This is a genomic window from Microcoleus sp. Pol12B5, from assembly GCF_036701335.1.
Taxonomy (GTDB): Bacteria; Cyanobacteriota; Cyanobacteriia; order Cyanobacteriales; family Microcoleaceae; genus Microcoleus.
Genome location: NZ_JAUBQQ010000033.1, coordinates 1 through 55590, shown reverse-complemented (window position 1 = coordinate 55590; position 55590 = coordinate 1). Strand labels below are relative to the sequence as shown.

The 55590-nt window shown below is 46.5% G+C and carries 37 protein-coding genes and 1 pseudogene; 22 read left to right on the top strand and 16 right to left on the bottom strand.

The window, feature by feature from the left end:
* Window positions 1-263: 263 nt before the first annotated feature.
* Window positions 264-1100: a hypothetical protein gene (locus tag QUA24_RS15870; protein ID WP_445242620.1), complete on the top strand. Its 837-nt coding sequence runs from the start codon at window positions 264-266 to the stop codon at window positions 1098-1100.
* A gap of 116 nt (window positions 1101-1216) precedes the next feature.
* Here QUA24_RS15870 and QUA24_RS15865 read toward each other — a convergent pair whose 3' ends face one another.
* Both QUA24_RS15865 and QUA24_RS15860 read right to left on the bottom strand, forming a co-directional pair.
* Window positions 1217-1342 (bottom strand): transposase, encoded by a 126-nt coding sequence (locus tag QUA24_RS15865; RefSeq protein WP_445242621.1) that lies wholly within the window; start codon window positions 1340-1342, stop codon window positions 1217-1219.
* A 251-nt stretch (window positions 1343-1593) separates the two neighbouring features.
* A complete protein-coding gene (locus tag QUA24_RS15860; protein WP_333230702.1) occupies window positions 1594-3330 on the bottom strand; it encodes a CapA family protein in 1737 nt (578 codons plus the stop codon).
* A 917-nt stretch (window positions 3331-4247) separates the two neighbouring features.
* Here QUA24_RS15860 and QUA24_RS15855 point away from each other — a divergent pair.
* The 9 genes from QUA24_RS15855 to QUA24_RS15815 all read left to right on the top strand — a co-directional run bounded on the left by QUA24_RS15855 (window position 4248) and on the right by QUA24_RS15815 (window position 15481).
* Window positions 4248-5447 (top strand): HEAT repeat domain-containing protein, encoded by a 1200-nt coding sequence (locus tag QUA24_RS15855; RefSeq protein WP_333230701.1) that lies wholly within the window; start codon window positions 4248-4250, stop codon window positions 5445-5447.
* 108 nt (window positions 5448-5555) lie between these two features.
* Window positions 5556-6641, top strand: a complete 1086-nt coding sequence (locus QUA24_RS15850) for a glycosyltransferase family 4 protein (RefSeq protein ID WP_333230700.1) — start codon at window positions 5556-5558, stop codon at window positions 6639-6641.
* 136 nt (window positions 6642-6777) lie between these two features.
* Entirely contained in the window at window positions 6778-7539 is a 762-nt protein-coding gene (gene map, locus QUA24_RS15845) for a type I methionyl aminopeptidase (RefSeq protein WP_333230699.1), read from the top strand.
* Between the two features lie 305 nt (window positions 7540-7844).
* Window positions 7845-8774, top strand: coding sequence for an LD-carboxypeptidase (locus tag QUA24_RS15840; protein WP_333230698.1), 930 nt, complete (start codon window positions 7845-7847; stop codon window positions 8772-8774).
* 165 nt (window positions 8775-8939) lie between these two features.
* Complete coding sequence (locus QUA24_RS15835) at window positions 8940-9722, top strand: hypothetical protein (protein WP_333230697.1); 783 nt, start codon at window positions 8940-8942, stop codon at window positions 9720-9722.
* A 240-nt stretch (window positions 9723-9962) separates the two neighbouring features.
* Window positions 9963-11027: a uroporphyrinogen decarboxylase gene (hemE, locus tag QUA24_RS15830; RefSeq protein ID WP_333230696.1), complete on the top strand. Its 1065-nt coding sequence runs from the start codon at window positions 9963-9965 to the stop codon at window positions 11025-11027.
* 253 nt (window positions 11028-11280) lie between these two features.
* Window positions 11281-12246, top strand: coding sequence for an NAD(P)-dependent oxidoreductase (locus QUA24_RS15825; protein WP_333230695.1), 966 nt, complete (start codon window positions 11281-11283; stop codon window positions 12244-12246).
* Window positions 12247-12684: 438 nt separating this feature from the next.
* Complete coding sequence (locus QUA24_RS15820; RefSeq protein WP_333230694.1) at window positions 12685-14277, top strand: B12-binding domain-containing radical SAM protein; 1593 nt, start codon at window positions 12685-12687, stop codon at window positions 14275-14277.
* A gap of 304 nt (window positions 14278-14581) precedes the next feature.
* Window positions 14582-15481: a M48 family metalloprotease gene (locus QUA24_RS15815; protein ID WP_333230693.1), complete on the top strand. Its 900-nt coding sequence runs from the start codon at window positions 14582-14584 to the stop codon at window positions 15479-15481.
* A gap of 290 nt (window positions 15482-15771) precedes the next feature.
* Here the strand turns inward: QUA24_RS15815 and ftsH4 are convergent, their stop codons facing one another.
* The 3 genes from ftsH4 to QUA24_RS15800 form a co-directional block, all read right to left on the bottom strand.
* Window positions 15772-17646 (bottom strand): ATP-dependent zinc metalloprotease FtsH4, encoded by a 1875-nt coding sequence (gene ftsH4 / locus QUA24_RS15810; RefSeq protein WP_333230692.1) that lies wholly within the window; start codon window positions 17644-17646, stop codon window positions 15772-15774.
* Between the two features lie 226 nt (window positions 17647-17872).
* A complete protein-coding gene (locus tag QUA24_RS15805) occupies window positions 17873-18379 on the bottom strand; it encodes a TspO/MBR family protein (protein ID WP_445242619.1) in 507 nt (168 codons plus the stop codon).
* Window positions 18380-18458: 79 nt separating this feature from the next.
* A complete protein-coding gene (locus QUA24_RS15800) occupies window positions 18459-19304 on the bottom strand; it encodes a M48 family metalloprotease (protein ID WP_333230691.1) in 846 nt (281 codons plus the stop codon).
* Between the two features lie 249 nt (window positions 19305-19553).
* Between QUA24_RS15800 and QUA24_RS15795 the strand changes: the two genes are divergently transcribed.
* Window positions 19554-20918, top strand: coding sequence for an ATP-binding protein (locus tag QUA24_RS15795; RefSeq protein WP_333230690.1), 1365 nt, complete (start codon window positions 19554-19556; stop codon window positions 20916-20918).
* A 190-nt stretch (window positions 20919-21108) separates the two neighbouring features.
* Window positions 21109-21675, top strand: a complete 567-nt coding sequence (locus QUA24_RS15790; protein ID WP_333216359.1) for a hypothetical protein — start codon at window positions 21109-21111, stop codon at window positions 21673-21675.
* A 349-nt stretch (window positions 21676-22024) separates the two neighbouring features.
* Here QUA24_RS15790 and QUA24_RS15785 read toward each other — a convergent pair whose 3' ends face one another.
* Together QUA24_RS15785 and QUA24_RS15780 are read right to left on the bottom strand one after the other, a co-directional pair.
* Window positions 22025-23221, bottom strand: coding sequence for a GNAT family N-acetyltransferase (locus QUA24_RS15785; RefSeq protein WP_333230689.1), 1197 nt, complete (start codon window positions 23219-23221; stop codon window positions 22025-22027).
* 199 nt (window positions 23222-23420) lie between these two features.
* Complete coding sequence (locus tag QUA24_RS15780) at window positions 23421-24245, bottom strand: dihydrofolate reductase family protein (protein WP_333230688.1); 825 nt, start codon at window positions 24243-24245, stop codon at window positions 23421-23423.
* Window positions 24246-24532: 287 nt separating this feature from the next.
* On the opposite strand from QUA24_RS15780, the gene QUA24_RS15775 reads away from it, so the two are divergent.
* From QUA24_RS15775 to QUA24_RS15750, 6 genes are all read left to right on the top strand, one after another.
* Entirely contained in the window at window positions 24533-24907 is a 375-nt protein-coding gene (locus tag QUA24_RS15775; RefSeq protein ID WP_333083044.1) for a photosystem I reaction center subunit IV, read from the top strand.
* A gap of 2 nt (window positions 24908-24909) precedes the next feature.
* On the top strand, window positions 24910-25872 hold the full coding sequence (locus QUA24_RS15770) for a DNA-formamidopyrimidine glycosylase (protein ID WP_333230687.1): 963 nt from the start codon (window positions 24910-24912) through the stop codon (window positions 25870-25872).
* A gap of 188 nt (window positions 25873-26060) precedes the next feature.
* Entirely contained in the window at window positions 26061-26276 is a 216-nt protein-coding gene (locus QUA24_RS15765; protein ID WP_333083047.1) for an NAD(P)H-quinone oxidoreductase subunit O, read from the top strand.
* A gap of 116 nt (window positions 26277-26392) precedes the next feature.
* A complete protein-coding gene (gene mdh, locus QUA24_RS15760) occupies window positions 26393-27346 on the top strand; it encodes a malate dehydrogenase (RefSeq protein ID WP_333230686.1) in 954 nt (317 codons plus the stop codon).
* A gap of 24 nt (window positions 27347-27370) precedes the next feature.
* Window positions 27371-27541, top strand: coding sequence for a hypothetical protein (locus QUA24_RS15755; RefSeq protein WP_333230685.1), 171 nt, complete (start codon window positions 27371-27373; stop codon window positions 27539-27541).
* 1012 nt (window positions 27542-28553) lie between these two features.
* The gene (locus tag QUA24_RS15750) at window positions 28554-33113 is read left to right on the top strand and encodes a PAS domain S-box protein (protein ID WP_333230684.1); all 4560 of its coding nucleotides are present in this window, start codon (window positions 28554-28556) and stop codon (window positions 33111-33113) included.
* Window positions 33114-33654: 541 nt separating this feature from the next.
* Here the strand turns inward: QUA24_RS15750 and QUA24_RS15745 are convergent.
* Window positions 33655-37785 (bottom strand): EAL domain-containing protein, encoded by a 4131-nt coding sequence (locus QUA24_RS15745; protein ID WP_333230683.1) that lies wholly within the window; start codon window positions 37783-37785, stop codon window positions 33655-33657.
* A 570-nt stretch (window positions 37786-38355) separates the two neighbouring features.
* On the opposite strand from QUA24_RS15745, the gene acnB reads away from it, so the two are divergent.
* From acnB to QUA24_RS15725, 4 genes are all read left to right on the top strand, one after another.
* Complete coding sequence (gene acnB / locus QUA24_RS15740) at window positions 38356-40971, top strand: bifunctional aconitate hydratase 2/2-methylisocitrate dehydratase (RefSeq protein WP_333230682.1); 2616 nt, start codon at window positions 38356-38358, stop codon at window positions 40969-40971.
* A gap of 70 nt (window positions 40972-41041) precedes the next feature.
* Window positions 41042-41455, top strand: a complete 414-nt coding sequence (locus QUA24_RS15735) for a hypothetical protein (RefSeq protein ID WP_333230681.1) — start codon at window positions 41042-41044, stop codon at window positions 41453-41455.
* Window positions 41452-41907: a nucleic acid-binding protein gene (locus QUA24_RS15730; RefSeq protein ID WP_333230680.1), complete on the top strand. Its 456-nt coding sequence runs from the start codon at window positions 41452-41454 to the stop codon at window positions 41905-41907. The genes QUA24_RS15735 and QUA24_RS15730 overlap by 4 nt, the downstream gene beginning before the upstream one ends.
* An 85-nt stretch (window positions 41908-41992) precedes the next feature.
* Window positions 41993-42373, top strand: a complete 381-nt coding sequence (locus tag QUA24_RS15725; protein ID WP_333165736.1) for a cupin domain-containing protein — start codon at window positions 41993-41995, stop codon at window positions 42371-42373.
* A 330-nt stretch (window positions 42374-42703) separates the two neighbouring features.
* Here QUA24_RS15725 and QUA24_RS15720 read toward each other — a convergent pair whose 3' ends face one another.
* The 8 genes and pseudogenes from QUA24_RS15720 to QUA24_RS15685 form a co-directional block, all read right to left on the bottom strand.
* Window positions 42704-43363 (bottom strand): pentapeptide repeat-containing protein, encoded by a 660-nt coding sequence (locus QUA24_RS15720; RefSeq protein ID WP_333230679.1) that lies wholly within the window; start codon window positions 43361-43363, stop codon window positions 42704-42706.
* Window positions 43364-43524: 161 nt separating this feature from the next.
* On the bottom strand, window positions 43525-45174 hold the full coding sequence (locus QUA24_RS15715; RefSeq protein WP_333230678.1) for an ABC transporter substrate-binding protein: 1650 nt from the start codon (window positions 45172-45174) through the stop codon (window positions 43525-43527).
* Window positions 45175-45339: 165 nt separating this feature from the next.
* Entirely contained in the window at window positions 45340-50172 is a 4833-nt protein-coding gene (locus QUA24_RS15710) for a PAS domain S-box protein (RefSeq protein WP_333230677.1), read from the bottom strand.
* A gap of 130 nt (window positions 50173-50302) precedes the next feature.
* Window positions 50303-50401, bottom strand: a pseudogene (locus QUA24_RS15705) (helix-turn-helix domain-containing protein); the annotation flags it as partial.
* Between the two features lie 272 nt (window positions 50402-50673).
* The gene (locus QUA24_RS15700) at window positions 50674-52149 is read right to left on the bottom strand and encodes an adenylate/guanylate cyclase domain-containing protein (RefSeq protein ID WP_333230676.1); all 1476 of its coding nucleotides are present in this window, start codon (window positions 52147-52149) and stop codon (window positions 50674-50676) included.
* 70 nt (window positions 52150-52219) lie between these two features.
* Entirely contained in the window at window positions 52220-52564 is a 345-nt protein-coding gene (locus tag QUA24_RS15695; protein WP_333230675.1) for a slr1659 superfamily regulator, read from the bottom strand.
* A gap of 46 nt (window positions 52565-52610) precedes the next feature.
* Window positions 52611-53189, bottom strand: a complete 579-nt coding sequence (locus QUA24_RS15690; RefSeq protein WP_333230674.1) for a DUF6272 family protein — start codon at window positions 53187-53189, stop codon at window positions 52611-52613.
* A gap of 77 nt (window positions 53190-53266) precedes the next feature.
* Window positions 53267-55240: a PP2C family protein-serine/threonine phosphatase gene (locus QUA24_RS15685; protein ID WP_333230673.1), complete on the bottom strand. Its 1974-nt coding sequence runs from the start codon at window positions 55238-55240 to the stop codon at window positions 53267-53269.
* Between the last annotated feature and the right edge of the window lie 350 nt (window positions 55241-55590).

Below are 55590 nucleotides of genomic sequence, written 5' to 3'. Positions count from 1 at the left end.
TGTTAGCTCTCAAACATATTGATGCTTAAACTCCTCTTGGGGTGGTGCGCTTCAGGCGCACCCCCTGAACGGTTACAGAAAATCTGTGTGCTGTAGCACTACCAGTTCGTCAGCAACAGGATTTACTCTGGATTTGGCCAGATGCAAAATCAAGCGAACAAGCTGCAAATACACCCTTACCTTTATCACCGCAAATAGATGCAACTAAAGGCTTTGTTTGGTCTTCTTTTGTACGAGATTTAGAATATGACTGGCAAACTCTTGTGGAAAATCTGGCAGATCCGAGTCATGTTCCTTTTTCTCATCACGGCGTGCAGGGCGATCGCAAACAAGCAAGACCGATCCCGATCAAAATTGTGCAATCAACACCCAATTTGATTGAAGCAACTATAGGAACAGATGTACAAAGAACAATCACTTTTGAACCACCTTGTCGCTTGGAGTATGCGTTCAGTTTTAACGATGGCAGCAAACAGTTTGGACTTATCACCTACTGTATACCTGTATCTCCAGGTAAGTCCAGAATTGTCGCTTCTTTTACCCGTAACTTTGGCAAAACACTCCATCATCTCACACCCCGTTGGTGGGATCACATCAGCAATCGCAATCTGCTTCTTGATGGAGATATGGTTCTTCTACAGCAGCAAGAATATTTTCTCCAACAAACACAATCTACCCAAAGCTGGAAAACTGCCTATAAGCTACGTACAAGTGCAGACCGTTTAGTAATAGAGTTTAGGAATTGGTTCGATCGCTATTGTCACGGACAACTACCTTGGAGCGAAGTTGGAATCAATGTTCCACCAACACGGAATATCAATAGCGATCGCGAACAAACCCTCGATCGCTACAAACAACACACCCAACATTGTCGTAGCTGTCGAGAAGCACTTTTGATTGTGCAACGCTTGCAAGCAGTGCTTTTAATCTACTTTGCTATTATTGTTTCCGCTGTTGCTCTCCTTCCCGATAGATTGCAACTGACTCTGGGTTTACCCTTAATTGTGACAGCACTATTAGGTCTAGGAGCTTACGCTTGGCTGAGATTCTGGCTTCGTCCGAAATTTTACTTTGTGGACTACATCCATGCGGACAGATAGAAGCGTTCATGCTTGGAAAAACTATTAGCTTGCTTATTTTGTTAGATAAAGTTATCACTAGATTAGCGGATTCTCATGAACTTGCGGTGAGATTTTTATCTAATTAGAAAAGCAAACTAATACGCTTCTAGAAAATTATCAAAGTTTGAAAAACCATATCCTTGTCGCATAATTAACTTAATTCGATTATTTATTCCTGAGATCACTCCACTTGTTGTGCGATTAAGAAAGTAATTACAAATCCCTTCAAAATGATTAACAATTGTCGAAGTTGATTCTTAGAAAAAGATTTGCACATAATTCAGCCAATCCTTGAACTCTGTCTGAGCTATTTTGACGCTCATCTTGGTCTCAATACGGTTCAGATAAGAATAATCTGATTTCCTTTCACAAATCTGGAACTCTGATAAATGCATGAAATGAAATTCGTCTGAAAGCGCTAACTGAACCGTATTGAGTCATAAGGCACTTCTTCGGTAAATAATTGCCCCGATTATTTCTTGGAAATTATCCCCTTGTCATCAATTTTCAAATCTGTCCTGGGAAAATCGCTCTTTGTCAAACGGTTAATCAACCCCACAGTTCTAAATTTGTTATCAACAGCCGGAACACCTCGCCCGTCAAGTTGGACGGGGATAATCTTACCAGAAACAAAATCCCCTTGCGGAGTCATTTTCACATCTAAAATTAGAGATTGACCGAGTGTTCCTGCTGTAGACAAAGTGCGATAACCCAAAAAATTTCCCAGAGAGTAAGCAATCAATTTACCTTTATAAAGTTCCATTGCTCGCGGAACGTGCGGGCCATGGCCCAAAATCAAATCGGCTCCCGCATCAATCATCGTCCGCGAAAACAAAACCATATTTCCCCGGTTTTCTCCGTAAAAGAACTCAGTTTTATTTCTCACATTGATAGCTCCCGTTCCTTCAGCTCCAGCATGAACTGATATCACTACAATATCAGCCTTTTCCTTGGCTTTTTTGACAACTTCTGATCCCGCTTTCAGTTCCAGCAAAGAATTGTGAACTTCGCCGTAGTTACTGAAACCGATAAATGCAAAATTCACGCCCTTGACATTTTGATACACAATTTGATCTCTTTTACCAACAGCCTTCATGCCGTTGCTGTCGATGTTTTTAATCGTGTCCTTAAATCCTTGCTCGTTAAAATCGTAAGAGTGATTGTTGGCAACATTTAAAATATCAAAACCAACATCTTTGAAAATTTTGGCATAACTCGGAGGCGTCCGAAAGGCAAACAGCATTCGTCCGCCGCCTGCTTTGGAACTGTAAGGATAATCGGTCATCGTGCTTTCAAAATTGCCAAACAGAATATCAGCTCCTTTGAGGTACGGTTTTACCGACTCCAATAACATCTCTTTTTTTGCCGGCAGTTTGTTGTAGGGATAATTGGTGCCGGGGATCATGTCACCCACTGCTTTGATGCTGACAGTTGCGGGCACAATGGCAGGTTTTTTGGCAGCCGGAGAGGGCGATTTTGGAGCGGGCAGGGGTTTGGCTGCGGGGGTCGAGCTCACTTCTTGTACCGCAGGCTTTGACGTTAGAGGGTTATTAGTAGCGGTGGTTGAGGATTTGTAAAGTTGAGAAGCCAGAACCAAGCCGGATATCGGCACGAGAATGAGACTCAGAGCAGCGAGTGACAGCCCAGATTTTTTAGTTTTAGTGCGGGCTAATGCTGGCTGCGGCGATGGCTTTTGCTGCCTTTGGTTTGGGGGTTTTGGAGTTGGGATTTGAGGGGGTTGGGGCGGAGATTTTTCTGGTGTTTGAGGGAGCGCCGTTGTGACATTTTGAGTTTTTTCTAGCTTGGGCAAAGTCACAGGAATGGGAGAAGCGGCTACACTAGCTGCTACTGCTGCACTCGCAGCTACTGCTGCATTCACGGCAACTAATGGACTCACGGGTACGGAAGTCAAGCGTTTTTTTAATTCTACTGTCTGAGTCCAAGCGGGCAATTGATCGCCGTCGCGCCGCCCGTAAACTGTCACTGAGTAAAGGTTATTTGGTTGCAGCCGCTGCAACCCTTTGACTGCGACTCGGAGACAGGCTTCTTCTGCGGGTAAATGTTCTGCTTCCAGCAGCAGGTGCAGGGTGTCATTTTCCCGGCTGGCTTTAGCCGTGACACCGAAGCTTTGGAGTGCTTGGCTGATCAGAAATGCGATCGCCCTGGCATCGCCTTCTTTTGCTAAATTTAAAATATCTTGTTGGCTCACAAATGCCTCTACTCTCTCACACTAGAAATTTAGCTCGATCTTATATCAAATTTGGCGATACAGCATTAAATACCGATTGATTTAACTTAAGTAAGTGGGTACAAATAAACAGAACGTTGACAGAGGACGCCTGCGTGAAAGGGTCTACTCGCTCTCACTATAGCTCCTAACTAAATCCGGCCCTACTTTTACAAGATAGTATGATTTTTGGCGCTTGCTAGCTGAATACAATATTTCCTAACGGTTATCTTAGTCGATCGCCCAAACACTTCTATCCGGCATAATTGCCCCCTGCAAATTAACATCGGTCAAATCAGCGCTCTCTTTCTTACAGCATTTTTGGTAAATAAAACTGGTTTGTGAGCGTCGACAGTGTGTCCTGGAATGTACGGAAAATATGCAGTTGAGCAGCGAAGAATTAACGAAAAAACCGGCTTTCTCGTTATCAGTGCCAATCCCCCTGTCCCACTTGGGCCCAAATTCACACAAAAACGATCGACCCGCAGGCTCGGAAGCTTGTTAAACTCTTGGTCATGTCACGCTATTGGTGAGAAATCGACGGCTAGCCACAATCGTCTGCTAACGCCCCCGCAGTGCTGGGCTGCGGGGCCTGCATTGCACACTGCACGTAGGTGAGATTAGCTGCAATCAACTTTCGGGATGCCGCTGCTAAAGTCGTGGCCGCCAATGTAGTTGTTCGTTTTAAACTAATTAAACTAATTATTTAAAGGAGTTGCACCTCAATGACACAATTGTGCTTATAATATCTGGCTCGGTGCCCTCTCAAACCAGGGTTTTTCGCTAGTCTGGTGGTATTTGTGAGTTAGTTAAGCCCATAGCAGCTAGGATCGAGCTAACTCAAGGTTAAACTAAAGCTCGTCATGCGGCGTTGCCTCTCAAAACCCGGATTGAGTCTTATGGCGCATTACCGCTCCTCTGTATGTTTGTTCACCTGCATTGCCTGTCTGGGCGCTGCGTTCAGTCCAAGTGCCGACGGAGGGCAACAGGTACTCAATGCCTCTGCGCGTGCTGTTTCCCAAGAAATTGCTCAGGCGAACTCTCCCCCAGACGATCGCCAGGATTCCAAGCCTCCAAAACCGTCTCCAGCGCCCGATAAAAACAAATCTCAGCCTTCCAAAACGTCCAAATCTAATTCTAAGATCCCGAAATCGGTATCCAATTTGATCGTCATTTTGTCTCGTCAGCGGGGGTTCTTAATGTTGGGTTTGGCAGCAGTTGTCGTCACGGCAGCGGCAGTATTTATCATGCTCAAATTAGTTAGTAGTGACGAGTCAAATTATTCTAAGCGAAGACGGGGAAGATTTGAGCGCCACAACCCAAGAAACTCTCAATTTACTAATAATCCCGATTCTCCTACAAACTCGCACGCAATTACACAGCACAAGACTTCTTTTGGGCTGTCAAAACCGCTGTCAGCCTTGCCCTACCCTTTGGATTTGCCAAAAGACAACAGTATCGAGAACAGCGATCGACCTTTTCCGTTAAATATGGAATCCGGGGAACCAGAATCCCAGGATGCAGCAGTCGAGGGCGATCGAATTAATTCCGACACCTCGCCCTTGGAAACTCACAGCAACGGATACAGTAACACAGGTTTCAACATTCCCGAAACAACTAATCAAACCGATTCCCTAGCTAAGAAGAAAGGTATTGCCCTTCCCGAAACGGATGGTAGACCTAAAGTCGATATTATTGAAGCACTGATTGAAGATTTGCAGCAGCTAAATCCCGCAAAGAGGGGCAAAGCAATTTGGGAACTAGGCCAGCGGGGAGATTCCAGAGCAGTTGAGCCGTTGCTCGATTTGCTAGCAAATTCCGACTCCAAGCAGTACAGTTTAATTTTGGCAAGTCTCTCGGAAATTGGCATTCGCACCCTCAAACCCATGAATAATGCGTGGTCAATTTCGCTGCAAAATGAAAATCCCGAAGTGCGTAAAAATGCAATTCGCGACTTGACGCGGATTTACGAATTGGTGAATCAAATCAGTTACTTGTTGCACCGTGCGACGGACGATCCAGATCCAGAAGTTCAGGAAACTGCTCGCTGGGCAATCAATCAGTTGAATCGCATCCGTCCGCGTTCTGGGATGGATTAATAAATGTAGCAATTTTCATCAAATAATTTGAACTTGAGATTTGAAATGGTAAATTGATAATTTAGATTATGTTAAAATTAGTGAATGCTGATTAATGACTAATGACTAATGACTAATGACACTTTAAAACTATTGTTCCTGTCAACTTCGGTCGGTAAACTCGGTTCGGGGTTGGGTGGCGGAGTCGAACTTACAGTCCTTAACATCGCTAAAGAATTACAGAGGCGCGGTCATAAAATAGCAGTTGTAGCACCGATAGGTTCAATTTTAGAATCAATTCCGGTAATCGAAATAACGGGTGATTTGCAAGTAACCGCCCAAACACAAGATTACAAGGATCCTATTGTGATGCCCGCCGATTCTGTGCTGGCGAATATGTGGGAATATGCTCGCCAAGTTCAGGATGAATGGGATGTCATTGTTAATTTTGCCTACGATTGGCTACCGTTTTATTTGACACCATTTTTTAGGACTCCGATCGCACATTTGATCAGCATGGGATCCCTTTCCGCCGCCCTCGATCGCATCGCCGGACAAACCGCCGTCCAGTTTCCTGGTACGATCGGAGTTCACACCGCTTCTCAAGCCAAAACATTCGCCTTTGCCGATGAATGTCAGTTGTTGGGAAATGGAATAGATTTATCCCTGTACAAATTTTGCGACAAACCGCAGTCTAAATTAGCTTGGCTAGGCCGCATCGCCCCGGAAAAAGGCTTAGAAGATGCAGTAGCAGCAGCGAAAATTACAGGCATTCCCCTGAAAATTATGGGCAAAATGCAAGATGAGGATTATTGGCAAAAAATTTGTGCAGATTACCCGGATGCTCCGGTAGAATATTTAGGGTTTCTGACAACAACTCAAATGCAAGAGCAAGTCCGTCAGTGCCGAGCATTGTTGATGACACCGCGCTGGGTGGAAGCTTTCGGAAATGTCGCGATCGAGGCTTTAGCGTGCGGTGTGCCTGTGATTGCTTACGAGCGCGGGGGGCCGGCGGAAATTGTTCGAGACGGGCTGACGGGCTTTTTAGTGGCTCCTGATAGCGTAAATGGCTTGGTAGGTGCGATCGCCCGCTTAGACAAAATTGACCGCAGCGCTTGCCGGCGACAAGTAGAGGTAGAATATTCTTTGGAAGCTTTGGGCGATCGTTGTGAACACTGGTTCAAATCTATCACTGCTAGTAGGGTGCGTCAGTAATAATACTGGCAAATTTTTAGAAAGATTCGCTGACTGACGCACCTTACAAGTTTAGGGAACAGCAATTCAAATCTATTCTCAAATTGAGTTAAATAAACTCTTAATTGACTACACAAAAAAGGAAACAGAAAAAACTATGGCAACCGAACGTTTAGTGCTTTTATCCAGTAGAGAAATCGAAAAAATGCGCCAAGCAGGCCGTTTAGCGGCCGAACTTCTGCTACATCTCGAACCGATGGTTAAACCGGGAGTAAGCACTCTAGAAATTAACGATGAAGCCGAACGCTGGACTTTGGTACACGGAGCAAAAAGCGCTCCGCTAGGCTATAAAGGATTTCCCAAATCTCTGTGTGCTAGCGTCAATGAAGTAGTCTGTCACGGCATCCCCAATGCCAAACAAATTCTTAAAGAAGGTGACATTATTAATATTGATGTAACACCTTTAGTTGATGGTTATCATGGTGATACTTCCAAAACTTTTTTTGTGGGCAAACCTTCCCCTGTAGCGAAAAAGTTAGTTGAAGTAACCGAGGAATGTTTAAGAAGAGGAATTGCCGAAGTCAAACCGGGTGCCCGTACCGGCGACATCGGTGCAGCAATTCAAGAATACGCTGAAGCACAAGGTTTTTCGGTAGTGCGAAATTTTGCGGGACACGGGATTCACCGAGTCTTTCACACTGAACCGGAAATTTTGCATTACGGCAAGCGGGGCACAGGAAAGAAGCTCAGACAAGGCATGGTTTTTACGATCGAGCCGATGATTAATGAGGGTACTTGGGAAGTGGAAATTCTCGCCGATGGTTGGACTTCTATCACCAAAGATGGAAAGCTTTCGGCTCAATTTGAACACACTCTGGCTGTGACTGATTCTGGGGTGGAAATTCTGACTTTGCCGTAGCAATCATTAACAAATAATCTCAAAAACTCACTCCTAAATCAATAATCAACTAGATCCCGTAGTGGCAGGTTTTACCGACAATATCTAACGATAATTAACAGTCTAGATAAACCCGCCACGCCACAGGCGATAACCCAAATCAACCTGAAATTTGCATCGAATCCGAAAATGTAGGTTTGTATTTATGGGTGGGTGGGGGCGGGTTTTCGAGATAGTCTGTTTTAGTCATAAATTTTCTGTAAAACCCGCTTCTACAGAATTACGATCGATTCACCAAACACGATATAACTAATAACTAATAACAAATGACTGACCTAAAATTTCTGCAACCAGGAGATTTGCTCAAAGTAATTGCCCCTAGTGGCACTTTGCGAGAATCAACCAATTTTGAAAAGGGTGTAGAAATTTGGAAGTCCCGTGGCTATCGACTTGAATTAACACCGGGTTTTGACGATCGCTGGGGCTATTTGGCCGGTTCCGATGAAAACCGCGTCCGACAGTTGGCGGATGCCCTCAGTGACCCGGATTGTCGCGGTATTCTGTGTGTTCGTGGCGGTTTCGGCAGCACTCGACTTTTGGAAAAAGGAAAAGTGGGAAAGGCGGAAAATTCCCAATTTCCAACTCCCGATTCCCATTCGCCGAAATGGTTAATCGGCTTTTCAGATATTACTGCTTTGCTGTGGAATCACGCAAAGTTAGGGATTTGGGGCGTTCACGGGCCGATGCTGACAACTTTGGGGGCAGAACCGGATTGGTCTGTCGATCGACTTTTTGACTGCATAGAAGGTCGTCCCTTACAATCTTTGCAAGGTAAAGGATGGGGCAGCTCAAAAGCCACCGGGCGGCTGTTTCCTGCGAATCTGACTGTGGCTTCTCATTTGCTCGGAACCCCATATCAACCGGATTTGACCGGGGTTATTCTCGCATTTGAGGATGTTTCCGAGGCTCCTTACAGGGTCGATCGAATGCTGACTTTGTGGCGGATGACGGGGGCTTTCGCTGGGGTGCGGGGCATTGCTTTGGGACGCTTCAGTCGCTGCGAGATTGATCCAAGTATTCCCAGTTTTAGCATTGAAGAGGTTTTGCGCGATCGGCTGGGGGATTTGAATATTCCGATTGTTTCAGATTTGCCCTTCGGGCACGAGGGAGTTAACGCTGCTTTACCGATGGGAATTATGGCGAGTCTCGACGCTGAATCGGGATTGCTGATTTGTGGCGATCGATCGCAACTTTAGATTAGGGCTCAACGTCTATAACTTTAACATGAGATTTTGCACCCGGTAAATAGCCTGGTTTCGTGAGGTTGACACGGTTGGCAGAAATTACATTTAAAATGGATTGTGTATGCAAATGTCGGCGCCAAGAAAGCAAAAAGATTTTAAATTTTTCCAGAGGTTGATATGAAAACACACAACTTGTTAAACAGTATTGCTGCCGCTGTGCTAGTTACGGGATTGGCACTTACCGGAATTTCCTCAAGTGCGGTTGGCGAACAGATAGGTAATAACGATCGCATAGACGGAGTAATTCGCCGCACTTCCCCGATTTACCGTTTCCGGAATATGTGGGTTCCGGGCTCTCCGACGGAAGAATTGCGTGGTCAAGAATACACATTTAGCGCGAGGGAAGGCGACAACATTGAAGTGTTTTTAGATACAGATAGAAGTCGCGGTTTTACTCCCGTCATGGTGCTATTTTACGGGAACAACAAACAAGTCGCTTTTACGCAAGACCGTTCGTTTAATTATCAAATTCCCCGTAGTGGCGATTATAAACTGTTAGTGTTAGCAAAAGATGCTGCCAGGGGCGGTAACTACACGCTGGAAGTTTCGGGAATTGATGGAGGCGACAGACGATCTCGCAATTCCCGGGACGATTGGTATACGAGGCGAGATAACGATCGATATGACGGTCAATATGACAGAGCACAGCTTCTGCAAGATGATTTTGACTTGCGGTCTGTTGATTGTCGCGAGAGACGTTCTATGGTGAGAGTAAGGTTTGACGATGGAAATCAAGACTCGACTTACTGCGCTGTCCCGAATAGAAGGTATCCGGCGGGAGATTATTACTACAATTCGCGGACTAGAGATTTAGACTCGGCGCGGCGGAATGATAGTAGATTCGATGCGGGCCGAGAGCAATGTCGGGTAGTGGTGGGCGGAGTCTGTGTGACGAGGTAAGTAGGTCAAACTCTAGCGCGGAATCAGAAACCCCGTTTCTACGAAAAAACCGGGTTTCTGAGCCTATACATAGGACTTATACCAGTCTTTTATATACGAGTCGATCTGTCGGCATCGCCTCACTTCCTTTGGTAATGACAAAATACACATTTGTACACACAACGATTTTGTCAAAAAGGACGATCGCACAGTGGTAAGCTACCAAAGGCATTGAAATATCTAAGGTAGAGAAAAGTTAAAATGTCGGCATTAAATGAAGTTCCCTTGTTGTTGCGGGCAGCCCGCGGCGAAACCCTAGACCGCCCGCCCGTGTGGATGATGCGTCAAGCCGGCCGCTACATGAAGGCTTATCGAGATTTGCGAGAAAAGTATCCCTCGTTTCGCGAACGTTCCGAAATTCCCGAAGTTGCGATCGAAGTTTCCCTTCAGCCGTGGCGCGCGTTTCAACCCGACGGCGTAATTCTGTTTTCCGATATTGTCACCCCCATGCCCGGTTTGGGCATTGACATGGACATCGCCGAAGGCAAAGGCCCGATTATCCACTCACCCATCCGCACTCAGCAGCAAATCGACAACCTGCAACCGCTGAACCCGGAAGAAAGCTTGCCGTTTATCAAAACAATCCTCAAATCCCTGCGCGAAGAAGTCGGCAACAAATCCACCGTGCTCGGCTTTGTCGGCGCGCCGTGGACGCTGGCGGCCTATGCGGTTGAGGGCAAAGGTTCTAAAGATTATGCGATCATCAAAAACATGGCATTTTCCGATCCAACTTTACTGCATCAGTTGCTCTCAAAATTCGCAGATGCGATCGCCGTTTACGTGCGCTATCAAATCGACTGCGGCGCGCAAGTAGTGCAAATGTTCGACTCCTGGGCCGGCCAACTCTCCCCGCAGGACTACGACACCTTCGCTCTACCTTACCAGAAACAAGTATTCGAGCAAGTCAAAAAAACCCATCCCGACACACCGCTAATTTTGTTAGTCACCGGTAGTGCGGGCCTCCTCGAACGCATGACAACATCCGGCGCGGATATCATCAGCGTCGATTGGACAGTGGATATGGCCGACGCGCGCAAGCGTTTGGGCCCGAATATGAACGTTCAAGGAAATCTCGATCCGGGCGTGTTGTTTGGTTCTCAACCGTTTATTCGCGATCGAATTCTTGATACAATTCGCAAAGCAGGCCCGCGCGGACACATCCTCAACTTGGGACACGGCGTGTTACCGGGAACTCCCGAAGATAACGTGCGTTTCTTCTTTGAAACCGCAAAACAAGCCGACAAATTGCTTGCAGTTGCTGCTTGATTTGATTTCGATTGTAGAATCCGCTCAAATCCGGTTAATCTGAGATGTTGCACCATTCTCAATAAGGCTTTTATGGGCGGGCAGGATGCCCACCCCACAAGAAATTAATTCTTTGTGGAACAGGCATCTTGCCTGTTCTTGAGAATGGTGCAAGATGTAAGGTTAATTGCATCTGATATTTGTAGGGATACGGCAATGCCGTTTCCCTACCGCCCTTAAAAGCGTCAAATCCTCCCTCTTCCCCTGCGGCAAAATGAACTCCAAAAAAATTTTTGTGACGGGTGCAAGTGGCTGTATCGGTCACTACATGGCCGAAACTTTGATTCAAGAAACAAACCACGAACTTTACTTATTAGTTCGCAACCCAGAAAAATTAAAATTTGACTGGACAGCCCGCCCCGGCATCCATATATTACAAGGCGATATGCGAGATATCGAGCAACACGCCGAACTTTTGCAAACAATTAATGTCGCAATTTTAGCTGCCACTGCTTGGGGAGGAAGTCAAGAAGTTTTTGACGTTAACGTAACGAAAACTCTCCAGCTAATTCAACTACTTTCGCCACAGACTTGCCAACAAGTAATTTATTTTTCAACGGCCAGCATTCTCGGTCGAGACAACAATTTGCTGAAAGAAGCCGGAGAACTGGGTACAGATTATATTAGCTCAAAATACAACTGTATGGTGCATTTGTCAGCTTTGACCAATGTGCCTCCAATTACGGCACTTTACCCGACATTAGTATTGGGAGGAGACGCGGAAAAACCAGTTTCTCACTTGTCATCTGGCCTGCCACTTGTCGCTAAATGGATTGGTTTGATTCGCTGGTTTAAGGCAGATGGCAGTTTTCACTTCATCCACGGCGCAGATATTGCTAAAGTAGTTAATTATTTAGTTGAACATCCGCCTGCTTCCGAGGAACCGCGACATTTTGTGCTAGGAAATCCGGCGATTACAGCTAACGAAGTGGTAGAACAAGCTTGCCAGTATTTGAATAAAAAGATATTTTTTCGGATTACTCTGTCACCTTGGCTGGCCGATTTCTTTATTTGGCTATTCCGAATTCAGGTGGCTGCTTGGGATAGATTTTGCATCAGCTATCGCCATTTTACCTATCAAAATCTTGTGAATCCTGAAAGCATAGGAATGCCGAGTTACTGCGGCACAATTGCTGATATGTTAAGAACTAGCGGGATTCCCGGCAAAGATTCAAATTAGACCAGAAGGAAGAGGGAAGTTCGGCAACGGATTATATAACGGATGTCACGGATGTCACGGATGTCAGGAAGAAGGAAGAGGTTCGAGGGAAGAAGAAATGTGCACCAAACGAGTAATGTATGGTGATTCGTGTGAACAAAACGACTAATTTACTGTTTCAAGTTCTTTTTTGCCTTAATCCCATGCTTTTTAAATGCGATTATCGTCAATTAAGGGTCAAATAGGATAAGATATCAGCATTTGCAAACTTTAACAGGGAACTGCAAGCTAAAAATTGCGCTCTATTTGTGGGTTTTAGGGGGTGTCACCCCTCGCCAGATATTCGATCGAGTGCAAGATCGTAATTTTAGCCTTAACATGAAGTCTTGAGAGTCGATCGAACTCTCAAACACGCCAGCCCGATCGCAAGTTGTTTACTGATGTGAGGTTTAACATATAATGCGAGTTCTTCTAGTTTACCCGCTGTTTCCGAAAACATTTTGGTCTTACGAGAAAATCCTAGAATTAGTCGATCGCAAAGTGCTGCTGCCACCGCTGGGTTTGGTAACGGTAGCAGCTATTTTACCCCAAGAATGGGAATTTAAGTTAGTCGATCGCAATATCAGACAAATCACCGAAGCAGAATGGGAATGGGCAGAGCTCGTTATTCTCTCCGCAATGATTGTTCAAAAAGAAGATTTGCTAGACATCATTCGCGAAGCAAAACGGCGCGGTAAATCCGTAGCTTGCGGCGGCCCTTACCCGACTTCCGTACCCGAAGAACCTCAAGCAGCGGGCATAGATTACCTGATTCTCGACGAAGGCGAAATCACCTTGCCGATGTTCGTCGAAGCAATAGGGCGCGGCGAAAAAAGCGGAATTTATCGATCGGACGGCGTAAAACCCGACGTTACCACAACGCCAGTCCCCCGCTTCGACTTGCTGGAATTAGACGCCTACGACTCGATGTCAATTCAATTTTCGCGCGGTTGTCCCTTCCAGTGCGAATTCTGCGACATCATCGTCCTCTACGGACGCAAACCTCGCACCAAAAACCCCCAACAATTGATAGCCGAATTAGACTATCTCTACAACTTGGGCTGGCGGCGCGGCGTGTTCATGGTAGACGACAACTTTATCGGCAACAAACGCAGTGTCAAACTATTGCTAAAAGACTTAAAAGTCTGGCAAGAAGAACACAAATTTCCGTTTACTTTCAACACAGAAGCATCCATCGATTTAGCCCAAGACCAAGAATTGATGGATATGATGGTTGCTTGCAATTTTAATGCAGTGTTTCTAGGAATTGAAACTCCCGACGAAGAAAGCCTGCAAATGACGAAGAAATTTCAAAATACCCGCAACTCTCTGATAGAATCCGTAGAGTTAATTGCCAAATCAGGTTTGCGAGTAATGGCCGGATTTATCATAGGATTTGACGGGGAAAAACCCGGTGCCGGTCAACGGATTGTCCAGTTTGCCGAAGCAGCAGCAATTCCGAGCACAACCTTTGGAATGCTGCAAGCTTTGCCACACACTGCATTGTCTCATAGACTAGCAAAAGAAGGGCGGTTGCGCGATAAATCTGGCAACCTCAACCAGACAACTTTGATGAACTTCATTCCGACGCGGCCGCTAGAAGATATCGCGAGGGAATATGTTCAGGCATTTTCTGATGTGTACGATGCTGAGAAATATTTAGACCGCACCTATCGCCACTTCTTGATGCTGGGTGCACCTACAGCAAATATACCTGCAAGAATTCCCAGTTGGATAGACTTGCGAGCACTGCTAACTGTGGTGTGGCGGCAAGGAGTCAAGCGCAAAACTCGGTGGAAGTTTTGGCATCATTTGTTCAGCATTCTCAAACGCAATCCTGCGGTTTGGGATCATTATTTGACTGTGTGTGCTCACAACGAGCATTTCCTGGAATACCGCCAGATTGTGCGGGATGAAATTGAAGCTCAATTGGCTGACTTTTTGGCTAATGAGTCTCAAACTGTATATCAAGAACCTGTTGCTGTTGAGGAAAAGCAAGTGCAAGCGGTTTAGGGTTGGAGAATTCAAGCGCAGATGAACGCAGGTAAACGCAGATGAATGTAAGATTGTCTGCGTTTATTTTGTTTTTAATCGGGTTTCCAGGTTCTGGCTGGAAATGTCATATCCTGCGACTCTACCACCTCTTGAGAGCAGGCGAGAGAGCCTTCCGAGGCATTCCCTGTTTCTTACTGAAAAAGTGAAATACTACTATTGGCGGCAGCAGTTATTTCGGCAGGTAGAGGCGCGATCGCCCGCAAATATGAAAATCTAATTACAAGCTCAAAAATATCAAAATAGCGATCGCCCTCAACCCGCCATGTTAGGAACAAATCAACTCAGAACAGCCGCTCTCTTAGGACTCCTAAGCGGCCTTCTCGTTTTAGGAAGTTATTATTTAATCGGCAATGAGCAAGGACTTTACATCGGTTTAGCGCTAGCTGCCTTCTCAAGTTTTAGCTCTTGGTACTATTCCGACACGGCTGCGTTAATGGCTTACCGCGCTCAGCCGATCGCCCGCAGCGAAGCACCCGAACTCTACGATATGGTAGCATCGCTGAGCGAAAAAGCCCAAATTCCGGTGCCGAAAATATTTCTAGTTCCCACTCAATCTCCCAACGCATTCGCCACAGGAAGAGACCCGGAACACGCGACAATAGCAGTTACTGAAGGCATCATCAAGCTGCTTTCCCGCGAAGAATTGGAAGGCGTTTTAGCCCACGAACTGACGCACATCCGCAACCGCGACACCCTCACTCAAGCAGTTGCAGGGACAATTGCCGGTGCAATTACATTTGTCGGGCGAATACTGACTTTTGGAGCGCTTTACGGCCCGGTAACGCGGGATAGCAGACAAGGCGCAAATCCATTTGGTTTGCTGTTTTTAATCATTTTAGCACCGCTATCCGCAACCGTAATTCAACTGGCGATTTCTCGGACGAGGGAATTTGCAGCCGACAGCGGTGCGGTTGAAATTACCAATAACCCGATCGGTTTAGCAAACGCGCTGCAAAAATTAGAGAAAATGGGTCATGAAATTCCGATGCACGGCAATCCTGCGATGTCGCCGCTGCTGATTGTGAATCCTTTTTCGACTAAAGGTTTGCAGTCACTTTTCCGCACTCACCCGCCGACAGAGGAGCGGATTCAACGCCTTTTGGAAATCGCGCAGCAGCAACAGCAAGGTACTCCAGTTATTGCCTACGTACCCGGAATTTAATCGTCGAAAATGCAGCAACAATATTTATAAACCCGGTTGTTTGAACCAGCCGGGTTTCTGTTTGTTTATAATGCTCGCTGTGGTACGAGGGAAAAAGTAATAAGAAGAAATTTGAGTATCAGGGAGAGTACCCTGTGATTGCTCTCCCTTCATACGATTACTTGCGATCGCACAAACGCGGGTTTGTCCGTTTGCCGTTGTCTGTTTCAGTCGGCTTATCGTGGAGTGTGATCGCAAAACGCAGATGATTTGGAATCATCTGCGTTCATCTGCGGTTTAATTAAACGCTATTAAACTGAAGCCGCAACCTTATCTAAAGGCCGCACTTGACGGAGGAATTCGCGAAGTGCATCACCTTCCACCACCTCAGTTTCCAACAGTTTCTGCGTAATTGTTTCCAACAATTCCCGATTGGCTTTCAGAATATCCAAAGCTTGCTGATGTGCAGTTTCGACAATTTCCTTCACTTCTTGGTCGATCGCCTCAGCAGTCTGAGCACTTACCGCACGGCGGGCATTTCCCATACCGTCATTGAGGAACATTGCTTGTTGACCTCGATCGTAAGCTAGAGGCCCCAAAACCTTACTCATCCCGTAAGTTGTCACCATCCGTTCAGCTAAATCAGTCGCCCTTTGCAAGTCGTTGGAAGCGCCAGTAGTAATGCTACCAAACACCACTTCCTCAGCCGATCGCCCTCCAAGCAGTGTAGCAATCTGACCGCGCAATTCCGATTCATCCAACAAGAAACGGTCTTCTGTCGGTACTTGCAACGTGTAACCCAATGCTGCCATACCGCGCGGGACGATCGATATTTTGGCCACTTCGCCGCCGCCGGTCAGTGCAGCACCAACCATCGCGTGTCCGACTTCGTGGTAAGCCACAATCTTTTTCTCTTTTTCATTGAGCACCCGGCTTTTCTTTTCCAAACCAGCTACAACGCGCTCAAACGCCTCAAAAAAGTCTTCCTGCGCCACAGTTAGTCGCTTGTTACGAGCGGCTAACAAAGCAGCTTCATTGACCAAATTTGCCAAATCTGCGCCCGAAAAACCGGGGGTACGAGTGGCGACGGCCTTCAAGTCAATATCCGGGCCCAACTTCACTTTTTGAGAGTGAATGTTCAAAATTGCTTCGCGGCCGGATAAGTCGGGGCGATCGACTAAAACTTGGCGATCGAAACGACCAGGGCGCAACAAAGCAGCATCCAAGCTTTCCGGGCGGTTAGTTGCAGCCAGCACAATTACCGTAGTATTGCCCGCCGCAAAACCGTCCATTTCAGTTAATAATTGATTGAGAGTTTGTTCGCGTTCATCATTCCCACCGAAGCTAGCGTTACTGCTACGAGATTTGCCGATCGCGTCCAATTCATCAATGAAAATAATACAAGGAGCCTGTTTCTTAGCCTGCTCAAATAAATCTCTAACTCTTGCAGAACCAACACCTACAAACAGTTCCACAAACTCCGAACCAGAGATGCTAAAAAACGGCACGCCAGCTTCACCAGCTACTGCTTTTGCTAACAGCGTTTTGCCAGTTCCCGGAGGCCCGACTAACAGCACCCCTTTCGGAATTCTCGCACCAATTGCCGTAAATCTGTCAGGAGTTTTCAGGAATTCAACAACTTCGACTAATTCAGTTTTAGCCTCTTCTACTCCAGCCACATCAGCAAAAGTAATTTTCGCCGATTCGCCTTCTACATAGACCTTAGCTTTGCTTTTGCCCAGCGAGAGCGCGCCCTGTGGCCCGCCACCCTGCCTGTTCATGAAAAATTGAAAAATCGCCACAAAAATCAGCGGCGGAACTACCCAGCTTAAAACACTGCCGATCCAGCCATTTTTGGAAGGAGGAGTTGCCGCAAATTCAACGCCTTTTTCTTGTAAAAGTTTAGGTAATTCCAGGTCAAAAATCGGCGTAGTTGACAGCACTTGACCGGGTTTGTCGCCTTCACCTTTGAGTTGGTAGCGAATTTCATTTTGACCTACCGAAGCTCGGACTACATCTTGTTCTTGTACTTGATGGACGAACAAGCTGTAAGGTACTTGCGGAATTTGAGGGCCGAACAAATTCGGTAAAAAGATGTTTGCCAGCAAAAACAAACTTGAGAGCAATAACAAAATATTGCTAATTTGGCGAAAACGAGGTGGTTGGGGCTGGTCTTTAATGGCCATTGATAACTGTCATCCTTTGATTTAAAGCAGTTTTATTCATCTATTTTCTCATCAAATACCCACACACTGTTAAGCGGATTTCCTCACTTTATCGGGTGGGTTAACCCGCTAGCACCGCTGTGCCATTATTAACAATGTTTTTTTTAACGAACCGCGAAGACGCTAAGGACACGAAGGAAGAGAAGAGCTTTCTAGTATGTAGGGTGCGCCGAAGAACAGGGAATATTTATGCAGCTTCCGGGTTTAACTGAATCATTTCCCAAGTGGTATAAGTGCCGATCGCACCCCAAATCGCGTAAGGCAAAAGTAACAAAGCGGCGGTTTGAGAAATCGGCAAAACAGCCAACGTCAGCACAACTCCCAAAATCTCGCCAGCCCCTCCCAAAATCGTCCCTACTTTGAGACTTTTGGCTCTGAGAGTAGCAGGAATATAAGCAACTGTGACAATTTCTAAAATCAAGTACAAAGCCATCAGCAGCCAAGTTTTGAGACTACCGGGTTCCTGTTCCCACACGAAAGTAGCGCTGCCGGCCCCGCAAGCAAAAATCACCGTCCAAATTAACGGAATAGCAGGCTCAAAAAACATCCAATTCGGTCTTTGAAGTTTGACTGCCCAGTTAATATCGCGCAGTTTAAAAAACAGAGTACCGAAGGCGACTAAGAAAGTCACGCCGCCGATAATCATCCAAGATTCAATCATGGTTTTCAACTTTCCAATTGCTCGATCGCTCATTAAGTCGATCGTGCCAACTCCAAGCCGAACTTAGATCCGCCTTTAGTAATAACTTTTGTAAAGCCCGATGCAATTATCGCTAACCGCCCGACACATTCTTAGCAAACTCATCGCGTCCAGACCTCAAATTAGCTGGAACGCCGTTAGGGTAATTTTGCGCGATTAATGCTTGCAACTTTTGAACTCGGTTTTCAGGATTCGGGTGAGAACTCAAAAACTCCGGCGGCGCTTCGCCCTTCCTAGCGGCACCTAGGATTTGCATCACCTCAACAATACCTCTAGGATCGTAACCCGCCTCCGTCATAAACCGAAAACCAAGCCGATCGCTCTCAAGTTCATCCGATCTACCGTACCGCAAACCGACCACTTGATTGACAGCTTGAGCAATTAATGCTGCCTGCTGCCCGCCCCCGCGATCGTCGCTAGTAGCCACCCCAACCGCCGTTACCAAAGCCCTACCCAACTGCTGTTTGGCCAAGTGTTCCGCAGCGTGTCGGCCCACCACGTGACCGGCCTCGTGCCCCAGTACAGCAGCCAACTGAGCCTCGGAATTCAGACGCCGCAGCAGCCCCGCAGTAATGAAGACTTGTCCCCCCGGTAAAGCAAAAGCATTGACAGTTTCGGCGTCTCGCAGCAGGTGGAATTCAAACGGATAACCCGCTTGTTTAGCGGCCGAACCGTTGACAACTCGTTCTCCTACTCGATCGACATACTGTTGAATACTCTGGTTGGGATAAAGCCCCCCGTGCTGGGCGGCCATTTTATCTCGCGCCTGCAATCCCAAAACTATCTCTTGGCGGGGAGAAAGCTGCACCCGCTGTCTCTCTCCTGTTACCGGATTTTGTACGTCGTTTGTAAAATAGGTAATTGCCCCAAAAAATGCCATTAATAGCCCGATCGCGGCTCGAAATAAAAATTTATTCACAGGCTTTATACCTAAAAAGTTTCGCGAGTAGATTACCAGGCTGACAGCTAACTCGACATCTGTCTGAAGTATTAATAATGGAATATTGTTATAGTTTTTTTGGATCATTGGCTAAGAAGGCTTTTTTTAAACGAACCGCGTAAGCGCTAGGACACGAAGGAAGAGAAGAAGAGAAGAAGGTTATAGTTATTAAATCAGTTAAATCTGTTGAATAGATTACACAATCAGTTGCCGAACTTCCTTCGCAATATGTTCCAAGCTACTCGCCGCCGCCTCGCTATTTGGTACACAGCCGTTACTGCTGTATTGTTACTTGTATTCGCCACTGGTTTCTATTTCTACGTCCGCAATACTTTGATCGATCGCATTGATGACACTCTCAATCATGTTGTAGAAGTAATAGAGCGAACTCTCGTTATCGAGCCACCAACTTTCCCTAATACCACAGATAAAGATAAATTGCAAGTTAATATTCAAGCGAGTTTTAGAGATAGCACCGATGCAGTAGAAGACGACCACATAGATTTAGAATGGTTCAGTCCTACGGGCGAATTGCTGTGGTCTACTTTATCGGAACCGCTGAATATTCCCATTCACGCTAACCGTACTGGCGAAACAGTTTGGATAATTAATAATAAGTTACAGTCAGATCAGAACTATTCCCTCAGACAAGTAACGCAGCGAGTACAAAGTGGCCGCCAAGTTCTGGGATATTTGCGAGTCAGCCATCCTTGGTTTGAAGTGACAAAACCCATCCGCCAATTAATTCTTGATTTGATTTTGGGCGCGAGTTTAACTCTAATTTGCGTTGCAGCTATTGGCTGGCTGCTGTCGGGATTGGCTATGAAACCTGTGCGGGAGTCTTACGGGCGTCTCAAACAGTTTACTGCTGATGCTTCTCACGAACTCAGAAATCCGATCGCCACTATTCAAACTAACGTCCAAGTAGCTTTGGCGGAAGCAGATATCGAACCGCAGCAACATCAACAGCTACAAGTTATCGAACGCCTCACCCGCCGCTTGGGGCGCTTGGTTGACGATTTGTTATTTTTAGCCAGACAAGATAGCGGCATCGTGCAGCAGCAGTGGATTGAGGTTCCTCTCGATGCTTTGCTGATGGAGGTAATTGAAGAACAACAGGCGATCGCCACCACCCAAAATCTCTCTCTTTCTTTGGAAATTGTCGATCTGCCCAACGGTGACGACAACTTTACACTGTTGGGAGACTGGGATCAACTAGCCCGACTTTTTACCAATATCGTCAGCAACGCCGTGCAGTACACGCCCTCTGGAGGTCAAATTCAAGTAGAATTGGATGTGGCAGCTAAAAACAAAAGAAATTCGCCGATGTTAAATCCAGCGCTGCAAATAAAAGTAACAGACACCGGCATCGGAATTTCCACAGAAGCCCTGCCGCATTTATTCGATCGATTCTACCGCGCAGATCCCGCCCGCACCCACCGCAGCGCCGCCGGTTCCGGTTTAGGATTAGCCATCGCCAAAGCAATTGTCGAAAATCACCGTGGCCAAATCCGCATAGACAGCCAAGTCGATCGAGGTACAGCCGTTACCGTCACCCTCCCCGCCCACAAATCAGAACAATTCCGCCTTTAAAACTTCCCTTCTTCCTCTCTTCCTCTCTTCCTCTGCGCCCTCTGCGCCCTCTGCGGTTTAAAAAAAATCTACCCCTCAAACCCTTATTCTTCCTACCTCGCGCCCAAACCCAGCTATTAAAATTCATTTACGCCATAGATTAACATAAACGTTGTTGGAAAACCTCGATCGAACTTGTGAGGAGTTATTTATGTTTCGCCACAATCTACCGTTTAAAAAAATCAGCTTGCTAGCAGCCACCTGCGGAGGTTTACTCGTTAGTCTCGCAACACTTTCCCAAGCCGGCGGCCCCCCGCCCCAACAAGGAAAACCCGTTTCCCAACCCGCAGAGACTCCCGCAGCCACTGAAGAACCCGTCAGCGAACCAACTCCGGCTGCAAGTCCGGGCCTCAGCGGGATGCCCTCTACACCAACAGACGCGCCTCCCCGCTTCCCCCTGCCCAGTGCGCGAGTTACGCCTGCTGAAGGCGGGATAGTAATTAAACTGGTGAATACCACCAATGCTGTCATCAATTATCAAATCGTAGGCGTTACCCAGCCGCGCACTCTGGGCGAACAATCGGAAATTTTGCTTCAAACCCTCCCAGTACCAATCACCCTCACTTACCAGCGCCCAGACGGCGGATTGGTGCTGGTTCGCCCCCAAGCAACCGCGATGCCGGGAATGTTGCAAGTCAGTTTCGGCGCGACAACTGAGGTAGCCGCTGATACAAAATCTCTGGAAATTCAGGAAGATGGGAGAGTATTTGTAAATTAGGTTAATTGGTTGACGGTTGACGGTTGACGGTTGACGGTTGACGGTTGACGGTTGACTGTTACCATTCGTGTCAACTTAAGACTAAAATCCCTAATAAATATCGTTTATAGTTGAGTTTCGACCCCCCCTAACCCCCCTTATTAAGGGGGAGACAATAGTATTCTTACGTCTCCTCTAACTCGTATTTATAAAGGGGAAAGAACATTCAATTTCCCCCTTTATAAGGGGAATTTAGGGGGATAGAAACTTCGATACAAACGAGAGATTATACACAGGGTTTTAGTATTATGTTGACACCGATGGTCTGTTACTAATTCCCAATTTCCAATTCCAAATTCCCAGTCAACTGTCACTCGCCGAGTAACAAAGGAGGTAACTTAGTAAAAGGTAAATCCTCGTTGACAGCATCAATTTCTTCCTGTTCTCTTTCGTTGATTTGACCGATATAAGACTTGAGAATTTGCGCCAGACGGTTGTTATAAAATCGGTGCAAACTATAATTGGGCGTAGCTGGAAAGCCGCGCCGTTTTTTGTGCCGCCCGCCCGCACCGGGATCGAAGCTTTGGATGCCCCGATCGATCGCCCATTCGATCGGCGTATAGTAACAAGCATCGAAGTGCAAGCAGTCTATTTCCTGTAAACTGCCCCAATAACGCCCGTACAGCCGATCGCCCTTATACAAACAAAAAGACATACCCATCGGCTGTCTGTCATCTTCCTTGTCGTAGGCGGCTACAAATAAAACTCGATCGCGATAATTGTGGTGCAACTGTTCAAAAAATCGCTTAGTCAAATACTTGCTTCCCCACCAACCAAATTTGTCGCAAGTATTCTCATAAAAAGCATACATTTGAGCAAACATGGCTTGGGGAATTTCATCGCCAGTCAGCGTTTTTACCAACAAACCAGCTTGGTCAACTGCTTTGCGTTCGCGTTTGATATTGCGGCGCTGGTTAGCATTAAATGCGCCTAAATAATTGTCAAAATTTTGATAGCCTTGATTTTGCCAAATATAACTGTGGTGCAGCCAAGCGCTGAAACCGTGGCGTTCCATTCTTTCGCGCCATTCGGGATCGACGTAAAGGAAATTGCAACCGGAGATATTGTGCCGATCACAAAAATGGTCGATCGCGCTTACCATTACTCCAGTTAATTCGTCTTCATCTTCTCCCTCGGCAATCAAAAACCGATAGCCTTCAGCCGGAGTAAACGGCGTCATTCCCATCAATTTGGGATAATATTGAACACCCAAACGTTGAGCTAAATCGGCCCACTGATTATCGAATACAAATTCGCCGTAACTGTGACTTTTGACATAAAGTGGCGCGCAAGCAATCAACTGTTTGTCTCGCCAGACTGTTAAGTGATGCGGTAACCAACCGGTTTTACCTGTCGCACTGCCCGATACTTCGAGATTGTTAAGCCAATCCCATTCGAGAAAAGGAGTTTTTAGTGGCATCGCCAAGGCATCCCACGACGCTTGCGGGATTTCGCCTATTTTGCTAATCCAGGCTACAGAATATTCAGGTTTTGGCTGTTTCAGCATAGGGAGATTTGAGCGTAGAGCGATCGAACTTCATTTAAGTTAATATAATTTCCCTTCTTCGACACTTGTTACCAGGCAGAGCCTGGTAACGCAGATCCAGAGGCTCTGCCTCGATTTTCCTTGGGCTGGCGAGGCAGAGCCTCGCTTACATGGGTTCCCAAGCAGAGCCGGGGAACCAGTTAAACCAGTTAATCCGGGACTATCGATCAACCCGATAATGCAAAAATACCTCTTGTCCCACCTGTTTAACCGCCAAAAGCTCCAATTTCGGCGCTAAATCCGCCAAAAAACCCTCTCCCTCCACTGGTGTCGGTGCATCCGCCCCGCCCAAAATTAACGGGCACACCGTCAGCCAAAGTTCGTCTACCAAGCCTGCAGCTAGCACAGACGCTACGAGTTTCCCCCCGCCCAGAATCGCCAAACGTTTGATATCGAAGTTTGCTAGCTGTTGAAACGCATCAATCCAATCAATCTCTCCACCTACGGTTTTTGCATAGATAATTCGATCGAATTGAGATGTTGCACCATTCTCAATAAGCCTTTTATGAACAGGCAAGATGCCTGTTCCACAAGAAAATTCATCTCTTGTGGAACGGGCATCTTGCCCGTTCTTGAGAATGGTGTCAGATGTGCGATCGAACTTACTGTCTTTTGTCGGGTACGGAGACGGCAATGCCGTTTCCCTACTGTCTTGCCCCGTCAGCAGCCACCGAGGCACCGGTTGCTGGAAAAATCGCAAGTTTGGGTCAAATTGGGACGATCGCGAACATACAATTTGCACCGGTTGTGGGGGCTTACCTTGGAGTTCCCTCTGTTTGACCAATTCCGGCGAAATCACTCTCATCGTCGTCCCATAAGCCTGTAACGTGCCGTTGCCGAACAAAACCGCGTCACTTTCTGCTACTTGCTGTTCGAGGTGGGCTTTGTCATTGGCAGAACCAAATCTCGCGGGCGATCGTACTGCATCTGCAATTTTACCGTCCGCACTAATCGCGAGTATTACTGTGGCGTGAAGTTCAGTCATGACTTATCAGAATTTCCCAGAACATTTAACTGTAGCAATTCACAACTATTTGTAAAGTTTGTTTTCAACTCGCTCCCACGGGTTTTATTTGACGGATAATGTCTGTTTATTTATTTTGCAACCCCAGCGATCGCCCTAGCAAAGTATTTACTTTTCTTTACAAACAGCAGATCAAAAAACGGCGCGACAGGTAAAAATTTCCTTGCAGACTTCAAATGCGTCGCGCGATCGACTAGAGTAAAAAAAATGGCTTTATCCGTTTATTCATCGCAAAGGAAACAAAGCTCATGGTTCAACGCGGTTCTACAGTTCGGATTCTCCGCAAAGAATCCTACTGGTATCAAGAAGTGGGCACCGTTGCTACGGTAGACCAAAGCGGCATTAAATACCCAGTTATCGTTCGCTTTGACAAAGTAAATTATGCCGGCGTCAACACCAACAACTTCGCCCAAAGCGAATTAGTGGAAGTAGCAGCCCCCAAAGCGAAAGCAAAATCAACCGCAGCTCCAGGCGGCAAGCAAACCACGATCGAGGAAAAAACCCGGAAAACCGGCAGCGGAGGAGCCCCCCAGCAGCCGAAAACTTCAACCGACAGCAAACCCGGTGCCGAAGTTCCGGGCAGCGTCGAAGGTTCGCCAAATCAAGGAACAGAACAACGCTAATTGTGCCAGAACTGCCAGAAGTTGAAACTATTTGCCGAGGTTTGAATCAAGCAACCCTCGATCAAGAAATGTTGGGCGGCGACGTGTTGTTAAACAGCACGATCGCCCGCTCAATCTCTGCGACCGATTTTTTGACGAAACTCAAAGGAAAGTCGATCGCCCGCTGGTACAGACGCGGCAAATATCTACTGGCAGAACTATCTCAATTCCCAGAAGGAGAAAGGGAAAGGGGGAGAGAGGGAGAGGGGGAGAGGGGGAGAGTCGGAGAATTTCTTGCCCAAACTCCAAACTCTTCCCGAACGCCTTCTTTCTCCCCCTCCCTTTTGCCTTCAAAAGCCGGCTGGTTGGGCGTTCACCTGCGGATGACGGGACAACTGCTGTGGGTGAACAGATCCGAACCCCTGCAAAAACACGCGCGAGTGCGGCTGTTTTTTGAAGGAAACCAAGAACTGCGGTTTGTAGACCAGCGGACCTTCGGGCAAATGTGGTACGTGCCCGCAGAAACCGAGGTTTCGAGCACTGTCATCGGTCTGAAACTCTTAGGCCCCGAACCGTTCTCAGAGGAATTTACAACAGAATATTTGGCCCGCAAGCTGCACAGGCGGGCGCGACCCATCAAAACAGCTTTGCTAGACCAGGCACTGATAGCTGGTTTGGGCAATATTTACGCAGACGAAACTTTGTTCTTGTCGGGAGTGATGCCCACAACTCTGTGCGCGGATTTGACCGCAGAGCAAATTGGGCGCATCCATACAGCTATTATTCAAGTTTTACAGAAGGCGATCGCATCCGGTGGCACTACTTTTAGTAATTTTCTCAACGTCCAAGGTGTCAACGGCAACTACGGCGGCGTCGCTTGGGTGTACAACCGCGCCGGCAAACCCTGCCGCACTTGCTCGGCAACCATCGAACGTATAAAATTAGCAGGGCGATCGACTCATTTTTGCCCCATTTGTCAGACATAGGAAGCAGTCAATGAATTTTAGGCTTTAGATTTTAGACTTTAGATGTACTCCACGAATCGCACTCTTTTATTCCTTAGTCAGCTTGGAGTGGACTTCGTTTGTTTAGTAGCGATTTCAATCGCCGAGTGACTTTCCAGCCAAATCTAGATTAAAATTTGTATAGTTTTTTAAACTAAACAAAGCAAGTTATGGCAATCAAGAAAGGCAGTATAGTTCGCGCTGTACGCGAAAAATTGGAAAACAGTCTAGAAGCCCAAGCCAGCGACCAGCGCTTTTCCTCCTATATATTTGAAACAAAGGGCGAAGTGATGGATGTTCGCGGCGACTATGCCTTCGTCAAATTTGGCAAAGTTCCCACCCCGAATATTTGGCTGCGGGTAGACCAACTCGAAGATTTTCAGTAAGTCACCAAAACTAAACATCACTGTTCTTAATGTAGCGAAGGGTGCACACCGCGCACCTTTCCCCAATTAAGTTGATTGCTAAAATCTAAAATCTAAAATTTAAAATCTAAAACCCAATGAATTCTCCATCAAACCGCGTATCAATTATTGGTGCAGGCAAAGTCGGCAGTACGTTAGCCCAGCGAATTGCTGAGAAAAATCTGGCAGATGTAGTATTGCTAGATATTGTGGAGGGTTGGCCGCAGGGCGTTGCTTTGGATTTGATGGAAGCTAGGGGAGTGGAACGCCACGATCGCCAAATTGTCGGTACTAATGATTATACTGATACGGCAAACTCAAATATCATAGTAATTGCCGCCGGAGTGCCCCGCAAACCCGGTATTAATCGGGAAGATTTAATAAAAATCAATGCTCGAATTGTCACTGAAGCCACAAAACAGACGATCGAGCATTCTCCCGAAGCAATCTTAATCACAGTCACAAATCCCCTAGATATCATGACTTATTTAGCTTGGGAAGCAGCGGATGTTCCCAAACACCGAGTCATGGGGATGGGGGGAGTTCTCGACTCCGCCCGCTTTCAAACTTTTATTGCCATGGAATTGGGCGTTTCAAATGCTCAAGTCAATGCAACTGTCATCGGTTCTCATGGCGATTTGATGGTTCCTTTACCCCGCTATTCCACTGTCAACGGTATTCCGATCAATCAACTTATGGATGCTGGGGCGATCGATCGACTCGTACAGCGGACTCGCCACGGCGGCGCAGAAATTGTAGAATTGATGAAAACTGGTAGTGCTTATTTTGCACCCGCATCTTCTGTCTGTTTGATGGTAGAATCTATTTTATTTAATCAGTCGCGACTTTTGCCTTGCTGCGTTTATTTGCACGGCGAATACGGTGTGCAAGATATATTTTTAGGAGTGCCCTGCCGCTTGGGAACTCAGGGAGTCGAACAATTAGTGGAACTCGAACTCAGCGATACTGAAAGAGCATCCTTTATCGAGTCTGGCAAATTGGTTGCCCAAAATATTGAGGAAGCGAAGGCAATACTGAAAACTTCTTCTTAAGCTGTCGAGTATTTAAATTATATATTGTCTGTTCCCCGTTTCCCGTTTCCTGTTCCTTTTCACCAAATTCTCACACCCTATTTAAATGCACAACAGCTTAAGCTTGTAGCAATTCGTCGATCGCTGCAGCCGATCGCTCGTCGCTTCAATATAATAATTTATACTGAGTATGACAGTGCGATCGCTATTTCGTAAGTTGGCTTCGAGGATTTAAACCTCGCTTTGATAAATATTTTAATCATGCTTGTTATGCTGTATTTCACAAGCAGAAAATTGGTAGCAAAGAACCGATAAATAAACCCAACATTGTAATATCAAAAATGTATTAATAGAGCAAAAGATCGCAAAAGCAATTAATTTTTTTCGCGGCAATGGCATCGAAATTTCTCTAAAAATTTAAGCAATAATCTTCCATGTTTTCTTTACTAAACCAACCAGCAGTTGGTTTTGGGTTATCTCTCATTCGCGATAGTATAGCCTTTCTCAGTAACATGAGGTGCACGCTTGATAAGCGGGCATAGGGCATAGGCCTCCGTCGGCATAGGGTATACCTCACCAAGATTGAGAACTGCTATATGCCAGAACCACACGGTTGCACTTTAGAGGTAGAAAGCGAAATGCGAGTTTATACGAAATTTATTCTTTTGGGGGTAATAATAAAAAGGTGACAATCGCAACCGAAGGCGAGCCAAAAAAATGTCAAAATTAGTCAGAGACACTGGGAGCATCTCATATTTGTAAAAACACTTCTTCTTACTTCTTCCTTCTTCCTCTTTCCCCGCAGCAAGAGAGCCTCAAAACTCCAATTTCTACCTTGCCTGCTTTCATTGAGATGCTCCCGATACGCTCCTCCCGATCGCGCAATGGAACCGGGTTTCTTGTTTCCACTTTCGGAGTTTCCCTGAGTTAATTACGTTAATAAACGGGGTTTATGTGTAAGTTTTGTTAGCATTATTATCAATAATCGACAATTAATCAAGTAGCAAATTATGCCACCTTTTCAGTAAATATACGGGAGCTAAGATAGTCTATTGACCTCTAAATCTCGAAAAAATACGGAAATTCAGTGTGAGTAACTGCTAAGTGCTAGCTGAAGGAGGAGAATAGGTTCTTTGCCTTTTTGAGTTACCAGGCTCAACTTGCAGAGCGCTATTGAGATGCCATCAACCTCGATACCAAAACGCAAAATAACTAAATAAAAAGCATTATGTTTCATGAATACCTGTATCACGAAGTCTGCAACCTGCGCGAGAAACTAGCTCACCTAGAAAGAGAAACGCAGTCTCAAACCTGGTTCAAAAAGCTGCAAGCGCTGATGGGAGTTATTAGCAAAATTCGTGAATCCCTAGACTTAGAAACAATATTCAAAATCACAGCCACCGAAGTTCGGCAACTCCTAAATGCCGATCGAGTCGCCGTCTACCGCTTCTTTCCCGAATCCGAATTGAACGAGGGCGAAGTAGTTTCCGAAGACGTACTGCCCCAATACAGCCCATCTTTGGGAACCAGAGTCCGCGACTACTGCTTCGGCGAACAATTTGCAGCCAAATACACCAAAGGATACGTTCAAGCAGTCACGGACATCTACAAAGCCCGGTTGAGCCCTTGTCACCTCAAAATCCTCAAGCGGTTTCAAATCCGAGCCAACTTAGTCGTACCCCTACTGCAAGGGCAAAACCTGTGGGGATTGCTGTGTATTCACCAGTGCGGCAATCCCCGCGATTGGCAAGAAGACGAAATCGAATTTGCCAGACAAGTAGGCGACCATTTAGCAGTTGCCATCTACCAAGCCGAACTACACTTGCAAACCCAGAGGCAAATAGCAGAAATCGAATCCGCGCAGCAGAAACTCCGCGACAGCGAGCAAAAATATCACCAAATTCTCGATTCGATCGCCGATATGGTATTAGTCAAAGGCCCCAAATCCAAAATTGTTTGGGCAAATCAAGCATTCCGCGACTATTACGGCATGACTCAAGAGGAACTTCAAGACATCGTAGACGCACCTTTCGCCGATACCGACAACACTCTCCAGTACATCAAAGATGACGCCTTCGTATTTGAAAGCGGACAGACTCTGCAAATTTCCGAAGAACCGGTGACGCGCTACGACGGAGAAGTGCGGCTGTTCAGCACCGTCAAAACACCGATCCGCAACGCAGACGGCCAAATCGTCATGACTGTCGGCGTCTCCCGCGATATGACGGAACGCAAAAAAGCAGAAGAAGCCGTCAAAGCCAGCGAAAGCAAATACCGCAGCCTGGTAGAAACCTCCCAAGACATGATTTGGTCGGTCGATGCCATCGGGCGCTACACCTTCGTCAACCCAGCAGTTAAGTACATCTACGGTTACGAACCAGAAGAAATGATCAGTCGGCCGTTCTCCGACTTTGTGACACCAGAACAAAGCCAGAAAGATTTAGAAGTTTTCGCCCGCCTGTTTACCGGAGAATCACTTTTCCAGTACGAAACCACCCAAATCGCCAAAGACGGCAGCATGAAACATTTAATGTTTAACGCCCTTGCCCTCTACGACGAAACCGGAAACTTCTTAGGCACCACCGGTACAGCCACCGACATTACCGATCGCAAGCGAGCAGAAGCAGCCTTACAACACGCCAACGCAGAACTAGAGCGCAGAGTAGAAGCACGCACGGCAGAACTGCGCCAGACTTTTGCCGCCCTCACGGCCAGCGAAACCAAGTTTCGGACGATCGCAGCCACCATGCCCGGAGCTCTGTTCCAATTTTGTAACCGTGACGGAGTTTGGGGCATTGACTACATGAGCGATCACATCGAACATCTCATCGGCGTCACAGCAGCAGAAATGATGCGAGACATGAATACATTCATTTCCCGCGTCCACCCCGAAGACTTGGAAAGCTACATCGCCTCCGTCTGCGAAGCCGTAGAAAACCTCTCCCTATGGCACTACGAAGGGCGGTTAGTCAAGCCCGACGGCGAGATTCGCTGGTGGCAGGGCGACTCCATGCCCACCCGCAGCGAGAACGGCGAAATCGTATTTTGTGGCGTATTGTTCGACATTACCGATCGCAAAGTTGCCGAAACCGCCATCCGCCAAAGCCAGCGGCAGCTACAAGAAGCCCAGAGACTCGCCCACGTCGGCAATTGGGAACTCGACGCAGCCACCGAAACCCTCACTTGGTCGGAAGAACTTTTTCGCATCTTCGGACTCGAACCGGCCCCCATCGCGCCCAACCTAGCCGAACAGGTCGCTCTGATTCATCCAGAAGATTTGGAATTGTGGCAAACTCAAGTGCAGCGGGGACTCGCAACAGGGATCCCTTTTGATTTTGACTTTCGCCTTTACCGTCCCGACGGCATCTTGCGACACGTGAACGCCGTGGGCAAAGCCGAAACCGATGCCAGTGGCAAGGTGGTAAAACTGTTCGGTACGGCGATCGACATTACCGATCGCAAAGCCGCCGAAGCAGCACTGCGGCAAGCAGCAGTCGAGTTAGAAGACAGAGTGAGCGAGCGCACGGCCGAACTTTCCCAAGCAGTCACCCAATTAGAACAAGAAATGGGCGATCGAAAAGAAGCAGAAGCAGCCCTACAAGTTTCCGAACAAAACCTGCGAACCATATTTAACAATGTCTACGATGCTATCTTCATTCATGATTTAGAAGGAAATATTCTCGATGTCAATAATCGAATGTTAGAAATGTACGGAGTGAGCCAGGAACAAGCAACAAAATTATCACTTAAAAACGACTATTCAAGCGCCGACAATCCCATTGAACAAATGGGAGAACTTTGGGAAAGAGTATTAGCAGGCGAAACAGGTCGCGTGGAATGGAAAGTGAGGCGCCCCAACGACGGTTCAACTTTTGATGCAGAAATTGCCCTGTCCAGAATTCATCTCAACGGCAATCTCAGCATCATTGCTAACGTCCGAGATATTAGCGATCGCAAACAGGCAGAAGCAGAACTGCAACACGCTCAACAGTTTATGGAGTCAGTGCTCAAAACCATACCCGTCGCAGTATTTGGCAAAGAAGCAAAAGAGTTGCGATTTGTACTCTGGAACCCAGTCGCCGAAGAGGTAATGGGTTTCCCCGCTGCTGAAGTTATGGGCAAAAATGATTACGACTTTTTCCCTAGAGAACAAGCCGACTTGTTCACAACCAAAGACCGGGAAGTGCTCGCCAGCGGGCAAATTTTAGACATTCCCGAAGAACTGATTCAAACAAGAGAAGGCGAGAATCGCATATTTCATACCAAGAAAACCGCAATTCTCGATCGAGAAGGCAATCCCCAATATTTATTAGCAGTTACCGAAGACATTACTGATCGCAAGCAGGGAGAAATTGCTTTGAAGCGATCGGAAGCCCGACTCAGACAGCAGGCCGATCGAGAAAAATTGCTCAACAGTCTCACCGCTCAAATTCGCAATTCCCTCGATTTCGACAGCATCATTGCTGTCGCCGTCCAAGAAATTCGCGCTTTCCTGCAGATCGATCGCTGCAATTTTGCCTGGTATCGTGGCGACGGGGAGGATGCTTTCTGGGAAATTATTAAAGAATCTCGCCTCCCCGAACTTCCCGATTTAATAGGTTGCTATCAAGCTTCCGAGTTAGGTTCTATGGGAGAAAAACTCTTGCATATGGAAATGCTGCTGGTGGATGATGTCGAAACAGTGGCAGATCATGTTTGGAGAAAATCTCTTAACTCTCTGGGCTACCGATCTGTGTTGGCAATTCCGATACAGGCACTTTCGGGAGTAGTGAGCGTTGTTACCTGCGCCCACTCCGCTGCTGTGCGACCCTGGAGTGAGGGCGAAGTAGAATTATTGCAAGCAGTTACAGTTCAATTGGCGATCGCTCTCAACCAAGCCGATCTTTACGCCCAAACTCGCAATAAAGCTCTCGAATTAGAACAAACATTGCAGAAATTAACCAGCACTCAATCGCAGTTAATTCAAAATGAAAAAATGTCAAGTCTCGGTCAACTTGTGGCAGGAGTCGCCCACGAAATTAACAACCCAGTTAACTTTATTTACGGCAATCTCACCCACGCCAAAGACTATACTCAAGACTTGCTACACCTGATCGAACTTTACCAAAACCACTATCCCGAACCAGTCCCGGAAATTCAAGAAGAAGTAGACAATATTGAACTAGACTTTCTAATGAAAGACTTGCCAAAGTTGCTTTCTTCCATGAAAGTCGGTGCAGACAGAATCCAACAAATTGTTGCTTCTCTCCGCACATTTTCCCGCATGGACGAAGCGGAAATGAAAGCAGTCAACATCCACGACGGCATAGATAGCACCCTGATGATTTTGCAGCATCGGCTCAAAGCTAAACACAATCATCCAGAAATTGAGGTGATTAAAGAATACGCTGAACTGCCCTTAGTAGAATGTTATGCCGGACAGTTAAATCAAGTATTTATGAACATCTTGAGCAATGCTTTGGATGCTTTGGAAGAACGGGATCTGCGCCGTTCTGCTGAGGAAATGCGGGAACAGCCCAGCCACATCCGCATCCGCACTGAAATATCGCCAGCGGGCAAGGTAATCATTCGGATTGCTGACAACGGGCCGGGAATACCGGAGACTGTCGGCACTCGGCTTTTTGACCCGTTTTTTACCACTAAACCTGTGGGTAAAGGCACTGGGATGGGCTTGTCCATTAGCTATCAAATTGTTACAGACAGACACAACGGGTCACTGAAATGCACTTCTTCGCCGGGACAGGGTACTGAATTGGCGATCGAGATTCCCCTCAAAGCTAATTGTTAATAGGGAATTGGTAAGTTGTAATTGGCAATTGGCAATTGCGAAAGCGTTACTGTGCCTCAGTTGTGTAATTTTAAACCAGATAAAATCCGGTAGCATAGTCGGGCGTAAAATCTACTCAATACTCAACAATCACGGATGCTACAAGCGGAATTGAACTCACTCATCTGCGTTAATCTGTGTTAATCTGTCCTCATCTGCGGTTTAAAAAAGAGAATGTATTAACCGCCGATGACAAGGGATTAACGCGGATTCACGCAGATGAAGAATTCCGATCCTAACAGATTTGATATCATTTCCGGTTACACTCCTTATGATGTTGACTGTTGACGGTTGACTGTTGACTCCGTGAACAGTCAACCGTCAACAGTCAACAGTGAACTCGAATTTACTATTCCGAGGCTAACGGATTTGATATGATATCATCACCTAAAATCTAATTTTGATGCACCATTTATTCCCTGGTGCATCAGTTTTGAGATTAGGAGTTTGTAGCAAAAATGTCTTAACGGGGTGAGGCACCCTTTACCAATCTGTACCTCAATCAGTCCATAATTGCTATATTACCCAGACTTATCAAGATTTCTGTCACGGCAGAACTTTCCAAAGGTTTAGAAAACCAATATCCCTGAGCTAATTCGCAGTCTAGTTCTCGAAGTTGTGCTAACTGTTCGGCTGTCTCTACACCTTCGGCGATCGCATTTAATCCCAAATTGTGAGCCAAAGTTACGATCGCCCGCACAATCTGCAAAGGCTGACCCCCGTGGTCACCGTTTTCGACAGCCCCCAAGCGGCTCACAAAAGATCGATCAATCTTCAGTGTATCCAGCGGAAAACGGTGCAAGTAACTTAAAGACGAATAGCCAGTACCGAAATCGTCGATCGACAATCGAATATTTCTACTTTTTAATTGGGATAGCACAATATTGGCTTTCTTGACATTTTCCACGATCGCACTTTCAGTAATCTCCAATTTTAAACAGCTCGGATCGCAGCCAGTTTCTGCTAAAATTTCATCCATTTCCTCGATTAAATTCGGCATACCTAACTGTTTAGGAGAGAGATTGACGCTCATTGTTAATTGCGAAGGAGCAATAATTGGTAATTTAAAATTCGGAATTGGTACCTGGGCAGTTGTACTGAACGTAGCCGAAGAGTTGGTAATTGGGAATTGGGAATTGGTAATAGATGAGTGGAAATCGCTAATCGGGAATTGGTAACTCGGAATTGGTAATTTTTTACTGATTCTTTCTTCCCTGTGACCAATACTGGGGGTACGCTCAGTAAAAGTTCCGTGTTCCTCATGCCCTGTATCTGTTACATCACTTAACTCCCCTACATTGCCCGTTGCCATCTTCCCTGTTGTTACCCTGAGCGAAATCGAAGCGCCTTCTCCCTTCTTGTTACCCTTAACGACTTGCCCTGAGTGCAGCCGAAGCGAGTCGAAGGTCATTGTTCCAACTTCCATTGGACTTCTTCCCTGTTGCTCGGTTAACATTTCTTGCCAAATCCGCAATTGCTGACAAGCTTCCCGCAACACCCAGGCTCCCAGAGGTACGATCAAACCTGTTTCTTCAGCTACAGGGATAAAAGTAGACGGCGGAACTAGACCCCGAACCGGGTGGTGCCAGCGCACCAAGGCCTCAAAACCTTCGAGCGCACCGCTGGCGATCGAAACAATCGGTTGGTAGTGCACAATAAAGTGCGAACATTGGTCCTTGCTCTCTCCTAATTCCTCCTTGCCCAAAATAGCCAACCGCAGGTCAGTTTCTAACTGCAACAGCGACATAGTTTGGTCGTGCATTGCCAAATTAAACACTTCGTGGCGGGCCTTACCCAAAGCTTTAGCGCGGTACATAGCGATGTCAGCATCGCGTAGGAATTCTTCCGGGTGAGTGTACGAATTTAATTCGCCACTGGCGGTGGCTTCGCCTCGACTGAAAACAATGCCAATGCTAGCGGTGGTAAATACTTCGTGCCCTTCGAGATGAAACGGCTTCGTCAGTTCTTTTTGTATCTTTTTAGCTGCGAGGGTGGCGTCGCTGAGGCTCTGAATGTGGTCTAGCAGGATGGTGAATTCGTCTCCTCCCAGCCGGGCGACGGTATCAGAAACCCGGACGCAGGTTTGCAGTCGCTCCGCAAGGGCGATTAGCAATTTGTCGCCTAAAACGTGTCCTAAAGAATCATTAACTACTTTGAAGCGGTCTAAATCTAGGAAAAGTAAACCAAATTTGTAATCGGCGGACTGATTGGCTCGGCGGATGGCTTGTCCTAGCCTGTCGATGAACAAAACCCGGTTGGGTAAACCCGTCAGCGCATCGTGAAAAGCGCCGTGCAGTAGTTGCCGTTCTACTCTTTTGCGCTCGGTGACATCTCGGATAATAATCTGGCCGGCGGTGGAGCCTTGATAAGTAGCGGGGATGCCGGCCATTTCAACGTCTATTATTTGTCCATCGAGCCGCATCAGTTTTTGTTCGGCAAGCTCAATCGGCTGATTCTCTGTCTCGACTAGCCGAATGCGCTCTGTGGCTATTTCCACATAGTTTGGATGAATGAAATGCAGTACTGGAAAGCCGATAAGCGCTTCGGGAGAACTCGCACCAAGGAGTTTCGCGCCTGCAGCATTGATGTAGGCGATTTTCCCTTGACTGTGAACGGCGATCGCTTCGGGAGATAGTTCTACTAAACGGCGATAGCGTTCTTCACTTTCTTTGAGAGATACTATCAACTCGCATCGCTCTTTTTCAGCCTGCTGGCGTTCGACTTCCATTTTGTGAACCGCCAGAATTTTGCCAATACTTTGAGCCATCAATTCTATAATTTCTATTTCCTCATACTTGAACTTTCTTTTTTTTATTTCTGGCGAACTAAAACTTAAAGTTCCGTAGGTTTTATTGTTAACAAATATCGGCGTTCCGATGTAAGATTCTGATTTGCAGCTTAGATAAGCTGGATGTTCGCGCATCTCTACGTCTGCTCCTATATGAGAATACGCAACTGTTTTGTTGAGCTTAATGACTGCGGCGCAGTAAGTATTGCTGAGGTTCAATTCTAAGCCTCGTACGAAGTATCCTAAATCTGTTTTCGCTGCCTGGACAATAAAAGTTTCGCTCTCAACTTCAGCCATGATCCCTATAGAAAGTCCGAACATCAAACAGCCTGCTGTTAGATAATCGTCAACCCGTTCTTCAAAGTTTTGATAATGATAAGTTGTAATCCGGTGCAAGTGTTTGAGATTAGCGCTAAAAGCTGCTAAAGCTTGAGAATTTAAAAATAATTCTTCTTCCGAGCGCTGGCGGTCGGTAATGTCTGTTTGCACTCCAATAAAGTGGGTTAAGTGTCGCCGCGAGTTGTAAACTGGAGCGATCGACAGTTCGTGCCAAAAAGGGGTGCCGTCTTTCCGAAAGTTGCGTAATATAACTTGAGATTCTCTGCCTTCTTCAATCGCAATTCGCAATTCTTTGGCAGCGGGGGTGTGAGTGTCTGCGCCCTGCAAAAATCTGCAATTTTTGCCCATTAACTCGTCTCTGCTATAACCCGTAATCCGCTCAAAACTGGGATTGACATAAATAATCGGATTATCTGCAACGGTCGCGTCGGTGATTGCAATGCCGTTGCTGCAACTTTCGATCGCCCGTTCCATCATTTGTAAGCGCTCTTGCGATCGAATCCGCTCGATCGCCGCAGCTAACACGTTAGCGATCGCTTCTACAAAATAAACGTCATCTTGACTGAAAACCCGCTCTTGGCTGGTATGAACCCCCAAAATGCCCCAGGCCTGCGAGGAGGAACTGCTGGCTGGTTCTGCTTGTCCCCAATTGCTCCCCAGCCCCCGATTGCCGGGAATGATGACAGTAAGGCCACTGACAGCCCGGTGGTTGTGCAGCAGCGGCAACTCGCTAAAGCGCGTTTCCACCCGCAAATCTTCGACGATAGTCGGTTCGCCCACTAGCAATGTGTAACCTGCTTGCGATCGGGCAGAAGCCGCAACAGTAGCGCTGCCGACGAGGCCCGGCTGCCAGCCAACCCCCGCTCGCAGCATAAAAGCATGACCAGAGGGCAAAAGTTCTAACAACTGGCAATAATCAACGTCCAAAGTTTGAGCAATTAAAACCGCAGCTTTGTCCATCAGTGCGGACAAATCTGTTTCGGCCAGGGCCTGCTGACCCAAGTAAGCGACGGCCGCTTGCTGGCGGGCTCGCGAGTGGATTGACGTGAGCAATTCCTGCTCCTTGGCGGCCACTCGCTTCCGATCCGTAATGTCGGTGAACGCCGACAGAACAGCTTTCCCCGACACCAATGTCAGATACCGCATCGATACACTCGCCCAAAACAGCGTGCCGTCAGCTTTTTTAAGCCGGACTTCTGTCTCGCGGACGTGTCCGTTGCGGGCGAGCCGCAACAGCAATTCCTGGCGCTCTGCAGGTTTGTGGTAGAGCATTTCAGCTTTGTGGCGGTCGATCGACTTAAATCCTGTGAACCCGAAAGCCTGACGACATAAATCGTTACTATAAAGAATTGTGCCATCCGCCAGACTGCTGACGATCAGGGGTATGGGCATCGAGTTGGCGATCGTCAGCAGTAATTCTTTGGTTCCTTGCACCTCTTTGTACAAGTCTGGCTTGGAAGTCCAGCCGTGACAGTCTTCAGAGTTTTCAGGGATAAAACTTTCCATTTTTTAATCGATCCATTAGCAAGACAACTTTTTTAAACTGGTGGTAAATGACGATTTCAGACGCAAAGCATTGGTAACAACTGAAGACTTAATTTCATTTGTCAATCAGTAACATTACTCAAAAAAACTGCTTTCCTAGCAGTAGAAAATTCGCGTTTTGGGAGTGGGTGGACATAAATATGGCGCTTGGCATGATTCCTCGATCGCGCCAATCTGAGTTTTGTACCCAAAATTCGAGTAAATTATGAGCATAATTGCTCATTGACAAATGCTTCCCTAGCTTTAGTTGTCAGGGATTGATGCAGAGGACGATCGACAGTAGTCCACAACACATTAATCTTAACCACAACAATGCAACTGAAGGCCTCTAAACTGCTCGGCTGGAGTTTGATATCTTGCACTCCCGGTGGAGAACACATCTGTCTTTGGTATGACAATCTACTGTTTTTAAAGTTGCGTTAAGTTTTTATAAGAGCGAGGTACTTTACCCAATGTGCAGCGGAAGCTCCTAATCTAAAAAGTAAAGCACCTACAAACAACCACCGAATACTATCCGAGGAGAGAGGAGAAATGCTTGAATCTTACCGCCGTACCGCTGCCGAACGGGCCCATGAGGGAATTCCACCGCTGCCGCTAGACGCCGAGCAAACGTCGGAACTGTGTGAACTGCTGAAAAATCCGCCGGCTGGAGAAGAAGAAACGTTAATAGAATTATTGCGCGATCGTGTCCCGCCCGGAGTAGACAGCGCCGCCTACGTCAAAGCTGGTTTTTTAACTGGCATTGCTAAAGGCGAAATCCACAGCCCCCTAATTGCTCCCAAATGGGCAGTTTACCTCCTGGGGACAATGATGGGCGGTTATAACGTCCAATCTTTAATCGATTTGCTCAATCCTACTGCCGAAATTGCTATTCCCGCCACCGCCGCCCGGGCACTGAGCAAAACGTTGTTAGTATTCGACGCTTTCCACGACGTTATAGCTTTGTCTGATACCAATCCCTACGCCAAGCAGGTAGTCGATTCTTGGGCGGATGCCGAGTGGTTTACAGGTCGTCCTGTGTTGCCAGAAGCGATTACCGTTACAGTCTTCAAAGTTCCTGGAGAAACCAATACTGACGACTTGTCGCCTGCACCTCATGCTACCACGCGGCCGGACATTCCCCTACACGCTTTGGCGATGCTCGAAAGTAAGATGCCAGGAGCTTTGCAAACCATTGCAGACTTGAAGCAAAAAGGTCATCCTGTAGCCTATGTTGGTGATGTTGTCGGTACCGGTTCGTCGCGGAAATCGGCGATTAATTCCGTGCTTTGGCACATTGGCAATGATATTCCGTTTGTGCCGAACAAGCGCAGTGGCGGTTATATTTTAGGAAGTGCGATCGCCCCGATCTTCTTCAATACCGCTGAAGATTCCGGCGCATTGCCGATCGAATGTGATGTCTCCAAAATGGAAACAGGAATGGTAATTACCATCCATCCCTACAAAGGCGAAATCACCAACGAAGCCGGAGAAATTATTTCCACCTTCACCCTCAAACCCGACACAATTCTAGACGAAGTTCGCGCTGGCGGTCGAATTCCGCTATTAATTGGACGCACTTTAACCGACAAAACCCGCGAAGCTTTAGGACTAAAACCAAGCACTATTTTTACCCGTCCTACAATCCCAGTAGATACGGGCAAAGGCTTCACTTTAGCACAAAAAATGGTAGGCAAAGCTTGCGGTTTGTCCGGCGTTCGTCCCGGTACATCTTGCGAACCAGTCATGACAACAGTCGGCTCGCAAGATACCACCGGGCCGATGACTCGGGACGAACTGAAAGAACTTGCTTGTTTGGGATTTAGCGCCGATTTGGTTATTCAAAGTTTCTGTCACACCGCCGCTTATCCAAAACCAGTTGATGTCAAAACTCACCATGAATTGCCCGATTTCATGGCAGAGCGCGCCGGCATAGCTTTGCGCCCCGGAGACGGCATTATTCACTCTTGGCTGAACCGGATGTTATTGCCGGATACAGTGGGAACTGGCGGCGATTCTCACACTCGTTTTCCTTTAGGAATTTCCTTTCCTGCAGGTTCGGGATTGGTGGCATTTGCGGCGGCCTTGGGCGTCATGCCTTTGGATATGCCGGAATCGGTATTAGTGCGGTTCAAAGGTGAATTGCAGCCGGGAGTAACGCTGCGGGATGTTGTGAATGCAATTCCCTATGTGGCAATTCAAAAAGGTTTGCTAACCGTCTCGAAACAGAATAAGAAAAACATCTTTTCTGGGCGGATTATGGAGATTGAGGGTTTGCCCGATTTGAAGGTCGAGCAGGCTTTTGAATTGACCGATGCGACTGCAGAGCGTTCTTGCGCTGGATGCACGATTAAATTGAGCGTGGAGACTGTTTCCGAGTACATTCGCTCCAATGTCGCGCTGCTGAAAAACATGGTAGCGCGGGGCTATCAAGATGCGCGGACGATGATGCGCCGGGTGGCGAAGATGGAGGAATGGCTGGCAAATCCGGTGCTGATGGAGGCGGATGCTGATGCGGAATACGTTGAAATCATCGAAATCGATCTGAACGAGATTACAGAACCCATTGTGGCTGCTCCCAATGACCCGGATAATGTTAAGTTGTTGAGTGAGGTTGCGGGCGATCGCGTTGACGAAGTATTTGTCGGTTCTTGCATGACAAATATCGGTCACTACCGCGCCACTGCGAAGGTGTTGGAAGGTGCAGGAGAAGTCAAAACTCGCCTGTGGATTTGTCCGCCAACTCGGATGGACGAACAGCAACTCAAAGAAGAAGGTTATTACAGCATTTTTGGAGCTGCGGGAGCGCGTACAGAAATGCCCGGATGCAGTCTTTGTATGGGCAACCAAGCGCGGGTTAAAGATGCGACAACCGTGTTTTCAACTTCGACTCGCAACTTTAACAACCGCATGGGCAAAGATGCACAAGTTTATCTCGGTTCGGCGGAATTGGCGGCCGTTTGTTCGCTGTTAGGTCGCATTCCCACAGTCCAAGAATACAATGACATTGTGTCTAAGAGAATCGATCCTTTTGCTGGTGATTTGTATCGCTATTTGAATTTCGATCAAATAGCAGGTTTTGAGAATGAAGGACGAGTGATTGCTTTGGAAGATATGCCTCGCATTGAGGATATTTTGGGGATTCCCGATGGTGTATTGAGCAAGTAAAAAGTGGGGCGGGCAATCGCCCGCCCTTTGTTTATAATATGAGTAAATGAGATAAAGGAAAAAAGTAATTATGTCAGAACAAGTTATAAGCAGCGAAAGCCAAGGGACAGTAAAATCCGCGCCCGAAACTCCTACGTTTGAAGACCAAGAAAGCGATCGCCCCTTAAGCCAGCCCATCGCGGAATTTCTCCGCGTAATTCAGCAAACTCCCAGAGAATATTGGCCGAATTTACTTCAGATGATGCGCTTATTTATGGAAACGGTGACAGTAAAGCCCGTATTGTCCGAGGAGATTCCCACACCTGAGAAAATAGACATTACTAAACTGTCGCTGGAGGAACGGATACAAAGAAATAAAGGTGCAATTGATTTAATCAATTCATGGATAGAGGAGGGAGATGAACAAGAACAAACAGAAACCGCTGAATATCTCCGTAAAGCTTTAGATGAAGACCGCCTTTCTAATCGGCCATTATTCCCATGAGTAGAGTAATAATTCTCGACTCTGGCCCATTAGGAATGGTGACAAACCCTAAAGCATCCTCTGCTGAAATTCAAGAGTGCAAAGTTTGGCTAAACTCTTTAATGCGGAGGGGCGAAATAATAATTGTGCCTGAAATTGCTGACTACGAAGTGCGACGTGAGTTGATCCGCGCAGGTAAATTACCAGGTATTCAACGGCTTGATGAACTGAAATTACAATTTACATACCGTCCTTTGACTACAGAAGTAATGCTTTTGGCCGCTCAGTTGTGCGCGCAAGCGAGAATGAGAGGAAGACCAACCGCAGAAGCCCATGCACTTGACGGGGATGTGATTTTGGCGGCTCAAGCAATATTGGAGGCAAGTGAAGGAAATCAGGTGGTAATTGCCACGACAAATGTGGGGCATTTGTCTCAATTTATTGATGCTCGCGAGTGGCGACTAATTGAGTAATGTTTAAATCCATCGCACTTAGCCAATCCTTGCTATACTTTGAACTAAAGATATTTTTACAGACACCGTTGGCGAGATAAACAGGATGGTGGAAACAGTGGACACAATCGAAAAAATTGACGATCGCACACAAACCCGCTACTGGGGTCAAGTTACAGTCATAGACGCGGGCGATCGTTATAAGATCAATCGCATTGAAGTCAAGCCGGGGCATCACATCAGCACCCAAATGCACTATCACCGCAGCGAGCACTGGGTTGTCGTCTCCGGTACCGCTAAAGTTATCTGCGACGACAAAGAGACGATTCTCATGCAGAAACAGTCAACCTACGTTCCCATGAATACTGCTCACCGCGTAGAAAATCCAGGCGTTATTCCCCTGGTGATGATTGAAATCCAAAATGGTGAATACCTCGGCGATGATGACATTATCCGCTTCGCCCAAGATTCTCACGAGGAAGATTGATCCTAGATCCAAATATGAAGCGCAATCGCAGACACCAGGGAAAAGCTTCGCACACCGAACAATGACCGAAAGCATCCAGGATACAAGCCCCCGGATTCATCCGTCCAGAAATAAAAAACCTGTATCCGATGAAACTTGCCCCCCGAATTTATCCGTGGGGTCAATGCTTCAACTCTTTAATCTAAAATCTAAAATCTATTGACCTACGCAGCGACCGGAAACAAGATAAATCCTGCAATTAAAACTGTAGGGGCAATTTCAGAATTGCCCCTATCTTATTATATTAACTTTGTTAAGCACCAGAATTTGATATAGCAATTGGCGATCGTCCTACGGCAAAGAAGCGTTTTCTAAATCTACATTTGCCATATTGGCATTCTTTAAATTAGCACCTGTCAAGTCTGAACCGTTCAAATTTGCACCGTTCAAATTTGCATTGGTCAAATTTGCATCCCGCAAGTTGACTCCCTGTACGTCTATTCCCGACAAACTGCCACCTCTGAGGCTGATATTAGATAAATTCGCAACTGACTGGCGAGCATTTCTCAAGTTTGCACCCGCCAAATTGGCGCTTTCTAAATTGGCGCCGATTAAATTAGCGCTGGTGAGGTTAGTATTTTTCAAACTCGCAATCACTAAACCCGCCAAACTCAGATTAGCGCGGCTCAAATCAGCACCCTCCAAATTAGCCCCGTGCATTTTAGCCGCAATTAAACTCGCACCTTGCAATTTAGCTTGTTTCAGATTTGCTTCATTCAGTTTGGCTTCGTTCAAATTTGCACCGTTCAAATTTGCACCTCTCAGATTCGCTCCGCTCAAATCTGCGCCAGTTAAATCGATACCAGCAAGCTGCGCTCCTGTCAAGTCACATTGGCTACATTTTTTAGTTTCTAAGAGTTGCTTGACGTGTGATACGTTTTCTGCCTTTACTCCGGATGCACAACCGATCGCAATCAGCAGCCCTGTTGTTGTTAAAATTCCAAGTTTCATATACCCACCCTCAGCAATATCTCTCTCTTAACAATATCCCACATTATTAAAGAGGGTTGGGTGATCAGTCTCTTTGATAAACTGTGACAATCATCACCCTATTGTGTACAAAATATGCAATAATTATTGACGTTTCAACTCCCCTCTATTATTGTAACGAATTATTGCTTTTTCAGGAACCAAAAAGGAAAAGATTGCGTCGGTTCGAGACGAACGCCCGTAATGCTGTTCTGAGCAAACGTATAGTCCTTATCCTGCCAAAGAGGGATGAAAGGTACATCTTTACCCAGTATGTCTTGAATTTCGGCAAACAGGGCTTTGCGGGTTTCAGGATTTGCTTCTTTTCGTTGCTTCTCGATCAGTTCATTTACTCGATCGCTATAATAAAACGAACCCTGACCTTGACTTTGACCCTTGGAGCAGCCCTCAGCCTCGGAACCTGTCGCACAATCTAAAAACGGGTGGATGTAATTGTCAGCGTCAAAAAAGTCGGCGGACCAATCCACTAAAACCGCAGGATAAATTCCCTTCTCTATGTTTTGAAACAAAGTCGGAGATTCCACGCTGTTAATTTCTACCTTCATTATCCCGTCCATTTTGAGTTTAGCTTGCGCCTCCATCATGCTCACCACTAAAGCTCGTTTTGTGGAAGATGAAGCATACCAAATTGGCAGAACGAAAGGATTGGTGGCAGAGTATCCCGCTTTCGTTAAAAGTTCCTTAGCCTTTGTCGTGTTGGCATCACCGTAGAGTTCTTTAAAAACCGGTTTTTGAACGTCGAAGTTTGTGGGAATCAGACTGTAAAGCGGTTGTGCTTGTCCCCGCAGTACGCGCTCGTTAATCACCGGGCGATCCATCACTGCTGCGATAGCCTGTCTGACTTCTAACTTGTCCAGCGGTTTAGACTTGGTATTCAGCGTTATGTAATTAACCGTACTGCTTTCCCCCGCGATTTCCTGCCATTTCCCTTTTTTTGCTCCCTCGTCCAAGCTTTGAACTTGGTCTGCATCCAGAGACAAATAAGCCACATCAACGGCACCAGTCTGAAAAGTATTGAACAAATTTGACGAACTAGAAAGCAGCAAAATGTCAATTCCTTGATTAACCGGCTTTTCCCCCCAATACTTGTCAAACACGTCAAACTTGACAGAATCGCTGCCGTACTTCGCCAGCTTGTAACGTCCAGTTCCCACAAACGTATCGGGTTTAAATTTACCCTGTCCAATCTCGTATGCTTTCGGAGAAACAGCACACATACCGGAAAATGTCAACAGGGAAGGAAAAGCAGAAAAAGGCTTTTTGAGTTGAAAAGTTAATTCGTATTCGCCCGTGGCTTTTACCGATTCTACTGCATCGCTCAACAACATAGCCGGACTGCCACCATTTTTGATAAACCGCTGCAAGGAAAATTCCATTGCTGCGGCGTTAAACGGTGTGTCGTCGTGAAAAATAACGCCTTGACGCAAGGGGATGGTATATGTCAATCCGTCTTGGCTAACTTTTGGCATCGCTGTCGCTAAGTGGGGGATTAACTTTGTAGTTCCAGACTCGTAGGTGTAGAGAGTGTCGCCCAAATTTCGCAGCAATTGTCCTGATAAGGTTTCGTAACCGTCCGCAGGGTCGAGCGTCCGCAGTTTCAAGGTTGTGCCAATAGTAACGCGGTTATTAGCATTTTCGCCGCTCACATTCACCGATCGACGTGATCCCTGTCCGCAACTTGCAGTTAACAAGCAGCACATAAAGAATAGGGCTATCGCTTTAATCACTGAAGGTTTTATATGTATTCTCGGCTGCTGCTTGTTAATTCTCATCGTCTTTTTTTGACACTCCAAATTACTGATTATATTATCAGGACTTACGCACTGTTAGACTAGAAACCGGATTTATTGATAGATTCTCCTGTAATACAAATATCGCTGCCTAACCAGAGCAAATTCAAATCTTGATGAGGTTCGATCGGTTTGAGATCCTTCGGCTCAATTTTTATAGCTGGCCGGGCCATGAGTATTCTTGCTAAGAAGTGCGGCGATCGTCTTAATTAATTCATCCGGTTCGATCGGCTTGGCCAGATGTCGCTGAAATCCAGCTTGCAAAGCTTGCTGTTGATTAAACTCGCCCGCATAGGCAGTCAGGGCGATCGCGGGAATCAGCCCACCCCGTTCTGGCGACAGAGCTCGCACTTGCCGCAACAGCATATAGCCATCCATCCCCGGCATACCAATGTCGCTCAACAGGACATCTGGCTGGAAATTAGTCAAGGCTGTGACGGCTTCTTGAGGGACAGCAACAGTCAGTACCTCTGCACCTGCATCTTCTAGCAAAAAAGAAATCAACTCTCGCATATCCGGCTCATCATCTACCACAAGTATCCGCATCCCGGATAACGGTTCATCCGCAGTCGATCGTTCCGAAAGTCTTGCAAGAGAGTTTTCTTGTCTTACCTTCCCTGATAGAGGCAGTCTTACGGTAAAGGTTGCCCCTAACCCTTCACCGGGGCTCTCGGCCCCAACGGTACCGCCGTGAAGTTCCACTAGATGCCGCACGATCGCCAGCCCCAATCCCAAGCCACCAAAGTTGCGGGTTGTAGCGCCATCTTTTTGCCGGAAGTAGTCAAACACGTAGGGTAAAAACTCCGGTGCGATACCAATCCCTGTATCCGCCACCGTAATTTGAGCCTGATTGCCAACACGAGTCAAATTCACCTCAACGCGCCCCCCGGCTGAAGTAAATTTGACCGCATTGGAAACAAGATTCCAGACAATCTGCTGCAAACGGCCCGAATCCCCCAAAATTTGTCCAATCTGAGGATCTAACACAGTCCGAATATCAATGGATTTGGCAACAGCAGCCAAATTGACAGTTTCGATCGCCGATTCCACAGTTAAAGCTAAATCGACTGGACGAATATTAAGACTGAGCTTGCCTTGGAGAATTTTCGAGACATCAAGCAAATCTTCAATCAATTCAGTTTGCAGCTTGGCATTGCGTTCGATTGTGGCTAACGCCTGTGCAGTTTTGGCCGCATCCAGCTTGCCAGTTTGCAGCAGCTTTGTCCACCCCAGGATCGGATTGAGGGGCGATCGCAATTCATGGGATAGTACCGCTAAAAACTCATCCTTGATCCGATTTGCCTGTCTTAGCTGTTCCGCTTGCTGCTGGAGTGAATCGTTCAGGTTTGCCCGTTCCAGAGCGATCGCGATTTGGTCACAGATAGAGCCCAGCAGCTCGATTTCAGCAGGCGTGAAGTGCGTCCGAGTCAAACTGGCAAATGAGAGCGTCCCTAATAACCGCCCTTGAGCAATTAACGGTTGACCCACGTAAGCCGTCATGCCCAGTTCAGAGACGGCTTTAGCATTCGGATGAGTAGAGAGTTCGGCTTGATTCAAGACAAGTTGCTGCTGCGTTTGGGCAACCAGTCCACAGAGATATTCCCCTAAATCGATCCATGCGATCGCCTGCGCCCTTTCTTCAGAGATGCCCTCATAGTTTCTCAAATGCAACATCCGGCGGTTGTCTTTTTCTTCCACCATAAAGTTGTAGTAAGAGTGCAGATCGAGTTGCACTGCAAGTTTGCGGAATAGCGTGTCCATCAAAGCCAGAGGCTGTTCTGTCTGCATCAGATCGCGGGTAGTTTCATACAGTAATTGCAGTCGCTCACTCGCTTGCCGTTGTGCGGTCTTGTCCTGCATTATTTTGACAAATCCCTGCGGACAATCCGCTTCGTTAAGCAGGGGCATCATCAATCCACTGGCCCAAAAGCGATTCCCATCTTTGCGGACGTGCCAGCGTTCGTCTTCGGCCCGTCCTTGCAGTAGAGCCGTTTGCCTCTGGTACTCGGCTTGTCCTTGTTCGTTATCTTCGGGTGTGAAGATCATCTGACTCGAGCAACCAATTGCTTCTGTCTCGGTATAGCCCAACAACCTTTCTGCCCCTGAGTTCCAACTGGCAATGATGCCGTTAAGGTCGATGGTGAAGATGGCATAATCTTTGGCGCTTTCAATGATCAGACGGAGGCGGGATTCACTCTCGCGCAGGGCTTCCTCAGCTTGTTTGTGGTCTTCAATATCAACACAGGAGCCGATGTAGCCCAAGAACTCATCTTCCAATCCGTAGCGAGGAACAGCTTCATCCATAACCCAACGGTATATGCCATCACAGCGTTTCAAGCGATAGTCCATCTTGAACGGTTGACGGGCATCAAAGGCAGTCACATAGGTGTTTAAACACCGATCGAGGTCGTCGGGGTGGACTCCTTGTGCCCAACCATTGCCCCTTTCTTGCTCGATCGTCCGTCCGGTAAAGTTGAGCCACGGGAGGTTGAAGTAATAACAGAGTTTATCGATGCCCGACATCCAAATCAGCACAGGGGCGGCATCTGCCATCAGCCGGAACCTTGCCTCACTCTCCCGTAGTGTGGCTTCGGCTTGTTTGCGATCGGTGATATCGTTGACCAGTGCTACAAACCCTTCAACTTTTCCCTGGCTATTGAAGCGGGGAACATAGGTCGCATTGATATAACGGGTTCCACCATCTTTGTAGGGAATTTGGCTTTCAAAGGTCACTTCCTGTCCTGCCAAGACTTGCTCAACATAAGGACGAATCCCTTGATAGCCAGTTTCCCCTAAAACCTGTTGAAGGTGCTTGCCATAAATTTGCGCTGCCGGATGTCCAAACCATTCTTCATATGCTCGATTGTTGAAGCGATAGCGCTGGTCTGAGTCTACAAAGGAAATCAAGGCAGGCACGGCATTGGTGACTAAACGAAGTTCTGCTTCTCGTTGTTGCAATACCTCCTCGGCCAGTTTTTGATCGGTGACATTTCGGAAATAAATGGTAATCCCGTTGGCGGCAGGGTAGGTGCGAACCTCATACCACCGATCGTGATCGGGATAAAACGCCGTGACTGACAAAGCCACGCGCTCGTTTGCCACGCGCCGATGAACCCGCTCAAACTCGCTGCCCTTGAGTCCTGAGAATTCTTCCCAAAAATTCTTCCCAATCAGAGCGCCCGGAGTGCGGTCTAGCAGAATTTCCGCTGACCGATTCACGTAAGTGAAACGCCAATTCTCATCAAGGGAAAAGAATCCATCATCAATACTCTCTAGAATGTTGCGACTCTGCTCTTCGCTTTGACGCAAGGCTTCTTCGGCTTGTTTGCGATCGCTGATGTCGATTAATACGCCGCGCGTCGAAATTCTGACGCCATCAGCGTTGTAGGCGCAATCGCCCTTTGCCAAAATCCAACGAACGGTGCCATCTGCCCACAGCGTCCGATACTCAATTTCAGTATGCGGTTGATTCGCTTTTAGCTCCGTGATCACGGTGTGAACGAATGGGCGATCGTCGTGATGCACCGCTTCTAAAAACACCTTCATGGACATTGCGGTATTGATGGGTAAACCAAACATCGCTTTGGCTATGTCCGTCAAACTCAGCGTGTCTGTTTCCATATCCCAATACCACAAACCCAAATTGCCGCCTTCGGAAGCCAATCGGAGCAGTTCTTCGCTCTCGCGCAACGCCTGGAACGATCGATCGCGCTCAAAGACGATGCTGGCAACTTGGGTGCCGAACTCCGCGAGTTTATGTTCCCAATCAGTCGGCATCCGCGCCTCGCTAAAGCACAGCATCAGCGACCCCATAGGTAGATTGTCGTGCCTGAACACGGGCTGAGAATGACAGGCTAGAATGCCATGAGCCACGCATAAATTTCGCCATGCTTGCGACCAGCGATCGTCGTTGGCAATGTCGGCGCAGGTCACGGGCTGACCGCTATACACTGCTTCGCCACAGGTTCCAATGCACAAATCGTTAATCGGAGCATCTTGGAGTCCTTCACCAAAAGACGCTGGAAAGTCTGGAGTAATTGATCTCTTAAACGTCAGCCGCTGAGCATCGGCTAGCAGGAAGCAGGCGCGGGTACCCGGATTCAGCCTGGATACTGAGTCACACACGGCTGCCAGACAGTCGTCTAGTGGCTGCCCGAATGCGATCGACTCCAGCAGTCGTGTCTGCTCGATTAGGAGGAGTTCCGCCTGTTTGCGATCGGTAATGTCAGCAAGCAAAACGGTCAGTCCACTGGGCGAAGGGTAAATTCGATGGTCATGCCAACCCTTGCAAGGTGAGTACAGATAATCAAACTGGAGTGGCGTTTGTTCGCGCATTGCCCGATGAAACTGCACATAAGCATCGGTGTCAACGGCTGCCGGAAATAACTCCCAAACGTTCTGACCCAGAATCGCTGACCGGGGCATTCCAACCATTTCACAGTAGCGATCGTTGGCATAGGTGTAGCGCCAATCGCGATCGAGGATGTAAAACCCATCGTTGATGGTAGAAAGTACCGTTTCTAGTTGTTCTTTTGCCTCAGTCACCGCAGTTTGTGCTACTTGGCCCCGCACCTGTTGTTCTACTTCCATTGACTGCTGTAAATTTTGCAAGGCTGCTTTCGCGTTTTTTATAGCAGTGCGCCACGATTGATTGAGTGAAGCGATCAATCCTGCCGCGAGCAAAAACATACCAATCCGAAGAATTGTCTCTACATTAACTATCTGTAAGGAATAGAACGGCTCAATAAAAAAATAGTTAATTGCCAGCGTGGATAAAATTGTTGCCAGTAACCCAGCCCCGAAACTGCCATACCAGGTACTCACTATCACCGCGATGAAAAACAGGGGTGTCGTGGTTGGGTAGATCCACGGTAAAAGCGATCGGGTTAGCGCCAGTGCCAGAGCCACGGAGAGGGTGGCCACACCATAGGGAAGTAGTCGAATATCTCTGAAAATGCTGTTGATTCCCTCTACACTCACCCTTTTTACTCCTTATCCGAAAAATATCTTGCTCGCTGTGCCTTACTGCATTCGCCGTTGCATCTGGCGAATCACCTAACTCATCCAGCAATATGTAAATTTGCTTGAGTGGCAAGCGAGAAGTCGTAGCGTGTCCCTTTTTCCAACGATTAATCGTGGAAAAGGTCATCCCTAATTCATCCGCCAACTTTTTCTGAGACAGGTTCAGCGCTGGCCGCCGTTCTCGCACCAAATTACTGATCGCTGGCTGTTCCGCCCTCAGCCGTTCTATTTTGAGAAGCCTCAGAAGTAACAGCTATAAAGCTGTTTATATTTTACACCTTTGACAGATTCCATAGGTCAGTCATCACTCTCAAGATATATATCAATCTTTACAGGAGTCGTAAATTTTTCACCCACCCCAACTCTCCCCGAACCTGCAGGGAGAAAGTAAGAAATTCACAGGTGATGCGAGGATTGCTATATGGAGTCAATCTCAAATCTCAAATAGACTAGCTTGCTTTAAATTCCTTTGAGGAGCGATCGCCAATCCCGACAGCGTTTCAGGTAAATGCGAGCTACATGATCGCTTGGATTGGTTCGCAAACACTCTTCAAATAATTTTCCCGCTTCTCGGAAGTCCTTGCGATCGCACAGTAACATAGCTTCATTATACACAGACAAATTTGCTAGCTTTGCCGACAAACTTTCCGGCGGATCTGCATCAAATACCTCATAAACTACCACATATTGAGATTTTCCCTTTACCTGTACTTTATCCACAATTCTAATAGCATAATCGGTGGGATTTCGCAACCGTTCCAAAGTCTGCTGAGAAATTAACAGAGGTACGCCGTAATCTTTGGTCAATCCTTCAATGCGAGATGCTAAATTAACAGCATCGCTAATCACAGTGCTGTCCATTCGGCTTGTACCCCCGACTGTCCCCAGCATCAAAGAACCCGAATTAATGCCAATTCCAATTTGAATCGGGATGTAGCCGACGCCTTGACGGTATTCGTTATAATTTTTCAGGATATTTAGCATTGCAATACCCGCTTTGACTGCATCATCTGCAAAGTCACTAAACAAAGCCATAATTGCATCGCCGATGTATTTGTCAATAAACCCGTTATTGCCAGTAATCGCAGGCTCCATCCGCGAAAGGTAAGCATTGATAAAATTAAAATTTTCTTGGGGATCCATAGTTTCTGAAAGCGTCGTGAAATCGCGAATATCCGAAAATAGCACCGACATTTCCTGCTGCACTTGATCGCCTAAATTGACATCTATAATACTTTCATATCCCAACAGATTTAGAAATTGGTGAGGCACAAATCGCCCATAGGCATCAGTTAAGTCTGATTCTGCATCCAGGGATTTTTCCAAATTTTGATTAAGATCAAATAGTTTCTTAATAAATAAATGGCGATCCGCTTCAGCTTCTTTGCGTTCAGTGACATCTTGAAAAACTGCGATCGCAAAAGCAACTTTGCCACCCTCGTCAAAAATTGGCGTTCCCCAAATCTCCAGGGGAACTTTCTTGTGGGATTGATGAATCTCCAGATTTTCAGCCGTCGCGTTTTCGCCCCTCAAAGCTCGAACGATCGGCAAATTCTCGAAAGGGTAAATAGTCTCAGTTCCCGCAATATAAATTTGATAAGTTTCGGACAAATCCTCAACAGAATTCAAGGGCAAAACTCCTTGACCGAGTAACTGCTCTCCGGCGTGATTTACGTAGTAAGGTTTGCCTTGAGAATCCAGCACGAGCACACCTATGGGAATCGCTTCGAGAAATTGAGCCAGCTTGATTTCGCCTTCGCGCACCGCCTCGAATGCGCGCGATCGCAACTCTGTTTCAACCGTATCGGAATGTTGAGCAGTAGTTTCCAGCAAGATTTCCAGATCCGCTTTTTCCTCCTTCAAGTCTTCCACTTGCTGGCGCAATCTTTCTATCTCTAAAAGTAGCTGTTCTCTAGATGGTTGTTCTTCCAGCATAACTCGAGAATCTGCGCCTTGACTAACAAAAAATTTCTCAACATCTCGCACCCTAAAAGTTATCGTATTTCTAGAGAAATTCCAACTGTAAACCAGGCATCAGGCGCTGGAAATTTCTCAAAGATTTACCGTGCCAACCTATGCTTTGAGAGCCTTGTACCGCCATTTGCACCCTGGCTGTTTTGCGTACATGGATAATAAACTTCGATAGCATATTGATGCCAGAACTGTTCAAAAATTCTAACTGCTCCAAATTCAGGGTAATTTTTGTCTGTTCCACGTCGGCAACCTGAGTCAGCAACTGCGCTATCGGCGCGTACTCTGTAGGCCCGCTTAGCCTTAGAGAGCCAATAAAACTCACGGTTGCCGTTGCTGGATCGTAACAGATCTGGTAATCTTCTGTATAAATTTCCATAGCCACAAAAAAAAGTTCCTTCGATATTATCGATCGCTAGCGTTGCTTATACTGTTAATTGCACCATAGTTGTCACCGCAATTACTTCCGGGTCTTTGTGCACGGTCTGGAATTTCCAGCCAAGTTTAGCGGTATAATCGGTGAGCATGGTCAACAAACCCAATCCAGAATTGGTACAGTTGTCGTCAGCAGCATTTTTTTCTAACCGCTGAATGTAAAGTTCGCTTGGCTCGGAGGTCAGCAACTGGTGAATATAATCCTGAAACTTGTCCACCGCTTGGGGAGAGATGCTGTTAGCAACTGAGAAAATCACTCCGTCGCTCTCTAATTGCAGTTTAATAGCGATCGGGTACTCCGAGGTTTCATCATTAAACTTCATGGCATTTTCCAATAACTCGTTGGCAATGTAGCTAACAGCGCTTTTTATTTCAGCTTGTCTTTCTATTGTCGCGGGTTCATCTTGGTTGCCCGGAAAAAAAGTCGTCAGGTAGTCAGCCAGAAAATCCGCCGACAAACCGTTGTTTCGCCACCGCTGCTTGAGAGGAACCGAACTGGGAGAAAATCCCATTATTAAGTATTCTTGGCTAGCCGGCTGCTCGATGAAATCGCCGAAAATCTGAGTCATATCGATGTAATAGCTAAAGTTTGAAATGACGGGGATCACTGAATATATTTTAAACTTTAGGAGGGATATGCAAGTAGTTATTTTTGTTTGAGTACCAGCAATGTGATGTCGTCAAAAACTTTTTGTTCGCCGATGTGCGATCGCACGTCCTTAATTACAGCGTACCTGATTTCGGCAGCCGAACGCTGCCAATTAATCTCTATTACCTCAATTAACCTTTTTAAACCATAAAGCACTTTATCCATATTTTTAGCTTCCGTAATCCCGTCCGTGTATAGTACAACCACATCTCCTGAACGCAAATGCACAATTTTCTTAGCAACAAATTCATCAATATCTATATCCAGCCCGATCGGGAAACCCAAATCGATTGTATCAAACCGCTCGACATAACCGTTACACCGCACAACAATCATTTCTTCATGCTGGCCACTCAACTTCAGCATCCCCTCCTCATAGTCTAGCAAAGCAAGGGTGGCGTTTTTATCGGATTTCATGCGCTGCACATTATCGTAAATTACACTGTTAATAGCACTTAAAAATCTTACTGGGTCTGGTTCATTGTAGGCGAGCAACGTTCGCACTGCCGTTTGAACCATAATCATTAAAACGCCGCTCTCCAATCCGTGTCGCGTCACATCCCCAATGCCAATTTTCACTCTACCTTTTTGTTGGAGTACGTCATAATAGTCGCCCCTTACTTCCTCGGCAGCTTCCATAAATCCCGCAATATATAACCCCACAACTTCATTGAGTTCTAAGTCTTTTGGCAGCAGCATCTGCTGAATCTTGCGAGTAACATCTAGTTCAGCGCTCATTCGCATATTTTCAGCTTTTAGGCGATCGTTGAGAATAGTAATTTCTTGATTTGCACCAACTAAGGCATCGGCAATTTTGTTCAAAGCACCCACAACTTGCCCCAGTTCATCTCTGTTATCCAAAATAATTTTGTGGTCAAGATTGCCGCTTGCCATTTTTTTTGCAGCTTCGTCAAGGACAAATACAGTTTGCATAACGGTCTTGTAAAAACACACAAAGAGATAAATAACGAGAGTTAATATTATTAACACTAAAATAAAAATTGATTTTCTCCTATGATCAAAAGCATCAATCCGGTGCTGAAGAATAAAATCTAACTCATTTACAGTTTTATCTCCGAGTTTAAAACTTGCATTTAAAGCCAAATTACTTCCAGTGATGTAGGCGTAATATTTTAGTGATACAGTTTGATATATTGTTTGATCTAGTTGCTTAGTTAGCTGCTTAACCAGAGAGTTAAATTTTATTAAATCCTCTGTTAATGCCGAGCGCAGATTACCCTGATAATTATTGCTAAATGCTACCTCCATATTAATTGCCAAATCATCATTGATTTCTCTCAACCGGCTGGAAAGAGTAATTAGTTGCGCTCTTTCTTCTGGTGTAGTATCGGCAAGTAGGCTAATTTTTTGAGAAATAAGCCTAATCTCTGACAAAATTTTTTCCATTTCGGGAAGCTGACGCAAAGTAGCATTTATTAAATAATACGTATCCAAATATGGGTCTGAAATTAGATTGGAAGTATCGCCGACGCGAGCACTCAGTCTATCAATGTCTGTAGCTAAACGTTGATAGACAAAATCGTAAGTTTCTAAACTCCACTGGCTGCGGCGAAGTTTAAAATTTTGCCAATCTTGATAAATTTTATTAAAATTTTCACTGGCCATTAATATGTTTCCGAGCTGGATATCTGTATTTCCTAGGGCTTGAAAGTTTTTGTTTATCTTGGCTTCTAAATTGTTTCTGCATTCTGAAGTGCTTAAGTTAGGATTTAAAATCTGATAATTTAACAGTTGAAGTTTCGGTATGTATTCCCTTAAATGGCGCAGCGATCGCAGGTATTCATTACCGTAGATTTCTGTTTGAGTAAAATCGACCTTGCTGTTGATTTCGGAAATCAGCAGGTACATGACCAAGGTTAAGGGTATTGCAAATAGAAAACCGATCAGGAGAAATTTTTTAGGATAACTCAGCCGATTCATTAAATGGATTGCCAGGGATTTCCTGTTCATAATGGATAGATGTCAACAAAATTATACTCAAAAAGTAGCCTTTGCTACTAAAGTAGTTGCGGGGAGGATTGCTCTAGAAAACCACAATGCTAATACAATTAATCAGCGATAGCTGATTTAATTTCTAATGCATTTTCGTCCTGTTGCAACAAATTTTGCGGCATCCCTGTGATATCCTTGGCTCAGCTCGCCTCCCACAGTCTAAAACACGTTTAGCAGTTTTGGAACGCAGAATAGTAATTTGTACTGAGAGTTGGGGGCAGGATTAGAGGCTTTTAAGTAGCTAGACAAAATTAATTACATAGTTTTCTCCAAATTCTTTCAGGATTTTTTCCACAGAGGTAACAAAA

Coding starts and splice junctions, on each gene's coding strand:
- QUA24_RS15825 (WP_333230695.1), top strand. CDS start 11,281: ATGAACTCCAAAAAAATTTTTGTGACGGGTGCAAGTGGCTGTATCGGT.
- QUA24_RS15835 (WP_333230697.1), top strand. CDS start 8,940: ATGAAAACACACAACTTGTTAAACAGTATTGCTGCCGCTGTGCTAGTT.
- QUA24_RS15765 (WP_333083047.1), top strand. CDS start 26,061: ATGGCAATCAAGAAAGGCAGTATAGTTCGCGCTGTACGCGAAAAATTG.
- QUA24_RS15735 (WP_333230681.1), top strand. CDS start 41,042: ATGTCAGAACAAGTTATAAGCAGCGAAAGCCAAGGGACAGTAAAATCC.
- QUA24_RS15790 (WP_333216359.1), top strand. CDS start 21,109: ATGTTTCGCCACAATCTACCGTTTAAAAAAATCAGCTTGCTAGCAGCC.
- ftsH4 (WP_333230692.1), bottom strand. CDS start 17,646: ATGGCCATTAAAGACCAGCCCCAACCACCTCGTTTTCGCCAAATTAGC.
- QUA24_RS15720 (WP_333230679.1), bottom strand. CDS start 43,363: ATGAAACTTGGAATTTTAACAACAACAGGGCTGCTGATTGCGATCGGT.
- QUA24_RS15715 (WP_333230678.1), bottom strand. CDS start 45,174: ATGAGAATTAACAAGCAGCAGCCGAGAATACATATAAAACCTTCAGTG.
- QUA24_RS15815 (WP_333230693.1), top strand. CDS start 14,582: ATGTTAGGAACAAATCAACTCAGAACAGCCGCTCTCTTAGGACTCCTA.
- QUA24_RS15750 (WP_333230684.1), top strand. CDS start 28,554: ATGTTTCATGAATACCTGTATCACGAAGTCTGCAACCTGCGCGAGAAA.
- QUA24_RS15820 (WP_333230694.1), top strand. CDS start 12,685: ATGCGAGTTCTTCTAGTTTACCCGCTGTTTCCGAAAACATTTTGGTCT.
- QUA24_RS15700 (WP_333230676.1), bottom strand. CDS start 52,149: ATGCTGGAAGAACAACCATCTAGAGAACAGCTACTTTTAGAGATAGAA.
- QUA24_RS15780 (WP_333230688.1), bottom strand. CDS start 24,245: ATGACTGAACTTCACGCCACAGTAATACTCGCGATTAGTGCGGACGGT.
- QUA24_RS15775 (WP_333083044.1), top strand. CDS start 24,533: ATGGTTCAACGCGGTTCTACAGTTCGGATTCTCCGCAAAGAATCCTAC.
- QUA24_RS15725 (WP_333165736.1), top strand. CDS start 41,993: ATGGTGGAAACAGTGGACACAATCGAAAAAATTGACGATCGCACACAA.
- QUA24_RS15805 (WP_445242619.1), bottom strand. CDS start 18,379: ATGAGCGATCGAGCAATTGGAAAGTTGAAAACCATGATTGAATCTTGG.
- QUA24_RS15690 (WP_333230674.1), bottom strand. CDS start 53,189: ATGACTCAGATTTTCGGCGATTTCATCGAGCAGCCGGCTAGCCAAGAA.
- QUA24_RS15745 (WP_333230683.1), bottom strand. CDS start 37,785: ATGGAAAGTTTTATCCCTGAAAACTCTGAAGACTGTCACGGCTGGACT.
- QUA24_RS15730 (WP_333230680.1), top strand. CDS start 41,452: ATGAGTAGAGTAATAATTCTCGACTCTGGCCCATTAGGAATGGTGACA.
- QUA24_RS15850 (WP_333230700.1), top strand. CDS start 5,556: ATGACTAATGACACTTTAAAACTATTGTTCCTGTCAACTTCGGTCGGT.
- QUA24_RS15855 (WP_333230701.1), top strand. CDS start 4,248: ATGGCGCATTACCGCTCCTCTGTATGTTTGTTCACCTGCATTGCCTGT.
- QUA24_RS15695 (WP_333230675.1), bottom strand. CDS start 52,564: ATGGAAATTTATACAGAAGATTACCAGATCTGTTACGATCCAGCAACG.
- mdh (WP_333230686.1), top strand. CDS start 26,393: ATGAATTCTCCATCAAACCGCGTATCAATTATTGGTGCAGGCAAAGTC.
- acnB (WP_333230682.1), top strand. CDS start 38,356: ATGCTTGAATCTTACCGCCGTACCGCTGCCGAACGGGCCCATGAGGGA.
- map (WP_333230699.1), top strand. CDS start 6,778: ATGGCAACCGAACGTTTAGTGCTTTTATCCAGTAGAGAAATCGAAAAA.
- QUA24_RS15795 (WP_333230690.1), top strand. CDS start 19,554: ATGTTCCAAGCTACTCGCCGCCGCCTCGCTATTTGGTACACAGCCGTT.
- hemE (WP_333230696.1), top strand. CDS start 9,963: ATGTCGGCATTAAATGAAGTTCCCTTGTTGTTGCGGGCAGCCCGCGGC.
- QUA24_RS15840 (WP_333230698.1), top strand. CDS start 7,845: ATGACTGACCTAAAATTTCTGCAACCAGGAGATTTGCTCAAAGTAATT.
- QUA24_RS15685 (WP_333230673.1), bottom strand. CDS start 55,240: ATGAACAGGAAATCCCTGGCAATCCATTTAATGAATCGGCTGAGTTAT.
- QUA24_RS15785 (WP_333230689.1), bottom strand. CDS start 23,221: ATGCTGAAACAGCCAAAACCTGAATATTCTGTAGCCTGGATTAGCAAA.